We start from the raw sequence: 57,479 nt of genomic DNA on the forward strand, positions 1-57,479 counted from the left end.
GGGAGTTCAGACGTGTGCTCTTCCGATCTCCCGGCGCGCCGCCGAGGCCGGGGCCGCCCGCGGGCACCGGGCCGGTGGTCGCGGGCCGGTTCCGGGGCCGGGCGGAGGCGCGCAGGAACGACACCACGCAGGCCACGATGATGCCGATGGCGATGCCGATGAGCAGGTTCTGCGGCAGCTTGCTGGCGGTCGGCGCCGACGGGTCGGCGTTGTCGAGGAACTGGACGCCGTCGTTGGTCTTGGAGCGCGACGACAGCAGCCCGCTCTCCTCCGCCTGGAGCTTGGTGAGCTGCGTGCTCAGCAGCCGGTACGAGCGGCTCCCCGCCTGGGCGACCTCCAGCTCCCCGGTGACCTTCTTCTCCAGGGCCTGGATGTTCTTGATCTGCGCGTCCAGCTTGCTGACGTTCGTGGAGACCGTGACCTCCTGGTAGGCCTGGAGGACCGCGTTGGCGATCACCGCGGCCTCGGCCATGCTGGCGCCCTTCGCGGTGACGATCACGACGCCGCCGTCCGGCTTGCTGGAGGTCTGGACCCGGCCGCGGAGCTGCTCGCCGGTCAGCTTCGGACCGCGCTTGTCGCGGACGATCTCGGCGGCGCGGGCCATCACGGGCGTGGAGCCGGCGAACGCCGCGCGCTGCGCGGTGTAGGTGGCGTAGCCCTGCCCGGAGACGACGCCCATCCGCAGCACGTTGTTGTTGTTCGTCGGGTCGGTGACGGCGAACCGGGCCGTGGCGGTCGCGCCGCTGAACAGGATCTGGGTCGCCGCGATCGAGGCGAGCGCGCAGGCCAGCACGATGAGGAACGACATCAGCCGGTAGCGCCATACGGCCTCGACGAGGCTGATCTCCGGGGTGACGGGGGTCTGTGCTGTCATCGTGTGCTCGAAGTCCTCAAGAGGGCGGGGACAGGGTCGCGTGGGCGGGTGCGGCGAGGCGGCGGACGGCCTCCCGGAGCTCGGAGTGGTAGCGGTCCTTGCCGAACCGGCGTGCGGCGTCGTCGCGGGCCCGCTTGGCCATGGCCAGCGCGCCGTCCCAGTCGTCCAGCAGGCGGGCGATGCCGTCCGCGAGGGCGGCCGGGTCGTCCGGGGGGACGAGGACGCCGTTCTCGCCGTCCTCGACGATCTCGACGAGCCCCTGGGTGGCGCTGGCGACGACCGGCCGGCCGGCGAGCATCGCCTCGACCGCGACGTTACCGAAGGGTTCGACGCGCGAGGGGACGATCGCGATGTCCGCCTCGGCGAACGACTCCCAGACCGAGGGGCGGAAACCCGCGAAGACCACCCCCTCGTCGTCGCCCGCCATGGTCCGCAGCTCCTCCTCGAACCACTCGTACCCCGGGAAGATCGCTCCGACCAGGGTCAGGGACGCATCGTACCCGCGCTCGCGCAGCAGCCGGACGGCCTTCACCGCGACGTCCGACCCCTTGCGCGGGGACAGCCGCCCTACGAGCGCGATGCGGGCGGGCGGGCCCGGCTCGGCGCGCGGCGGGACGGTCCGGGCGGGCTCCTCGACGCCGTTGTAGACGATCTGGGCGCCGCGTCCGGCGCCGCCGAGCGCGGCGGCGCTGGCCCGGCTGTTCACGACGACCGTCCGCGCGAGCCGCAGCGGCGCCGACAGCGCGGCGCGCACGGGGCCGGGCACGCCGTCCTCGGCCTCGTGGACGTGGCACAGCGCGGGCACGCGGGCGAGCCGCGCCGCGATCAGCCACAGCGGGATGGTGACCGTGTTCACATAGAGGACGGCGGCCCGCTCGCGGCGGAGCAGCCGCCACGCCCGGGGCAGCGCACGCGCCGCGGCGAACGCGAGCCGCACGAGCCCGAACGGCGACATGTACGCCTTGCGCAGCACGGGGACGGGCAGGACCACGATCTCGGCGCCGGCTTCCCGGAGCGCCTGCGAGAGCGGCCCGTCGGCGGGTAGCGTCACGACGACCCGCCAGTCCGGGACGAGCGCCCGGACCGACTCGACCAGCATCCGGTCGGAGCCGTAGAGATCGGGCGACGGATGCGCGAGCACCACCGCGGACCTCGCGCCTCGTTCGGCCACTTGCCCTCCTTCTGGCTTTCCCGACACCCTGGATACCAATCTCCCGCAACCTTCAGATTAACTCTCGTTTACCGTCAAGACGCGCAGTACCGCTTCCGCGTAACCTGTGCGAGCCGAAAGCAAAAGGGCGCGTATAGAGGCTGGGGGTAACGGGTGCGCATCGCCATGGTAGGGACTCGCGGAGTGCCGGCACGCTACGGCGGCTTCGAGACGGCGGTGGAGGAGATCGGCAAACGGCTCGCCGCGCGCGGGCACGAGGTCACCGTCTACTGCCGCGGCGAGCGTCACCCCGAGCCGGAGTACCTGGGGATGCGGCTGGTCTACCTTCCCGCCATCGAGAAGAAGGTGGCCGAGACGCTCAGCCACACCGGGCTGTCGGTGCTGCACGCGTTCCGCGGCAAGATCGCCCGTGAGGGCGCGGACGTGGCGCTCGTGTTCAACGCCGCGAACGCGCCGCTGCTGCCGGTGCTGCGCACGCTCCGGATCCCGGTGGCCACGCACGTCGACGGCCTGGAGTGGAAGCGCACCAAGTGGAGCGGGGCGGGCCAGCGCTACTACCGCGCCGCCGAGGCGCTCGCCGTCCGCTGGTCGGACGCGCTGATCGCCGACGCCGTCGGCATCCAGGACTACTACCGCGAGCGGTTCGGCGCGGAGTCGGTGTTCATCCCCTACGGCGCGCCGATCCTGAACGGCACCGACACCGCGAAGCTGGTGGAGGCGGGGTACGAGCCGGGCGGGTTCCATCTCGTCGTCGCGCGGTTCGAGCCCGAGAACCACGTGCACGTGGCGGTGGAGGGCTACCGCGCGAGCCGGGCGGTCAAGCCGCTGGTCGTGGTCGGCTCGGCGCCGTACGCCGACGCGTACACGGCGCGGGTCAAGGAGCTGGCGGGCGACGACCCGCGGATCTCCTTCCTCGGCGGCGTGTGGGACCAGGACCTCCTGGACGCGCTGTACGCGGGCGCGCTGACCTACGTCCACGGGCACTCGGTGGGCGGGACGAACCCGTCGCTGCTGCGCGCGATGGGCGCCGGCGCGTCGGTGCTGGCGTACGACGTCAACTTCAACCGCGAGGTGCTCGGCGACGAGGCGGGCCGGTACTTCGCCGACGCCGCGGAGCTCGCCACGCGGATCGAGGAGGCGGAGGCCAACCCGGGCGCCGCCGCCGACCGGGGCGACGCGGCGCGCAAGCGGGCCGCGGAGCGCTACGTCTGGGACGACGTCGCGCTCGCCTACGAGCGGCTGTGCTCCGACCTGGCCGAACGCCGCCTCACCCGGAAGACCGTCCGGGCGAAGTGACCACATCCGGCCACGCGTTCGTCCGGCCCCGGGCGGGCGGCAACATCCTGGTCCCGACCGGTTCGCGGCGCGGCGCGCTGGCCGGCGTGTCGCTGCTCACCCGGTCGCGGACGCCCGCGGTGACCGCGCAGTGGCTGCTGTTCGGCGCGGTCGCGGTGGCGGGCCCCCGGGTCATCCCCGGCACCCGCGTCGGCGGCGAGCCGCCCGGCGGCGCGGCGCTGTGGCAGGCGCTCTCCTCCCGGGTCGGGCCGTTCGACGGCCTCGCCCTCTACGAGCGGCCGCAGGGCTCACGGACCGGCGTCGCGGCCGTCCTGCTGCATCGCGGCAGGCCGGCCGGCTTCCTCAAGGTGCGCGACGAGCCCGACACGCTGGACCGCGAGGTCCGGGCGCTGTCGGCGTTCCCCGGCGGCCAGGCCGCGGGGTTCCGCGTCCCGAAGGTGCTCGACCGGGACGAGACGCACGGGTCGCACTGGATGCTCATCGAGGCGATGCCGCCGCGCCCGGCCCGGCCGCTGCGCGGGACGGTGCTCGCGGTGCTCGTCGCGCAGATCCAGCGGCGGCTCGCGGTGGTCGTCCCGCGCCCGCCGGGCACCCCGGACCACTGGCTGCCCATGCACGGCGACCTGACGGTGTGGAACCTGCGCCGGTGCGGCGCCGGGCTGCCGTGGCTGATCGACTGGGAGGACGCCCGCTGGGCGCCGCCCGGCGCCGACCGCGTCTACTACGAGGCGACGCACACCGCCGTGTTCGGGCGCCCGCCCGCGTCCCGCGAGCTGACGGGCCCGGCGGAGGCGGTGCTGTTCTGGACGCGGCAGGTGGAGCGGCGGCCGGCCGCCGACCGCGACGCGCCCTTCAACGCCCGGCTGCGCGCCGCCCTGCGGGCCATGTGCCCGGCCGCCTGACCACGGCCCCCGCCACGCGCCTGCCCCCCGCTCAACCGGCCCTCAACGCGACGCGCGCCCCGGTGGACGAACCACCGGGGCGCGCGTTTCGGCGTCGTACGGGCCGGTCAGCCCACCGAGTTGGAGGCCGCGCTGGTGACCGTGTTGCCCAGCGGGTCCTTCACGCGGACCTTGTAGGTGTGCTCGCCCGCGGGCGCGGCCGAGTCGGTGAAGCTCAGCGTCGGCCGGTCCCAGAAGGACGAGCTCTCCGTGACGGTGCCGATCGCGGTGGTGCCGCCGTCGCGCAGGACCTCGTAGGTCAGCTTGGCGTTGTCCATGTCCCAGGTGGCCTTCCAGGACACCTTGTTGCCCCGGGACCCGAACTGCCGGGACGCGGACGGCGCGGCGAGGTCGGCGGCGACCGGGCCGGTCTTGTTCGTCGCCGCGGACTTGACCGCGAACCGGACGAGGCCCTGCTGCGCCTTGCCGTTCACCTTGGGGAACTCCCCGCCGAGCGCGACGTAGGTCGCGTTGCCCGTGACGGCCCAGGCGGCCTGGTACTGCTTGGTGAACGTCCCCTGCGCGAGGGTCGGGAACCAGTGCAGCAGGCTCGGGACCGGCTGGTTGCGGTAGTTGCTGCGCGACCCCGGGAGCGACTTGTCGCGGCCGGTGGCGACCTTGGTCTCGGCGAGCGTCCGGTGCCAGGTCTGCGGCGTGCTCTCCGGGAAGGCGCCGAGCGAGGAGCAGTCGTGCGCGTGGGAGACGCTGTAGAGGGCGTCGCCCTGCGCGAACACGCCGTAGGTGGCGCCGTAGCAGTTGTCCAGCCAGACGAGCTCGCCGTCGGCGGCCTTGGCGGCGAACCGGCCGTCGAACCAGTGGTAGCCCTCGCCGTCCGCGGCGCCGTAGACGACGTCGCCCGAGACGGTGAGATCCGTCACGTAGGAGTAGCGGGTGCTGCTCTGCTTCGTCGGGATCGGCTTGCTGGTCCACGTCGCGGACGCGCCGTTGGTGGCGTTGACCGCGCCGATGCCGACGTGCTGGGCGCCGTTCAGCTTCTGGAACCGGCCGCCGACGAGCACGCGCTTGCCGCCCGGGGCGAGCGCGAGCGCGAAGACCTCGTCGTCGTCCGCGGTCGGCTTCCAGGTGTCGATGGTGGCGCCGTTGCTCGCCTTCACCGCCGCGAGCCGCGTCCGCGACTTGCCGTTGACGCTGAAGAAGTTGCCGCCGATGTACACCGTGGAGTTGGTCGCGGCGATGCCGCGGACCTTGTTGCTGACCTTCGGCGCGAACCCGGCGACGAGCTTGCCGGTCGCGGTGTCGAACGCGGCGAGGCGGCTGTGCGCCTTGCCGTCCACGGTGGTGAACTCGCCGCCGACGTAGACGCGCTTGCCGTCGGGCGAGGCGACGATGCGCAGGCCCTGGCCGTTCAGCGAGTGCGCGAAGGACGTGATGAGGTTCCCGGTCCGGATGTCGAACGCGAGGATGTTCTTGCGGGCGACCTCCTTGGAGCTGCCCACGGCCGTGCCGGGCGGGCGCGCCTTGGTGAAGTTGCCCGTCGCGTAGACGGTGTTCCCCACGGTCACCATGCTCCAGACGACGCCGTCCACCTGCCAGGTCGGCAGCGGGTCGGCGCTCACCGTCGCGGGCGTGCCCGATGCCGGCGCGGTGTCCGCCTCCGCGGTCACGGCCGGCATGAAAGACGCGCCCGCGAGCGTGAGGGTGGCGGCGGCCGCCAGGCCGACGCGCACGCTCGTCCGGCGCTGTCGCATAAGAGCTCTCACGAGTCGGATCCCCTGCCCATAAGCCCCTTGTGACCCGAACGGTCACTCCGGTCCCGAGATCCTAGTGGGTGCACTCTTCGTCGCATCGGGCGCCTTATGAAATCGTGACCGAATTCCGGTACGGCGGGCACACCCTGTACTGGTAGGCAAGTGTCACTGATCGGTCGAAGAAAAACGCCCCGCGGTGTAAACCGCGGGGCGTTTTCATGCGTCGGCCGTGTCAGCCGGTCGCGCGGACCGCCGTCAGGTCGTCCACCGACACCACGACGGGCGCGTTGGTGGCGTTGCCGGCCAGGTACGCCCGCACGCCCACCGAACCGGCCGTCTGGAGCCCGGCGGTCGCGTCGGTGCCGGTGAGCTGCCAGTCGGCGGGCTCGGTGGCGCCGTCCGCCCACACCTTGGCCTTCAGCGTGGTCGGCGCGGCGCCCGTGACCTGGACGCGCAGGTGCAGCGGCGTCCCCGGCGCGTACGTCAGCCCCTGCACGGTCTGCTCCGTGCCGATGGCCGTCTCCGCGTTGCTGGCGTCGGTGCGGCTGAGCTGGAACGACACCACGCCGGACGGGCGGAGCCTGACCCGCGCCCGGTACTCGCCCGCCCCGGAGACGCGCCGTCCGGCGGCCCAGACGTAGACGCCGTTGCCGGTGCCCTCCTTGTCGGTCGCCAGCGTGAGCGTGAGGTCGCTGCCGCCGGCGGAGACGCCGTTCAGGTAGTTGCCGGCGCTGGCGGTGGTCGACCCGAGCGTGATCCGCCCGGCGCCGCCGGAGACCGACGTCGCACCGGCCGCGCCGACGCTGGTCCAGGCCCCGCCGGTGTCGGCCGTCCCGAAGCCGCTCGCGACGGTCCGGCCGAACGCGTCCGCGGCGAGCGTCGTGGACGTCGCCGTGACGGTGCGCGTCACCGTGTTCGTCACGCCCCGGTCGTCGGTCACCGTCAGCTTGACGGTGTAGTCGCCGGCGGTGGCGTAGGTGTGGGACGGCTTGGCGCCGGTGCCGGTCTGCCCGTCCCCGAAGTCCCACGCGTAGGCGGCGACGGTGCCGTCGTCCGTGGAGCCGGAGCCGTCGAACGCGCAGGCGAGCTGGTCGCAGGACGAGGTGAACGCGGCCACCGGGGGCTGGTTCGGCTGGACCGTCCCCTTGCCGAGCCCGTAGTGGCGGGCGGCCTCGGCCGCGGACAGTGCCCGTGGGTAGACGGCCACCTCGTCCAGCGTGCCGTTGAGGAAGTTGCTCGTCGGCTTGTTCGTCCAGCCGCTGAGGTTGTCGCCGCCGACCCGCCAGTAGCCCGAGTAGGCCTGCGCGGACTTCACGGTGGCGTCGGCCGCCACCTGCTGCCCGTCGACGAACAGCTTGAGGCCGGCGTCGGCGTCGAGCGTCCCGACGACGTGGTGCCACTGGCCGTTGTTCAGCCCGGTGCCGCTCTGGATCGTCTTGACCGAGCCCGGGTACACGCCGAAGACGGCCCGCCCGTCGTTGGTCAGGTAGAGCTGGCGGTCGTAGCTGGAGCTGAGGCCCGTCGCGGAGTTGCCGTAGCCGATGATCTTTCCGCCGCTGGTCGAGGTGGTCTTCACCCACGCCTCGACGGAGAAGGTCTGCGGCGCGGCCGCCGAGCCGCTGCCGGACGTCCCGTTCGAGGTGCCGTTGAACGTCACGGCGCGGTCGGCGTCACCCGTGACCGCTCCCGCCTGGCCGCGGGTCGTCCCGCTGCCGAGCGTGAGGTCGTTGCTGCCCGCGTAGTCGTAGGCGGGTCCGCTGCTCTCGCCGAGGCGCCAGTAGGCGCTCGGGCCGTCCGCGGAGATCTCCCCGGAGTACGGGCCGGGCGTGCCGCTGCCGCTCGGTGTGACCGAGTTCGACGCGGCGCTGGTGGCGGCGTTGCCGGCCGCGTCCACCGCCCGGACCTTGTAAGTGTGGGCCGTGCCTCCCGGCGCGGACTTGTCGTAGAACACCGCGCTCGGCTTGCTCCAGAAGGTGGAGGTCTTGGTCACGGTGCCGACCGGCGTGGTGCCGCCGTCCCGCAGCACCTCGTACTTCAGGGACGCGTTGTCCATGTCCCAGGTGGTGCTCCAGGCCAGGCGGACGCTGCCGTCGCCGAGGCTCGTCGCGACGGGGGTGCCGATCTCGTCGCTCTCCGGGCCGACCTTGTTCGGTGCGGCGTCCTTCGTCGCGAACCGGACGAGGCCCTGCTGCGCCTTGCCGTTCACCCGGGGGAACTCACCGCCGAGGGCGACGTACTTGTCGTTGCCGGTGACCGCCCAGGCCGCCTGGTACTGCCCGGTGAAGCTGCCCTGGGAGAGGGTGGGGAACCAGTGCAGCAGGCTCGGGATGGGCTGCCCGCTGTAGTTGCTGTTCGACCCGGGGGCGGCCTTGTCGGTGCCGGTGGGGTAGGTCGTCTCGGCGAGCGTGCGGTGCCAGGTCTGGGGCGAGGTCTCGGGGAACGCGCCGAGGGAGGCGCAGTCGTGCGCGTGGGAGACGCTGTACACCGACTGGCCCTGGACGAACATGCCGTACGTGGCGCCGTAGCAGTTGTCGAGCCACACCAGGTCGCCGGTGCCGGCCTTGGCGGCGAACCGGCCGTCGAACCAGTGGTAGCCCTCGCCGTCGGCCGCGCCGTACACGGTGTCGCCGGAGACGAACAGGTCCGTGACGTAGGAGTAGTTGCTGCTGCTCGCCTTCTTCGGGATCGGCTTGCTGCTCCAGGGGGCGGACGCGCCGGTGGTCGCGTCGACCGCGCCGATCCCCACCTGCGCGGCGCCGTTCAAAGTCTGGAACCGCCCGCCGACGAGGACGCGGGAGCCGCCCGGCGCGAGCGCCAGCGCGAACACCTCGTCGTCGTCCGCCGTGGGCTTCCAGGTGTCGATGTTCGACCCGTCGGCGGCCTTCACGGCCGCGAGCCGCGTCCGCGACTTGCCGTTGACGTTGAAGAAGTTGCCGCCCAGGTAGACGGTCGTGTCCGTCGCGGCGATGCCCCGGACCTTGGCGGACACCGACGGCGCGAACGAGGTGCTCAGCGCGCCGGTCGCGGTGTCGAAGGCCGCGACGTGGTCGCGGGCCTGCCCGTCCACCTCGGTGAACTCGCCGCCGACGTACACGCGCTTGCCGTCGGGCGAGGCGACGATCCGCAGGCCCTGGCCGTTCAGCGCGTGGTCGAACGAGGTGACGAGGCCGCCGGTGGTGAGGTCGAACGCCAGGATGTTCTGGCGGGCGACCTCCTGCGCGTCCCCTTCGGCCGTGCCGGGCGGGCGCGCCTTCGTGAAGCTGCCGGTCGCGTAGACGGTGTTCCCGACCGTCGCCATGCTCCAGACGACGCCGTTGACCTGCCAGGTCGGCAGCGGGTCGGCGCTCACCGTCGCGGGCGTCCCGGACGGCGGGTCGGTGTCGGCTCCGGCCGGCGCGGCGGGCAGGGCGGAGGTGCCGAGCAGCGCCGCCGACAGCGCGGCGAGGACCGCCACCGCCGTTCTGCGGACGCGCGGCACGCGCGGGTGCGAAAGTACGAGTCTCACTGGGTGGTTCCCCTGACCATCAAGCCCCCGTGGCCCCCACGGTCACGGAAGTAAAGGCAGAGTAACCGAGTGGCAATGTCTACACTGGGCTCCTCCCGCTTGACATTCCAGGAATCCGCCCCTTCAGGACGAAACAAGGAGAGAAGCCGCATGTCCCATCGGGGAGCGCGCCCGGCCAGGTTCTTCGTCGCGACGGGCGCGGCGCTCGCCCTCGCGCTCGCGGCCGCCGGCTGCTCGGGCGGGGGGAAGAAGGCCGAGGGCAAGGGCACCCCGCCCCCGCCGCCGAGCGCGCAGCCGGAGTCCGAGGCCAACGCCGCGCCCGGCTCGCTGACCCTGAAGTCCACGACGGGGCTGCGCAAGCCGGTCACCTACAGCGACAAGGTCACCGTGGCGATCAGCGACATCCGCTACGTCAAGACCAAGGGCCAGGGGCCCGGCGAGGTCGCCGGCAAGACCCTCACGATCTTCACGCTGCGCTTCACCAACGGCTCGGCGCAGCCGCTCGACCTCAACAAGGTCCGGGTCATCGCCCGGTACGCCCCGAAGGGCGCCGAGGCCAGCCCGACGTCCTACGCGAACATCAACGACTTCTACGGGACGGTCGCGGCGGGCAAGCAGCGGTCCGCGTCCTACGCCTTCGACCTGCCCACGACGGGCTACAAGTCGGTCGTCGTCGGCGTCAGCTTCGACAGCAAGCACAAGACCGCGCTGTTCGCCGGCTCCCTGCACCACTGAGGGAATGCCCTACGGGAGTGGCCGTGCGGGTTTCGCGTGGGTACGGTCAATGACTGACGGTTTCCCGGGGGTGAAGGGTCACGCCATGTCGTACAGCTCGCACCGGACCCTGATCGTCAGAGTCCTCGCTCTGCCGGTGATCGCCGGCGTCGGGTTCCTCGGCTGGCACCTCCCGCTGACCCACGACGGCCCGCCCGCCCCCGCCGCGCCTCCCGGCCCGCCCGGCGCCGCGGCCGTCGGCACCACGTCCTACAAGGTCCCGGACCACGCCCTCTTCGTGTCCCCCTCGGGCCGCGACGGGGCGAAGGGCACGAAGAAGGACCCGCTGCGGACGGTCGGCAAGGCGATCGCGAAGGCCCGCTCCAAGGACACGGTCGTCCTGCGCGGGGGCGTCTACCACGAGACCGTGACCGTCCCGGCGGGCAAGCGGCTGACGATCCAGGCGTACCCGCGCGAGGCCGTCTGGTTCGACGGCAGCTCGCCCGTCACCGGCTGGACGCAGCAGGGCGGCGCCTGGGTGAAGGACGGCTGGACCACCAGGTTCGACGCCAGCCCCACCTACACCGCCGGGGCCCCGGAGAGCGGCGACGAGGACTTCCGGTTCGTCTCCCCCGACCACCCCATGGCCGCGCACCCCGACCAGCTCTGGGTGGACGGCGCCGCGCAGCGGCAGGTGAGGTCGCGGGACGGCGTCGAGAACGGCGCCTTCCACGTCGACGAGGGCGCGAAGCGGCTGTCCCTGGGCACCGACCCGCGCGGGCACGACGTCCGCGCGAGCACGCTCGCCGAGGCGATCACGATCCGCGGCGAGGGCTCGCGGCTCCGCGGGATCGGCGTGCGGCGCTACGCGACCTCGCTGCCCCAGATGGGCAGCGTGAAGGTCGCCGCCCCCGGCGTCACCGTCGAGAACGTCGTGGTGAACGACTCGTCCACGACCGGGCTGAGCGTCCTCGCCGCGCACGCGCGCGTACGGAGCGTCACCACGCAGCGCAACGGCCTGCTCGGCATCCACGCCAACTACGCCGACGACCTGCGCGTGGAGTCGTCCCGGAGCACCGGCAACAACGTCGAGCGGTTCAAGTACTCGCCGGTGTCGGGCGGCGTGAAGGTCACCCGGTCGCGGAAGGTCGCCGTGGTCGGCAGCGTCGTCGCCGACAACCTCGGCAAGGGCGTCTGGATGGACGAGTCCGTCTACGACATCACGCTCACCGGCGACCGGATCCTCCGCAACGCCGACCACGGCGTGGCGCTGGAGCTGAGCGCCAAGGCCGTGGTCGCGGGCAACATCGTCACCGGCAACCAGGGCGACGGCCTGAAGGTCAACGACACCTCCGACGTGCAGATCTGGAACAACACGCTGGCCGGGAACGGCCGCACGGTCCACCTCGTCCAGGACCGGCGCCGCCGCGACGACCCCGCGACGCCCGGGCGCGACCCCCGCCAGAAGGGCGCCGACCCGGCCATGACCTGGCGGATCGGCCGGATCACCGTCAGCAACAACACGCTCGCCGACCCCCGCCCCGGCACGCCCTGCCTGCTGTGCGTGGAGGACGCGACCGGGGAGCGCTCGGCCGGGCAGATGAACCTGTCCGTCAACGGCAACCTCTACGTCCGCCCGCCCGAGGGCGGCGGTGACGGCGGCGAGGCGCTCGTCCTGTGGCGGAAGCCGTCCGGACCGGTCTCTTACTCCGACCTTGACCGGTTCCGGTCAGCGACCGGCCAGGAGGCGCGCGGCCAGTCCTCCGCCTCCGCCGCCGCGGCCGATGGCGAGGGCGCCCTCGAACGGAGGGTCGAGGGCGGCGCCGACGCGAACACCGCGCTGCCGCTGCCCGGGTTCGTCGCGAAGCTCCTCGGCAAGCCCGAAGGCGCCCGCCATGTGGGCGCCTGGCACGTCTGAGGTCTGTCTTCAGGGACGGGTCCAGGGGAAGGTGCGGCCCAGGAGGGCCTCCAGGTCGGCGTTGAACGGGGCGTAGTGCTCGGCCAGGCTCCGCCGCGTCTCCGGCTTCAGGTCCTGGCTCGGCGCGGCGTTCCAGACCCGGGTCGCGGACGGCGGCAGCGGCGCGGGCGGCAGCCCGAGGAAGGCCGCCACCTCGTCGCAGCTCCGCTGCGGGTCGGCGTAGAACTCCTCGGCCGCCAGCACCTTGATCCGCTCGGCGGGGAAGTGCGCCATCCAGCGCCGCAGGTGCGGCGCGTACTCGCCCTGGGCCCGGTAGGACTGCTGCTCGTGCGCGTAGCTGCGGTAGCCGGTGCCGGCCGCGACGCGCTCGGCCTCCCCGGCCAGGCGGCCGGGCTCGGCGGCGAGGGCGTCCTCGAACGAGGCGAGCTCCTCGGCGTGCTGCCTGCGCCGCTCGCGGTAGTGCGAGAACGCGCGCTCGACCGGGTCGCGGAGGATGAGCAGGATCCTGGCGTGCGGGACGTCGCGCCCCGCGCGCTCCGCCGCGAGCGGATGGAACAGGTAGTAGGGCGAGCCCTCCCCCACCTTCCGCGACCGGCGGCGGGCGGCCGCCGGGAAGTGCGACCTGTACCACGCCCGGCCGCGGTCGTAGTGGGAGTCGAAGTAGTGGACGCCCTTGGTGTCGTTCGCCTTGGGCAGCAGCCGCGCGCCCGGGAACAGCGGCATGATCCCGGGATGCCCGAGTAGCGTGTAGTACAGCGAGGTCGAGCCTCCTCGCTTCGCGCCGATCAGCAGGAAGTCGGGGTCGGGGCGCAGCGGGGCCGTGCCCATCCCGTACCCCCGGATCGCCGTGCGGCCCGCGGCGATCACCGGCCCGGGCAGCGTCGCGGTTATCACCTCGCCAGGCTAGGGCCCCGCCCGCCGCCCTTATCCTGGGTTTCGTTTTTTCCCGCGCCAGGAGCCGTCATGACCGTGAAGGGCCTGTTCCCCCGCCGGGCGCCCGCACCGCCGAGCGCCGGCCGGTGGACGCTCGCGCTGCCGCTCGCGCTCATGCTCGCCAGCGACTACAAGCTGCGCAGCAGGGAGGTCGACCAGGCCGTCGGCGGCAGCGCCGACCTCACGGTGCTGGTGGAGGTCGCCGTCTACGGCATGGCCGCCATGTACCTCGTGTACCTGTTCGGGCTGCGGCCCCCGACCCGCCGCACGACGGGCCTGCTCTTCGCCGCCTGGGCGTTCTGCGGGTACGTCGCCTTCTCCGCGCTGTGGTCGCCGTTCAAGTCCCTGGGCGTCGTGCGCGGCGCCCAGCTCCTGATCACGATGTTCGTGGCGCACACGCTGGCGACCCGGGCAACCCCCGCCGACCTGCGCCGGCTGGCCCACGTGTTCATCGTGATCGTGCTCGGCTCGGTCGCGATCGGCGTCGCCCATCCGTTCCCGCGCACCTCGCACACCGAGGACCGCTTCAACTGGCTGTACGTCCACCCCGTGATCGCGGGCGTGTACCTCGGGCTCGCGGTGCTGCTCACGATCGGCTACCTGATCCGCTGGACGACCCCCCGCGACCGGCTCTGGCACCCGGCCGTCTACGCCGGGGCCCTGCTCGTCCTCACCGGCGCCCTGGTCGCCACCGGCACGCGCGGCGCGGCGCTCGGCTGCGCGGCGGGGCTGATCGTCCTGCTGGCCACCGCGCGGGGCCCGCGGGGCCGGGTGGACGTGGTGGTCCTGGGCGCCGCCGTCGCCGTCCTCGGCGTCCTCGGCTTCTCCGACAGGATCCTGGCGTTCGTGGAGCGCGGCGAGACGGCCGAGAAGCTGGCCTCGCTCAACTCCCGCACCGAGCTGTGGTCGCTGGCGATGAAGGCGTACGCGGAGTCCCCGATCTTCGGCCGCGGCCTCGGGGCGTCGCGCGGGCTGTTCCTGGACGACATCGGCCTCGGCGGCGGGCACAACGCGTTCATCAACGCGCTGGTGGACAACGGCGCGGTCGGCGCCGGGCTGTTCGCGGCGCTGCTGCTGACGCTCGGGTTCGTGCTGCTGCTGCTCGCCCGGCACCGGGAGCTGCGGGCCGACGCGGGGATGCTGCTCGGCGTCCTCGGCTTCTTCCTGGCCGACAGCATGACCACCGAGGGGCTGGCGGCCCCCGCCAACGTCTCCGGCATCTGGCTGCTGCTGCTCGTCGCCTGGACCGAGGTCCTGCGGCGCCGCGGCGGCGTTCACATGGACGCGGCCCCGGCCGCAGCGGGCTCGGCCATCGCCGGTCCCGCCGCCGCGGGCTCAGCCGTGCCGACGGCGGCCCCGCAGGTAGAGGACGCCGCTCACCACTCCTAGCAGGACCAGCCCGGCGAGGGCCCCGGTGCCGATCAGCCCGCCGGGCGGCCCCGAGTCGGACGGAAGCGAGACCGGCGACTGGTCGGCGACGGGCGTCGAACCGGCCGACGGCGCCCCGCCCGCCGAGGCCGTGCCGGTCACGGCGGGCAGGTCGACGACGCGGAACATCGGCCGCGTCCCCGGGTCGGCGATCACGACGCGCCTGCCGTCCGGCGCGACCGCGAACGCGGAGCCGCCCATCTTCACCGCCGTCCGGACGACCTGGGTGACCTTCTCCCTGATCCCTCCCAGGACCCGCACGTCCCGCGGGGTCTTGAGGATCACGCGGCCGTCGCGCGCGAACTCCCCGCCGCGGACGGGGAAGGTCAGCGTCCGGAGCCGGGTGAGGGCGTTCTGCTGCGGCCCGAGGACGCCCGGGAGCGCGAACACCCCGGCGGCCGTCGGGTCCTTGGTGATGATGTAGACGCGGCTCTCCGCCGGGTCCGCGAGCAGCGCGCCGCCCAGGTGGCCGCCGTCCGGGTACTTCAACCTGAACGACTTGACCTGGAGCGCGCCCGACGCCAGCGCGGCGGGCTCGGCGACCCGGTGCAGGGTGAGGCTCCCGGCGCGGCCCTGGTCGAGGTCGCCGACGAACAGCCCCGGCTCGCCCGAGCCGTTCTTGACGATCGTGATGGCGTTCAGGCGCGCACCGGTCACGGCGGGGAAGGTGTAGGACGCGCGAGTGCGGCCGCGGGCGTCCAGGGCGAACAGCATCGGACGCCCGGACGCGGTGCCGATCGTCCACCAGATGTCGGGGTGGCGGACGCCCGCGACGAGCCCCGCGGGAACGGCGAGCCGCGGGTCGGCCGGGCGGAACGCCGCCGTCGCGGAGGCGGTGCTGGTGACGGCGGGACGCGGTGTGGGCGCCCGGTTCCCTTCGACCTGGGCGCCCGCGGCGGCCGCCGAGGCCGTCAGGACCACGAGCGTCACCGCCGCGCTGCCTGCGGCGGCGAGCGCACTGGGGTGGTGTGCTCTCACAGTGTGACGTCCATCTCTGCCGGGGGCCGTGTGGCATTCTTGCGCATGTGGATCCACTCGGCATCAAAGGTACTTACTTGTTCACCCCTCCCGTGCACGGTGACCAGCGGGGGTCCTTCCATGAGTGGTTCCGGGGCGACCTGGTGCGCGAACGGCTCGGGCACGACCTGAGCCTGGCGCAGGCGAACTGCTCGGTGTCGTCCCGGGGGGTGCTCCGCGGCGTCCACTTCGCCGACGTACCGCCGGGGCAGGCGAAGTACATCACGTGCCTGCGGGGCGCGATCATGGACGTCGTCGTCGACCTGCGCGTCGGCTCGCCGACCTTCGCCCAGTGGGAGCTCGTCCGGCTGGACGACGAGTCCAGGGCCTGCCTCTACATCGCCGAGGGCATCGGGCACGGTTTCATGGCGCTCACCGACGAGGCCACCACGATCTACCTCTGCTCGGAGCCGTACGCGCCGGCCCGCGAGCACGGCATCCACCCGCTCGACCCCGAGGTGGGCATCGAGTGGCCGCGGGACGTCGACCCCGTCCTGTCGGACAAGGACGCGAAGGCCCCGACCCTGGAGGAGGCGCACGCCTCCGGCCTCCTCCCGGACTACCAGGAGTGCCTCGACTACTACGCGAAGCTCGCCGGCCGCGGCTGAGCCGTCGCCCGGCCCGCGCGGTACGGGCCGCCGCCGGGGGCTCCTAGGACGCCCAGGCGGCGCGCAGGGCAGGCCAGGCGGCATGGAGGGCGTTCCGCCAGTCGCGCATCGGGGCCAGGCCCGCCTCCGCCCACCGCCCGTGCCCGAGGACGCTGAACGCCGGCCGGGCGGCGGGCCGCCGGAACCGCCCGCTCGTCGTCGGCCGCACCCGCTCCGGGTCGAGGCCGAGCAGCGCGAACACCTCGCGCGCCAGCCCGTACCAGGACGTGGACCCGCCGTTCGTCCCGTGGTACACCCCGGGCGGCGCCGCCGAGGCCGCCAGCGCGACGAGCCGGTCGGCGAGGTCGCCCGTCCAGGTGGGCTGCCCGACCTGGTCGTCGACGACCTCGACCGAGTCGCGCTCGCCCGCCAGCCGCGCCATCGTCCGGACGAAGCTGCCGCCGTGCGCGCCGTACAGCCACTCGGTCCGCACCACGTAGCCGCGCTCGTAGCCGAGGACGGCCCGCTCCCCCACGAGCTTCGTGCGCCCGTAGGCGTTGATCGGGCCGACCGGGGCGTCCTCCGGGTAGGGGTCGCGGGCCGTCCCGTCCAGGACGTAGTCGGTGGAGACGTGGACCAGCCGCGCGCCGACCTCGGCGCAGCCCGCGGCGAGCGACTCGACGGCGGTGCCGTTGACGGCGAGCGCCTCGTCCTCGTGCGCCTCGGCGTCGTCGACGGCCGTCCAGGCCGCGCAGTTCACGACGACGGACGGGCGGTGCCGCCGCAGCGCGTCCCGCACCGCGGCGGCGTCGGTCAGGTCCAGCTCGTCCCGGCGTGGCGCGAGGACGTCCCCGCCGACCGAGGCGGGGTCCTCCTTGAGGCGCGCGAGGAGGTCGGTTCCGAGCATCCCGCCGGAACCGGTGACGAGCCAGGTCACTTCGCGTCCTCCGTGCGCTTCCGGAGCGGCTCCCACCACGCGCGGTTCTCCGCGTACCAGCGGACGGTCTCGGCGAGGCCCTCCTCGAACGGCACCTGCGGCGCGTACCCGAGCGCCCGGAGCCGGGCGTCGGACAGCGAGTAGCGGCGGTCGTGGCCCTTGCGGTCCTCGACGCGCTCGACCCGGTCCCAGCCGGCGCCGAGCGCGTCCAGCAGGCACTGGGTCAGCTCCAGGTTCGTCAGCTCCGCCGTGCCCGCGATGTGGTAGACCTCACCCGGCTCGCCGCGCTCGGCCGCGACCTGGATGCCGCGGCAGTGGTCGGCCACGTGGATCCAGTCGCGGACGTTCCCGCCGTCGCCGTACAGCGGGACGGTCCGCCCGTCCATCAGGTTGGTGACGAACAGCGGGATGACCTTCTCCGGGTACTGGTACGGCCCGTAGTTGTTGCCGCAGCGCGTGATGCTGACCGGCAGGCCGTGGGTCCGGGCGTACGCGCGGGCGATCATGTCGCCGCCGGCCTTGGCCGCCGAGTACGGCGAGTTGGGGGCGAGCGGGGCGTCCTCGTCCCAGGACCCCTCGTCCACGCTCCCGTACACCTCGTCCGTGGACACCTGGACGACGCGGGGCGTGCCCGCGTCCAGGCACGCCTGCATCAGCGTCTGGACGCCGAGGACGTTGGTCCGCACGAACTCGCCCGCGCTGGCGATCGAGCGGTCCACGTGCGACTCGGCCGCGAAGTTCAGCACCACGTCGTGGCCGGGCACGACCTCGGCGAGCAGCTCCGCGTCGCACACGTCGCCGTGCACGAACGTGAAGCCGCCCTCGGCGGGCTCCAGGTTGGCGAGGTTGCCCGCGTAGGTGAGCTTGTCGAGGACGGTGACCTCGGCGCCCGCCCAGGACGGGTACGCGCCGACCACCAGCTCGCGCACGTAGTGCGAGCCGATGAACCCGGCGCCGCCGGTGACGAGGACCTTGGGGGCGCGGGTCTCGGTGGCGCTCATTTGTTGATCTGCACTTTGCTGTGGTCTCCCAGTACGAGCCGGTGCGCCTTCGGCACCCGGGGGGCGGGCGTGACCTCCGCCTCGCGGCCGATCAGCGAGCACTCGATGCGCCCGACGCCGTCGATGGACGCGCCGCGCAGCACGATGGAGTACTCGATCTCGCTGTCGATGACGGCGCAGTCCTCGTCGATGGAGGTGAACGGGCCGATGTAGGACTCGCGGACGACCGAGCCCGCCCCGATGATCGCCGGGCCGACCACGCGGGACCCGGCGACCCGGGCGCCCGGCTCCACGACCACCCGGCCGATCAGCTCGCTCACCGCGTCGACCTCGCCCTCCACGCGCGGTTCGACGCCTTCGAGCACGAGCCGGTTGACCTCCAGCATGTCGGTGACGTTGCCGGTGTCCTTCCAGTAGCCGCTGATCACCGTGGAGTCGACCCGGTGCCCCGCGTCGATCAGCCACTGGATCGCGTCGGTGATCTCCAGCTCGTTGCGGCGGGACGGCTTCAGCTCCGCGACGGCCGCGTGCACCGCCGGGCTGAACAGGTACACGCCGACGAGCGCGAGGTCGCTCTTCGGGAACTCCGGCTTCTCCTCCAGCGCGACGACGCGGCCGTCGCCGTCCAGCTCCGCGACGCCGAACGCGCGCGGGTCCGACACCTTCGTCAGCATGATCTGGGCCTGCGGCCGCTCCGCCCGGAACCGCTCGACCAGGCCGTCGATGCCGCCGACGACGAAGTTGTCGCCCAGGTACATGACGAAGTCGTCGTCGCCGAGGTACTCGCGGGCGATCAGCACGGCGTGGGCGAGGCCGCGCGGCGCGTCCTGCGGGAGGTATGTCACGTCGAGGCCGAACGCCGACCCGTCGCCGACGGCCCGGCGGATCTCGGGGGCGGTGTCGCCCACGACGATGCCGACCTCGCGGATCCCCGCGTCCCGGATCGCCTCCAGCCCGTAGAACAGCACCGGCTTGTTCGCGACCGGCACGAGCTGCTTCGCCGACGTGTGCGTGATCGGCCGGAGCCGGGACCCGGCGCCGCCCGCGAGGACGAGGGCCTTCACAGGGCCCCCGGAATGCTCTGACCAGGGTGGACGCGGTGGTTCAAGGGGACTCCAGGGGGTGCCGGTGCTGCCGGGGGATCGACTCCCGACATTACCGGCACCCGCTCGCAGCGGAGTCCAGCTCGGCCGGCACCGGCCCGCCCCGTCCGGCAGTGGCCGGTTCCGCCGGCGGGACGGCGGCGGTGCCGCTCGGTCCGCTAGCGCGCGCCCGTGATCATCCCGGCGCCGACGGTGTTGTTCGTCGCCTCGTCGATGAGGATGAACCCGCCGGTGAGCCGGTTGCGGCCGTAGTCGTCGACGAACAGCGGCTGCGTGACCCGCAGCGAGACCCGGCCGATCTCGTTCAGCCCGAGCGAGGCGGCCTCCTCGTCGCGGTGCAGGGTGTTGACGTCCAGCCGGTAGTGCAGGTCCTTCACCATCGCCTTGGCGGTCCGCGTCGTGTGCTTGATCACCAGCTTGGTGCGCGGGGCCAGCGTCCGGTCCGGGGTCATCCAGCACACCATCGCGTCGAGGTCCTGGGCGGCCTCGGGCCGGTTGTGCGGACGGGCGATCATGTCGCCGCGGGAGATGTCGATGTCGTCCGCCAGCCGGAGCGTGACCGACATCGGCGGGAACGCCTCCCCCACCGGCCCGTGCGGCCCGTCGATCGCGGTGATCGTCGTCGTCAGCCCGGACGGCAGGTGCACCACCTCGTCGCCCGGCTTCAGCACTCCGCCCGCGACCTGCCCCGCGTAGCCGCGGTAGTCGTGCAGCTCCGGGTCGGTGGAGGCGTGCGGCCGGATCACGTACTGCACCGGGAACCGCACGTCGATCAGGTTGCGGTCGGACGCGATGTGGACGTGCTCCAGGTGGTGCAGCAGCGACGAGCCCTCGTACCAGGGCATGTTCACGCTCCGCTCGACGACGTTGTCGCCGTGCAGCGCCGAGATCGGGACGAAGGTGAGGTCGGTCACCTCCAGCTTGGAAGCGAACGCCGTGAACTCGTCCACGATCTGCTCGTACGCGGCCCGCTCGTAGCCGACCAGGTCCATCTTGTTGACCGCCACCACCAGGTGCGGGACCTGGAGCAGCGTCGTCAGGAACGCGTGCCGCCGGGACTGCTCCAGGATGCCCTTGCGCGCGTCCACCAGGATGATCGCCAGGTCGGCGGTGGACGCCCCGGTCACCATGTTGCGCGTGTACTGGATGTGGCCGGGGGTGTCGGCGATGATGAACTTGCGCCGCGGCGTCGCGAAGTAGCGGTAGGCCACGTCGATCGTGATGCCCTGCTCCCGCTCGGCCCGCAGGCCGTCGGTCAGCAGCGCCAGGTTCGTGTACTCCTCGCCGCGGTCGGCGCTCGTCCGCTCCACCGACTCCAGCTGGTCCTCGAAGATCGACTTCGAGTCGTACAGCAGCCGCCCGATCAGCGTCGACTTGCCGTCGTCGACGCTCCCGGCGGTGGCGAACCGCAGGATGTCCATCTGGTGCGCCGCGCGCGCGGGGTTCGCGGCCGGCGTCTCCTCGGGGGCGGCCATCAGAAGTAGCCCTCCTTCTTGCGGTCCTCCATGGCGGCCTCGCTGGCCCGGTCGTCGGCGCGGGTCTGCCCCCGCTCGGTGATCCGCGTCGCCGCGATCTCCTCGATCACCTGCTCCAGCGTCGCCGCGGACGACTTGACCGCGCCCGTGCAGGACGCGTCCCCGACCGTCCGGTACCGCACCGTCGCCTCGAAGGCGGGCTCGTCGTCGCCCCGGTTCGCGTACGGCAGGTCGGCCAGCAGCATCCCGTCCCGCTCGAACACCCTCCGGGTGTGCGCGAAGTAGATCGGCGGGAGCTCCAGCTCCTCGCGCCGGACGTAGTCCCAGATGTCCAGCTCCGTCCAGTTGGACAGGGGGAACACCCGCACGTGCTCGCCGCGCGTGATCCGGGTGTTGTACAGGTTCCACAGCTCGGGCCGCTGGTTCTTCGGGTCCCACTGGCCGAACTCGTCGCGGAAGGACACCACCCGCTCCTTGGCGCGGGCCTTCTCCTCGTCGCGCCGGGCCCCGCCGAACGCCGCGTCGAACCCGTGCTCCTCGATCGCGTCCAGCAGCGTGGTCGTCTGGAGGCGGTTGCGGGACGCGCGGCGGCCCTTCTCCTCCACCACGCGGCCGCTGTCGATCGAGTCCTGGACGGACGCGACCACCAGCCGCACCCCGAGCTCGGCGACCCGCCGGTCGCGGTACTCGATCACCTCGGGGAAGTTGTGGCCGGTGTCGACGTGCATCACCGGGAACGGGATCGGGGCGGGCGCGAACGCCTTCTGGGCGAGGCGCAGCATCACGATGCTGTCCTTGCCGCCCGAGAACAGCAGCACCGGCCGCTCGAACTCGGCCGCCACCTCCCGGATGATATGGATCGACTCCGATTCGAGGACGTCTAGCTGCGACAGCAGGTAATCACAACGCTGCATGGTCTGGGACTCTCTCCACGCTGGTTCGGCAGATGTACCGGTGGCAGGGACGGGCGGCGCCTTCCACCGGTCTGGAACGTCGGCTCACCGGGTTCTCATCCCGCCCGGTCGGGGCCGGGTCATTCCGGCGGTACGGCGCCCACGTCCCGGATGCCGGTCAGCAGCGTCGGTGCCGACACGGGATGGCACACCAGGATATCCGGCAGGAGGGGGTCCTTCCGGTTGTAGGCGAGCGGCGCTCCATCGATCCGCGAGGCGTGGGCCCCGGCGGCGAGCGCCACCGCGGCGGGCGCGGCCGAGTCCCACTCGTACTGGCCGCCCGCGTGGACGTAGGCGTCGACCTCGCCGAGCAGCACCGCGGAGATCTTCGCGCCCGCCGACCCGATCGGCACCAGCTCGACGTCGACGCCCCGGCCCGCTTCCCCGGAACCGCCCGGGCCGCCCGGGCCGTCCGCGCCGCCGCCCGAGCCGCCGCCCGCGCCGAGGCGCTCGGCCATCAGCCGGACGAACTCCGGCGGCCGCGTCCGGCTCACCGCGATGCGCAGCTTCCCCGCGTCGGGCGCCGGGACGTGCAGCGGCACCTCGCGCGGCTGGTCCGGCCCGGAGGTCACCGGGTCCGGCTCACCCGCCTCGCCGCGGACGAGCAGCGCCCCGCCCGCCGCGGACGTCCGGAGCACCAGCCCCTGCGCCGGGAGCGCCACGGCGCCGGCGGCCAGCCGGCCGCCGCCGTCCGGCAGCCGCTCCCACAGCGCCACGTGGACGGCCCAGTCGCGGCGGCCCTCCTCGGAGAACTCGCGGGTCCCGTCCAGCGGGTCGACGATCCACACGCGCCCGGCGGTGAGCCGCTCGGCGTCGGCGGTGTTGCCGGTCGGGGCCCGGTCGGCGCCGCGGGCGCGCTTGCCCGCCGCCGCGGAGCGGCCTTCTTCGGAGAGGACGGCGTCGCCCGGACAGCGCTCCGCCAGCGCCGCCATGAGGTACTCGTGCGCCCGCAGGTCGCCGGTGTCCTTCAGGGCCCGCGCGTCGGCGAACCCCACCTCGTCACGAACGCCCAGCAGCAGGCGCCCCGCCGCGCCGGCGAGCTCGCCCGCCAGCGCGTGGTCGTCCGCCACCGCTCTCTCCGTCATGTCCTGATCACATTCCCGACTCGGCTGGTCTGCTCGGTCTACATTCTCATGCCTGGCCGATGCCGGCCCATGCCGGGTGACGAAGACCACGGGAGGATCGCCCGGCTCCGCCGGGGGTCCGCGGGTGTCAGTACGCGGTCAGTACGCGCCGGAGCCGCGGAAGACGGCGGACCACGTCTTCCACATGATCTGGAGGTCGAGCGCCAGCGACCAGTTGTCCACGTACCGCAGGTCGAGCCGGACCGACTCCTCCCACGTCAGGTCGGACCGGCCGCTCACCTGCCAGAGCCCCGTCAGGCCCGGCTTCACGACCAGCCTGCGGTAGACGTCGCCGCCGTACTGCGCGACCTCCTCCGGCAGCGGCGGCCGCGGCCCGACCAGCGACATGTCGCCGCGCACGACGTTGAACAGCTGCGGCAGCTCGTCCAGCGAGTAGCGGCGCAGCCAGCGCCCGACCCGGGTGACCCGCGGGTCCTCCCGGATCTTGAAGAGCGCGCCGTCGGTCTCGTTGCGCTCCAGCAGCGCCTTCTTGCGGGCCTCCGCGTCCCGCACCATCGTGCGGAACTTGTAGACGGTGAACTCGCGGCCGCCGCGCCCCACGCGGACCTGCCGGAACATCACCGGGCCCGCGCTCGTCGCCTTGATCAGCACCGCGACGACCGCCAGCAGCGGGCTCAGCAGCACCAGCCCGGCCAGCGCGGCCGTCCGGTCGAACAGCCCCTTGAGGATCTTGCGGCCGCCGTCGAGCTCCGGGTGCTCCACGTGCAGCAGCGGCAGCCCCGACACCGGCCGGATCGAGATGCGCGGGCCCGTCACGTCCATGAGCGCGGGCGCGACCACGAGCTCGACGTCGTCGCGCTCGATCTGCCACGCCAGCCGCCGCAGCGCCACCCCGTCCATCTCCGGGCAGGCGAGCACGGCGACCGAGTCGGCGCCGATCCGGTCGGCGACCGCCGCGGCCTGGCTGAAGTCGCCCAGCACCGGGACGCCCTCGACCTCGGCGACCGCGTCGTCGCCCGCCGCCAGCGCGGGCGGGAGGCACACCGCCGCGATGTCCATCCCGTGGTAGCGCTTCTGCCGCAGCAGCCGGATCAGGTCGGCGACGGACGTGCGGTGGCCCACCGCGACCACCCGCCGCATGCACTCCCCGTTCCACCGCTTGCGGTGCAGCCACTTGCGCAGCCGGTAGCGGGCGACGAGGTCGAGGAACGTGCCGAGCGGCATCGCCATCACGACGTAGCCGCGCGCCACCTCCGTCTTCGTGGCGTAGGCGAGGATCGCGAGCGAGGCCATGAAGATGAACCCCGCGCGCAGGACCCGGTGGAACTCCTCGTAGCCGACGCCGATGTAGCGCGGCTGGTACGCCCGGCACAGCATCAGCACGGGCAGCCACAGCACCGGCAGCGCCACCGTCAGCACCACGTACGGCACGGTCGGGTCGTTCGGGACGCCCGGGAAGCGCAGCACGAAGGCGATCACGCCGGCGGCGAGCATGCTGAAGAAGTCGAGCCCGCCCGCGAGCCGGCGGTACCATCCGCTCCAGTTCTGGGACGGGGAGCGGCCCGGTTCGGGGCGGATCGATGACTCGGTGAGAACCTTGTCAACGACGGCCATACGCCCTCACCAATCCCTGTAACGCGTGCCCCGGAAAGCTCGATCCACCACGAAGACGGCTGAACGGTGCCTGAGGTTCACAAACATCCTGAACCTCGTTTGTGATGCATCCTACGAGCGCCGCCCACGGTTCGCGCGCCTGAGAGTCACATCACGGCAACGCCATGATGCCCTTCCTCCGGCGGCGGCGTCCGGCCGATGCGGCGGCTCAGGTGGCGTGGTAGGTGTTCTGCGCCGCGGCGAGTCCGCCGGCGATGACCGCCTCGACCGCGTCCGCGGCCCGCTCGACCTCCAGATCGAGGTCCTTGCGCTCGGCGGCGGAGAAGTCCTTCAGGACGAACGCGGCCGCGTCCATCCGTCCCGGCGGGCGGCCCACGCCGAACCGGACCCGCAGGTACTCCCTGTCGCCCAGCGACTTGGTGATCGACCGCAGGCCGTTGTGGCCGTTGTCACCGCCGCCCTGCTTGAGCCGCACCGCCCCGAACGGGATGTCCAGCTCGTCGTGGACGACGATGAGCCGCTCGACGGGCGCCTTGTAGAAGTCGCGCAGCGCCTTCACCGGGCCGCCCGACTCGTTCATGTACGTGCGGGGCTTCGCCAGCACGGCGCGCGCGCCCGCCAGCCGCCCCTCCAGGACGTCCGAGCGGGACCGGTGCGACTTGAACCTCCCGCCGGCCCGGGCCGCGAGGACGTCGAGCACCATGAAGCCCGCGTTGTGCCGGTTGCCGGCGTACGACGGGCCGGGGTTGCCGAGACCGACCACGAGCCAGAGGTCCGTGCTCACCAGAACTCCTCCATCGACACCGGCCACCCTGTCGGCGGCCCTTCACGGGAACGGCCCCCGCCGGTGCGCGCACCTGCGGGGGCCGTGGAGAACCGTGCGGCCGTCCGGGCCGCGGCGGTCACTCGCCGGCGGGCTCGCCCTCGCCCTCGGCGGACTCGCCCTCGGCCTGCTCGCCCTCGGCGGCGTCGTCGGCGGGCTCGGTGGAGACGGTCGCGTCGACGATCTGCGCGATCAGCGTCTCCTCGTCGGCGGCGAGCGTCGTGCCCGACGGCAGCTTCAGGTCCTTCGCGAGCACCTGGCTGTCGATCTCCAGCCCGCTGATGTCGAGGTCGACGGACTCGGGGATGTGGGTGGCCTCGGCCTCGATCGAGATCTGCACCTCGGTCTGGACGAGCCGGCCGCCCGCGACCACGTCGCCGACGATGTTCACGGGCAGGTCGACGGTGACCTTCTCGCCGCGCTTCACCAGCAGCAGGTCGACGTGCTCCAGGAAGCCCTTGATCGGGTCGCGCTGCACGTCCTTCGGCAGCGCCAGCGACGCGCCGCCGCCGAGCCCGTCGATGGTGAGCAGCACGTTGGGGGTCTTGAGCGCGAGCATCAGCTCGTGGCCGGGCAGCGAGATGTGCTGGGGGTCGGTGCCGTGGCCGTAGAGGACGGCGGGCACCTTGCCGGCCCGGCGGGTGCGCCGCGCGGCACCCTTACCGAACTCGGTGCGCGGCTCGGCGGCGATGCGTACCTCGGACACGGCGAAAACTCCTCGTTTGTTGCGATCCACGGCCGTCCGGCATGGACGTCCGCTACGGACAGAGCGAATCAGGCGATGCTCGATGCGTCAGGCGCCTCGAAGATTCTTTGCGTTCCCCGGGGAGTGCGGGCCGGTGTACCGGCACCGTACTGAACGACCCGAGGCATACGCGGATTCCAGAAGTCTAGCCGATGACCGCAATGCGAAACGCCAACGGGCCCGTCCCGGACGGCTCTCGCGCACCGGACGCGCGCGTGCCCGGGACCGCCTGGGGAGCGGTCCCGGGCACGCGGCACGGCGGGACGGGGGAGCGGCCTCCGGTCAGCTGTGCCCGCCGAAGAGGCTGGTCACCGAGCCGTCGCTGAACACCTCGTTGATCGCGCGGGCGACCAGCGGGGCGATGGACAGCACCGTCAGCTTGTCGAACTGCTTCTCCTCGGGGATCGGCAGCGTGTTGGTCAGCACGACCTCGGAGATCCGCGAGTTCTTCAGCCGGTCGACCGCCGGGCCGGACAGCACGCCGTGCGTCGCCGCGACGACGACCCGCGCCGCGCCCTGGTCGAACAGCGCGTCCGCCGCCTTCACGATCGTCCCGCCGGTGTCGATCATGTCGTCCACCACGACGCAGGTGCGGCCCTTGACCTCGCCGACGACGTCGAAGACCTTGACCTCGTTCGCCACGTCCGGGTCGCGCTTCTTGTGGATGATGGCCATCGGCACGCCGCCGAGCCGGTCGCTCCACCGCTCGGTGACCCGCACCCGGCCCGCGTCCGGCGCGACGACCGTGACCTGCGAGGTGTCGAGCCGGCTCTCGAAGTGCCGGGCCAGCAGGTCGAGCGCGAACAGGTGGTCGACCGGGCCGTCGAAGAAGCCCTGGATCTGCGCGGTGTGCAGGTCCACGGCGATCAGCCGGTCGGCGCCCGCGGTCTTGAACAGGTCGGCCATCAGCCGGGCCGAGATCGGCTCGCGGCCGCGGTGCTTCTTGTCCTGCCGGGCGTAGCCGAAGAACGGCGCGACCACGGTGATCCGCTTGGCGGACGCGCGCTTCAGCGCGTCCACCATGATCAGCTGCTCCATGATCCACTGATTGATGGGCGCCGTGTGGCTCTGGATCACGAACGCGTCGGAGCCGCGGACCGACTCCAGGAACCGTACGAACGTCTCGCCGTTGGCGAAGTCGTACGCGGACGTCGGCGTGAGGTCGACGTGGAGGTTGTCGGCGACTTCCTTGGCCAGGTCCGGGTGGGCTCGGCCGGTGAAGAGCATCAGCTTCTTCTGGCCGCTCGCCTTGATCCCACTCACCTCTGACAACTCCCCCTCAATGGAACGGTGCAATCTCGTGGGTCCTGTCCCCACTCCCCGCGCACCGCGGCGCATCACGAGAGCGTCTGCGTCGCGCGGGTCTCTGTTGTTCGTGAGGGGACGCCGCTGTCCCTCCACCTCCCCGCCGGGAGGCGGGGCAGTCCTGTTCGCGGGCGTGGCCGGCGGTCTCCGGCCACCGGCGCCCTACCGGGGCGTGCCGGTCACCCGCCGGCCTCGGCGCCGGCCTCCTCGGCCTCGGCCTCAGCGGCCGCTTCCTCGACGGCCTCCTCGGCGGCGGCCTCCCGGGCCCGGCGGGCGGCCTCGGCCGCCGGGGAGCCGGCGCGCCTGCGCTCGACCCAGCCCTCGACGTTGCGCTGCCGCGCCCGCGCGACCGCCATCGCCCCGGGCGGGACGTCCTGGACGATCACCGAGCCGGCCGCCGTGTACGCGCCGTCCCCGATGGTCACCGGGGCGACGATCATGTTGTCGCTGCCCACCTTGACGTGCGAGCCGATGACGCTGCGGTGCTTGTGCACGCCGTCGTAGTTCACGAACACCGAGCTCGCGCCGATGTTGGAGCCCGCCCCGATCTCGGCGTCCCCCACGTAGGTGAGGTGCGGCACCTTCGTGCCCTCGCCGATCTCGGCGTTCTTGGTCTCGACGTACGTCCCGACCTTGGCCTTGCGCGCGAGGCGCGTGCCGGGCCGCAGGTAGGCGTACGGGCCGACGGACGCATCGGGCCCGATCTCCGCCTCCGCGCACACGGCGTTGACGACCGTGGCGCCGGGGCCGACGCGCGTGTCCGTCAGCGTGCAGTTCGGCCCGACCGTCGCGCCCTCGCCGAGGTGCGTGGCGCCGTGGAGCTGCGTGCCCGGGCGGACCTCCGCGTCCTGGTCGGCCGTCACGCCGACGTCGATCCAGGTGGTCGCCGGGTCGACGATCGTGACGCCCGCCCGCATGTGGGCTTCGAGGATGCGGTCGTTGAGCTGCCGCCGCGCCTGCGCGAGCTGCACCCTGTCGTTCACGCCCTGGGTCTCCACCCAGTCGGCGGCGAGGTGCGCCCCGGCGCGGTGCCCGTCGCCCCGCAGGATCGCGACGACGTCGGTGAGGTATTCCTCACCCTTCGCGTTGTCGGTGGTCACGCGCTTGAGCGCGTCCTCCAGCAGGGCGCCGTCGAAGGCGTACATGCCGACGTTGATCTCGCCGATGGCGCGCTGCGCGGCGTCGGCGTCCTTGTGCTCGACGATCGCGGCGACGCTGCCGTCCGCCGCGCGGACCATCCGGCCGTACCCGGTCGGGTCGGGGATCTCCGTGGTGAGGACGGTCGCCGCGTTCCCCTCGTCCTCGTGGGCCCGGACGAGCGCGGCGAGCGTCTCGCCGCGCAGCAGCGGGTGGTCGCCGTTGGTCACCACGACGGTGCCGTCCAGCGCGCCGGTCTGCTCCAGCGCCACGCGGACGGCGTGGCCGGTGCCGCCCTGCCGCTCCTGCACGACGGCCTCGGCGTCGGGCGCGTGCTCGGCGAGGTGGGCGACGACCTGCTCGCGCCGGTGCCCGACCACCACGACGAGCCGCTCGGGCTCCAGCTCGCGCGCCGCGGCGAGGACGTGGCCCAGCATGCTGCGCCCGCAGAGCTCGTGGAGCACCTTCGAGGTGCGGGACTTCATCCGGGTGCCCTCGCCCGCGGCGAGAACGATGACGGCGGCCGGGCGGCTGGCCCGGTTCCCTGTAAGGCCGGCACTCACGAAGAGGCTCCTCGGCATCGCGGACGGGATCGTTTCGGGCTGCGGATCGCGCGCCCACCTGCTGTAACAGGGCATGGCAGGGCGCGGCTCAGCCGACACGGGAAGGATACCGCCCGGCGGGCGCCTGTCATCCGCCGCCCGCCGGCCGCCGGAAGCGGCCACGAGCCCGGGAAGGGCTCCGGCGCAAGGACTCGAACCTTGTCTAAGGGCACCAAAAACCCTTGTGCTGCCGATTACACCACGCCGGATGGGAGCGACCGGTTCCGCCATCGCGCCGGACCGCCCGGACGCCCCAACGATACCGAGCCGGAGCGACAAGCCCCACCCTATTGTCCCTCCGGCGGCCGTCCGTTATCCGGTGACCGCCAGCCAGTCCGGCAGGGGCTCGCGGGCCTCAAGCCACGGCTCGGGGATGCCCTCGACGCCCACATGCGCCGCGACGATGCCTCCGACGATCGCAGCGGTGGTGTCCATGTCGCCGCCGACCAGTGGACACGCCCGCACGGCCGCCTCGTAGTCGGTCAAGCGGGTGGCCGCGACCCACAACGCATAGGGGACGGTGTCCTGCGCCGAGATGCGTGAGCCGTTCCCCAGTTCGTGGGCCGCCTCCTTGGGGGATTTGGACAGCAGCCGGAGCGCGCGCCGCAGCCCTCGGCGCACGTACTCGCCCATCGTCGTCCGCTCCAGGGCGGCTTCGATGACGGCCTTGGGAGGGACGTCCTCTCCCCGGTGGGACGACACGAACGCTGTCGCGACGGCCACGGCGACGGCACCGGCGATGCCCTCGACATGCGCGTGGGTGACCTCCGCCGACAGGAGCGCCTGCTCCGCCGCGCGGCCGGGATCGTCCGCGAAGTAGGCGCCGAGCGGGGCGACGCGCATGGCGGCGCCGTTGCCGAACGAGCCCTTCCCGTCGAAGAGCTCCCGGGCGGCCCGATGCCAGTGGTCACCTCGGCGAACGCGCTCCAGGAGTTCGAGGGCGCCCGCCCCGTACCGGCGGTGGACGTCGAACCGGCCGGCGAACGACCGCGCCAGCTCGTCCTGGTCGATTTGACCGTTCTGGTTTAGAACGTCCACTACTGAGCACGCCATCTCCGTGTCGTCCGACCAGGCCCAGGGAGCGGGCGGCATGCCGGACTCAGCGGGAACGTCTCTGTTGGCGAGGATGAAGAACTGGTCTCCGAACGCGTCGCCGACCGACAGGCCGGTCAGCGAACCCAGCGCGCGCTCCGAACGTTGCTTCTCGGTGAGGGCCACTTTCAGCGTCCTTCCACGGCGGCCGGCCCGGAGACGGCCGGCAGGCGACTGATCCACCGAGAGCTTCGTGGCCCGTGAGACAGATTCCCACTTAATTTACCCGACGGCTATGTGCAACCTACGGTTCCGTAGCTTACGTTGGCGTAGGTAAGGCTGCCCCGGCAGCGGACCGGAGAACAGGAAGGCGTGATTCCATGACCACGGCCCCCGCCATCGAACCGCCCCGACCACAGAAGCGACCCGAGATCGCCCCGGACACCCAGGGCAACGCCGAGCGCCTGCTCGTCGCCGTCTTCACCGGCGTCCCGTTCCTCGCCCTCTTCGCGGCCGTTCCCCTCGCCTGGGGCAGGTTCCTCGGCTGGACCGACGTCGTGCTCACGGCCGTCTTCTACTTCGTCTCCGCCGCGGGCATCACCGTCGGCTACCACCGCTACTTCACGCACGGCTCCTTCAAGGCCAACCGGCCCCTGAAGATCTTCATGGCGCTGGCCGGCAGCCTCGCCATCGAGGGCCCGGTCATCACCTGGGTCGCCGACCACCGCCGCCACCACAAGCACTCCGACAAGGAGATGGACCCGCACTCCCCCTGGCGCTTCGGCAACGACTGGAAGGCGCTGACCAAGGGCCTCGTGTGGGCGCACTACGGCTGGCTGTTCGACGCCAACCGCACGTCCAAGCCCCGCTTCGCCAAGGACCTGCTGAACGACCGGGACATCACCCGCATCCACCTGTGGTTCCCCGGCCTCGTCGCGGTCTCGTTCCTGCTGCCCGCCGCGATCGGCGGCCTCGTCACCATGTCCTGGACGGGCTTCCTCACCGCCCTCTTCTGGGCCGGGTTCGTGCGCATCACCCTCGTCCACCACGTCACCTGGTCGATCAACTCGATCTGCCACACCTTCGGCAAGGAGGACTTCGAGGTCCGCGACAAGTCCCGCAACGTGTGGTGGCTGGCCATCCCGTCCCTCGGCGAGTCCTGGCACAACCTGCACCACTCCGACCCGACCTGCGCCCGCCACGGCGTCCTCAAGGGCCAGGTCGACATCAGCGCGCGGGTCATCTGGCTGTTCGAGAAGGCCGGCTGGGCCCGCGACGTCCGCTGGCCGGACGCGGGCAGGCTCGCCTCCAAGCGCGCGAAGCAGGCGAGTTGACCGCCACAATTGAACCTGTGACAGAACCCGCTCCCAGGACCCGCAGAAAACGGATGACCGGCAAGGAACGGCGCGAGCAGCTCCTCGACATCGGGCGCACGCTGTTCGCCGAGCGCGGTCTGGACGGCACCTCCGTGGAGGAGATCGCCTCCGCGGCAGGTGTCTCCAAGCCCGTGGTCTACGAGCACTTCGGCGGCAAGGAGGGCCTGTACGCGGTCGTCGTCGACCGCGAGTTCGAGCGGCTGCTGAGCCTGGTCACCGAGGCGCTGAACTCGGCGAGCCACTACCGCGGCAAGCTGGAGAAGGCCGCGCTGGCGCTGCTGGAGTACATCGAGGAGAACCCCGACGGGTTCCGCATCCTCGTCCGCGACTCCCACGGCGGCACCGGCACCGGCAGCTACGCGAGCCTGCTCAGCGAGATCGCCGGCGAGGTCGAGTACATCCTCGCGCAGGAGTTCGACCGGCACGACTACGACGACAAGTTCGCGCCCATCTACGCGCAGAGCCTCGTCGGCATGGTCGCGCTGACCGGGCAGTGGTGGCTGGACGTCCGCAGGCCGCGGCGCGAGGAGGTCGCGGCCCACGTGGTCAACCTCGCCTGGAACGGCCTGTCCGGCCTCGAACAGCGCCCGTCCCTGGACCCGCGCCGCCGCCGCAAGGAGCTGGAGCGCCAGGAGAAGCGCGCCGAGAAGGCCGCGGCCAAGGCGGAGAAGGCCGAGGAGAAGGCCGCGGCCAAGGCCGAGAAGGCCCAGCGCAAGAAGCGCTCCGACGAGGCGGAGCCGACCGTGGCCGAGTTCCCGGCCCCGAACCCGTCCGCCTGACTCAGGACGCCTGGAGGAACTCCAGGCGGTTCCCCACGGGATCGTCGGCGTAAAGCCGGCGATACCCGGGGAACAGACCGTCCGGCCGGACCTCGTGCCCAGCCGCCCTCAACTTCGCGGCGACCTCGTCCAGGTCCCGGACGAGCAGCCCCGGATGGGCCTTCCTCGCCGCACGGAAGTCCTGCTCGATCCCCAGATGGAGCTCGACTCCCCCACCCCGGAACCACACCCCGCCACGCTTGGCGAGCTCCGGAGGCTTAGGCACCTCCTCCATCCCGAGGACACCCGCGTAGAACGCCCTTAGGACGTCCTCGCTCCCCACAGGCGCGGCCAGTTGCACGTGATGAACACCGGTCAGCATGAGGCCTCCAGACAAACCAGTGGCCGTCCGGAGTTCGTCCGGACGGCCACCGGCCGGGGTCGCCGCCGTCGGGTCACGACGCCGGGGCTTGCGGGGCCCGCACGGTCTGCGATCATGAGATCGCCGCGTCCGCGCGGCCCTCTTGGATGCCGCCCGCCCTCCGAGCTGGCACACCGCAGGGGAACGAGTCGCTTCCCTCGGACGGCGGGCGGCACCCCGTCTAGGGGGCGTTCCGGCTGGCGATCACGAAGACCCGCCGGAACGGGAACACCGTCCCGTACGAGGCGGCCGGATACGCCTCGCGCAGCAGGACCCGGTACTCGTCGAGGAACTCCTCCGCGTCCGCTCCAAGAGCGCTCAGCACGGGCCGAAGCGCGGTGCCCTTGACCCACTCCAGCACCGGATCGTTCCCGTGGAGAACCTGCATGTACGTCGTCTCCCAGGCGTCCACCGCGTACCCGAGCGGCGCCAGCAGGTCGAGGTAGCCCTCCGGCCCCAGCACCGGATCGGCCCGCAGCACGCCCTCAAGCCGCCCGCTCCACTTCCGCGAACCGGCCAGCTCCCGCATCACCGCATGGCTGGGCGCGTCGAAGTTGCCGGGCACCTGGAACGCCAGCCGCCCACCGGGCGCCAGCGCCTCCATCCACCGCGGCAGAAGCTCACGATGCTCAGGCACCCACTGGAGGACGGCGTTCGAGACGATCACGTCGGGCGCCTGCCGGGGCCGCCAGGACCGCACGTCCCCGACCGCGAACTCCAGCCGCCCCGGAATCCCGCGCGGCCGCGCCTCGGCGATCATCTCCGGCGACCCGTCGATGGCCTCCACGATCGCCCCGGGCCACCGCGCGGCGAGCGCCGCCGTGAGTTCCCCCGTCCCGCACCCGAGATCGGCGGCATACCGCGGCTCGGCGCCACCGATCCGCCCCACGAGCTCGAAGAACGGCCTGGCGCGCTCGTCCCCGAAGACCCCGTACTGCACGGGATCCCACACAGCTTGTCTCGACATCAAGACACAGCATGCCCGCCCCCATATCTTGATGTCAAGAGTTTTGCTTATTGCAAGACCCTCGGCGTCGGGCCTTGGAGGCCCTCCTTCAACGGGCCTTGCGGCGATCGCTGGCATCGCTCCGGCTCGCCTGGCGGCGGTGCCGTGGTCGCGTGATAGGACTGGCGGCCATGCGGATCGGTGAGCTGGCGCGGATCACGGGCACGACACCGCGGGCGCGTGTGCGGGACATCCGCAAGCTGCTCGCCGTCGGCCTCACGCTCGACGACGTCCTCGTGTTCTCCGCCTGTCTGTCCGGCGGCGCCCGGTTGCCTGGGTTCGTCCAGGATGTGAGACCAACCTCTTGATATCGAGAGATGTAGGGTAGGGGCATGGAGGATGAGGTCGACCGGTTGGTCGGGGCCTGGAACGCCGAGCGTCCGGATCTCGACGTGCGGCCGCTGCACGTCCTCAGCCGGGTCTCCCGCCTCGCGCGCCATCTGGACCGGGCGCGGCGGGCGGTGTTCGTGGCGCATGACCTGGAGTCGTGGGAGTTCGACGTCCTGACGGCGCTGCGCAGGGCGGGCGCGCCGTACGAGCTCAGCCCGGGGCGGCTGCTGCGGGCGACGCTCGTGACGTCCGGCACCATGACCAACCGCATCGACCGGCTGGCCGCGGCCGGGCTGGTCGAGCGGCATCCCGACCCGCAGGACAAGCGCGGCGTCCTCGTGCGCCTGACCGGGGCGGGCCTGACGCGCGTGGACGCCGCGTTCGCCGATCTCCTCGACCGGGAGCAGGCGATCCTGGAGGGGCTCAGCCCCGGCCAGCGGGACGCGCTGGCCGACCTCCTGCGGACGCTGCTGGTCCCGTTCGACTCCGATACCGAGGCGCGTCCCGCCCGGCCTCCGCAGCCGCTGTAGGTCAGCTCGTGTCGACCGAGCGCTGCTGGCCCGGGTAGCCGGGCTTCTGGGCGGGCAGGCCGGCCATCTCGTCGTCGAGCGTTCCGGCGGTGAGGGGCCGCGCCGGGGGCTCGCCTGACTCCGTGGTCTCCTCGTCTTCGGGTTCGCGGTCCACCGGGCCGCCCGCGTTGACGCCCTGCGGCTCGACGAGGGTGCCTTTGGTGTCCGCCTCATCCGGTTTGTTCCAAGACATCCCACCGATCTACCCACTCCGCGAACTTGAACCGGCCTCAGGTCAGGACGGCCTCCAGGGCCGCGGCCGCACCGCAGAGCCGCTCCTCGGCGCCGGCGGGCCCGATGAGCTGGACGGACGCGGGCAGGTGCGAACCGGGGAGCGGGACGGGCAGGGCGAACGCGGGCAGCCCGGCCACGTTGATCGGCCCGGTCAGCATGGTTAGGACGAGGTCGGCGTCCTCGTCCTCGGTGAGTTCGGGGGCGACGGTGGTCAGGACGGGCAGCGCGATCACGCCGTGCCGGGCCAGGATGCCGTCCAGCTCGGCGCGGAGTGCCTTCTGGACGCTCGCGGCCCAGTCCAAGCGGCCTTCGGCGAGGTCCCGCAGTTCGTGCAGGCGCCGGTACATGCGGGCGCTGATCTTGGACGGGTCGTCGAGGAGCGGCGCGTTCTGGCGGTACGCCTCGTCGCCGATGAAGACGCCGTTCGCCATGGCGGCGTCGGCGTAGTGCGCGGACGTGACGTCGGTGATCGGGCCGAGGCGCCGCAGGGCGTCGTCGACGGCGGCGTCGATCGCCGGGTCCGCACCCGGGACGCGGAGGCGCGCGATCGGTTCGCCCGGCTCGTACGGGACGGGCGCGAAGCCCGGTTCGATCAGGTCCATGCCGAGGACGACGGCGGCGACGTCGCGTCCCATCGGGCCGACGGTGTCGAGGGTCGGCGACAGCGGGTACACGCCGTCGAGGGGGACGCGGCCGTTCGTCGTCTTGAGGGACGCGATGCCGCAGCAGGCCGCCGGGATGCGGACGGAGCCCGCGGTGTCGGTGCCGAACGCGACGTCCGCCTCGCCGGTGGCGACGGCGACCGCCGATCCGCTGGACGAACCGCCCGGCATCCGGGACGGGTCCAGGGGGTTGACCGGGGTGCCGGACCACGGGTTGACGCCGTCGGCGCCCAGGCAGAACTCCGTCAGGTTGGTCTTCCCGACGATGCGGGCGCCGCGGGCGCGGGCCGATGCCACGACCGGGGCGTCCGCGGCGGCGGGCGCGGCCCGTCCGGCCACCGCCTCGCTGCCGGCGGTGGTCGGCAGCCCGGCCACGTCGATGGCGTCCTTCACCGCCAGCCGGGGCCCGTCGCCCGGCGCATCCGTTCGGAGGATCCACGTCGTCATCAGTGGATCATCGCGAATTCCGGCCGCCGAACGCCAGAGGCCTCAGCCGACGTCCTCCGCGAGCATCAGCCACTCCTCCTCGACCTGCGCGGACTCGGCCTGGATCTCGCGGAGGCGGCCGTCGAGCTCCTGGAGCTTGGCGTAGTCGGTGGCGTGCGCGGCGAGCTGCTCGTGCAGCTCCGCCTCCTGCTTGGCGAGCTTGTCCAGGCGCCGTTCGAGCCGGTCGAGCTCCTTGCGGGCCTTCCAGTCCTGGCCGCCCTTCGGCGGGGCGGGCGGGGCCGGCGCGGCGGCTTCGCGGGTCGGCGCGGTCCCGGCGGCGCGGCGCTCCAGGTACTCGTCGACGCCGCCGGGCAGCAGCGACACGCGCCCGTCCCCGAGCAGCGCGACGACGTGGTCGGTGATGCGCTCCAGGAAGTACCGGTCGTGGCTGACGACGACGAGGGTGCCGGGCCAGCCGTCGAGGAGGTCCTCGACCTCGGTGAGCGTCTCGATGTCGAGGTCGTTGGTGGGCTCGTCCAGCAGCAGGACGTTCGGCTCGCCCATGAGGAGCCGGAGGACCTGGAGGCGCCGCCGCTCGCCGCCGGAGAGGTCCCCGACGGGCGTCCACTGGCGGTCGCCCTGGAAGCCGAGCCGTTCGAGGAGCTGGCTCGCGGTCCATTCGCGCTTGCCGACGGTGATCCGGCGCTGGATCTCCTCCACCGACTCCAGCACGCGCCTGGACGGGTCGAGCTCCTCCAGGTTCTGCGACAGGTGCGCCAGCTGGACGGTCTTGCCGCGGACCACCTTGCCGGACACCGGCTTCACCGACCCGTCCAGCAGCCGGAGGAGGGTGCTCTTGCCGCTGCCGTTGACGCCGACGAGCCCGACGCGGTCGCCGGGACCGAGGCGCCAGGTCATGCGCTCGAAGATGTCGCGCGCGGCCTCGCCCTCGCCGACCCGGACGGTCACGTCCTCCACGTCGTACACGGTCTTGCCGAGGCGCGCCGTCGCGAACCGGGTCAGCTCGACCGAGTCGCGCAGCGGCGGCTCGTCGGCGATCAGCGCCTGCGCCGCGTCCACCCGGAACTTCGGCTTGGACGTGCGGGCCTGCGGGCCGCGGCGCAGCCACGCGAGCTCCTTGCGGAGCAGGTTCTGCCGCTTCGCCTCCGTCGCCGCCGCGATCCGGGACCGCTCGGCCTTCGCCAGCACGTACGCCGAGTAGCCGCCCTCGTAGCGCTCGACACGCCCGTCCACGACCTCCCAGGTCCGCTCGGTGACCTCGTCGAGGAACCAGCGGTCGTGCGTGACGACCAGCAGCGCGACCCGGCGGCCCTTCAGGTGCCGGGCGAGCCAGTCGATCGCCTCGATGTCGAGGTGGTTGGTGGGCTCGTCCAGGATCAGCAGGTCGGACTCGGGGACGAGCAGCCGCGCCAGCGCGACGCGGCGCCGCTCCCCGCCCGACATCCCGGCGAGCGGCGCGTCCAGGTCGAGGCCGGCGAGCAGGCCGCCGAGGATCTCGCGGACGCGGGTGTCGCCCGCCCACTCGTGCTCGGCCCGGTCGCCCAGCACCACGGACCGCACCGTCGCGTCCGCGGCGAACTCGTCGCGCTGGGTGAGGTAGCCGAGCCGGAGCCCGCGGGCATGGGTGACGCGCCCGCCGTCGGGTTCGGTCTCCCGCGCGAGGACGGACACGAGCGTGCTCTTGCCGCCGCCGTTGCGCCCGACGACGCCCACGCGGTCGCCGTCGTCCAGCCCGAGGGACACCCCGTCGAGCAGCGGCTTGGGCCCGTAGGCCTTGGCGACGTTCTCAAGATTGATCAGATTCACGACGCCTCCCAGCCTATTGCCCCGGACGAACCGCTCGCGCGGCCCCGCACGGCACTTCGCGGGACGCCGGGTGCCGGGGATCAGGCGGGCGGCGGGCCCGCCGGGGAGTCGCCCGGATACTGCTGGCCGGGGTACTGCTGCCCAGGCTGTTGCTGGCCCGGCGGCTGCTGGCCTCCGTACTGCTGGCCCGGGTACTGCTGGCCCGGCGGATACTGGCCCGGGTACTGCTGGCCGTAGCCGGGCTGCGGCGGGCCGTAGCCCGGCGGTGGCTGCGTGCGCTTCCGGTTGCCGTTCGCCACCACGATGATCATCACCACGGCGCCGACGAGGGCGAGCAGGACGATCACGATGAGCAGGAGCACGGCGAGGCTCAACACATCCACTTCCTCACGCTCGACCTTGGGCCCTCGCGGCCGTTACGGGTGCGGCCACGATACCCGCGCGTCCGGGGAAGCGGGCTCAGACGACGGTGGCGCCGGGGACGGGGCCGGCGGCGACGACGACCTGCTCGGCGACGCCCGCGCCGTCCAGCTCGGCGGCGAGGTCGGCGGCGTGCTCCTCGTTGGCGACGAGGAAGGCGCAGGTGGGGCCGGAACCGGACACGATCGCCCCGGCGGCGCCGAACTCGCGGCCCGCGGCGAGCGTCCGGCGCAGGGAAGGGCGGAGCGACAGCGCGGCGGCCTGGAGGTCGTTGTCGAGCGCGGCGCCGAGGTTCTTGGCGTCGCCGGTGGCGAGCGCGGTCATGAGGTCCTCGGAGACGCGGGGCCAAGCGGCGGCGCGGCCCTGGGCCTCGCGGAGGCGGTCGCACTCGGCGTAGACGGCGGGCGTGGACAGGCCGCCGTCGGCGGTGGCGAACACCCAGTGGAACGTCCCGCGGGCGAGGGCGGGGGTGAGCCGCTCGCCGCGCCCGACGCCGATCGCGGTGCCGCCGAGGAGCGCGAACGGGACGTCGCTGCCGAGCTCGGCGCCGAGCTCCATGAGGTCGTCGCGGGTGAGGGCGGGCCGGTCACGGTCGTCCCAGAGCCGCGCGCAGGCGACGAGCGCGGCGGCGGCGTCGGCGCTGCCGCCGGCCATGCCGCCCGCGACGGGGATGGCCTTGCGGATCCGCAGCGCCACGGCGGGTTCGACGCCGAGCCGGGCGGCGACGAGCCGGGCCGCGCGGGCGGCGAGGTTGCCGTCGTCGGTGGGGACGCCGCCGACCGCCACGCGGGAGTGCGGCGCGGCCTCGACGGTGAGCCGCAGCCCGTCGGCGGGCGTGGCCGTCACCTCGTCGAACAGCGAGACGGCGTGGAACACGTTGACGAGGTCGTGGTAGCCGTCGGCGCGGACCGGGCCCACGCTGAGCTGAAGGTTGACCTTGGCGGGGACGCGTACGCTCACTGCGGTCACGTCACGGAAGCGTACGGGAACGCGAGCGTGACCATGGACGCGGGTGCCGATCACCCGGGCGGCCCGCCGCGGCCGCCCGGCCGGGCGGGACGGTCAGCCGCCCGGGGTCACGGGGAGGTTGCGGGGGTTGAAGTAGGGCGTGGTCGCGAGCTCGCGGAGGGCGGAGACGGCGCGCTTGTCGCCGGTCACCGAGAAGGCGCGGCGGTCGTCGCGGGCGTCCTCGCGCTGCTCGTCGGAGTTGAAGTAGACGACGGCCTTGACCTGCGGGTCCTGGAGGGTCCTGGACGCGGCGCGGAGCCACTCGGCGCGGCGTCCGGCGTAGGCCTTCGGGACGCCGAACTCGGCGATCATGATGGGCTTCGGCCGGTCCCGGGCCCACTGCAGGAACAGCTTCACGGCCTCGGACAGGTCGCGGTAGTCGTAGTCGCCGCCCGGCTGGGCGTCGGCGCAGATCCAGTCGACCTCGTCGTCGCCCGGGTAGTAGGAGCCGGCGTTGCCGGAGCCGAAGCCGCGCGCGGACGGGCACCACACCCAGGCGACGTTGTCGACCCTCTCCTGCGTGAAGATCGCGCGCAGGTGCTTCCAGGCGGCGATGTAGTCGGCCGCGGTGTGCACGCGCTCCCGCGTGCTGGCCTTGTCCATGTCCCGCGACCAGCGGAGGAAGACCGGCTTGCCGGTGGCCTTGATGGCGCGGGCGCGGGTGCGGATGAGGTCGTCGTAGGTGCCCTTGACGATGTCCCTGGTGTCGCCGCCGGCCCAGGTGAGCAGCAGGTAGCGGTTGCCGCCGAGGACGGAGGTGTCGAGGTCGGCGGGGAACGGCGCCTTCCAGCCCCGGTAGCTCTGCACGATGTCGAGCTGGCGGCCGAGCTCGTTCTCGAACCCGACGACGGAGGCCATGCCGGGCTTGTCGACGTCCTTGCCGGTCGGCTTGGCGGACGGGTGCCCCGTCGCGGAGGGGCTGCCGGACGCGCCGTCCGACGGGTCGTCCGAGGGTGAGGCCGACGGGGAGCCGGACGGGGCGCGTTTCCTGGCGTCCTCCGGTGGGACCCAGGCGCCGAAGTAGGCGCCCTTGGCCGGGGGCGTCGGGGCGACACCGGCCCGGGCGGTCGTCGTGATCTTGGGTGCCGCGCCCGCGCCGCTACTGCACCCGGCCGCGGCCGCCAGTGCCGCCAGCGCCGTGACCAGCGCCGCCGGCACGATCGGCGCCCTCGCGGGCACCCCCGCCCGCGTCGTCCGCGAACGCGCCTTCACCATCGTCCTCCGACTCTTCCCGCTCGGATGCGCCCCCGGGAGCAGTGGCCGCGGGCGCTGGGGGAACACCCTCCCCGACGGGGGAACCATACTCGGCAATACGGGCGAAGGCGGCCACGTCCAGCGCTTCGCCCCGCGCTCGCGGATCGACGCCCGCGGCGCGCAGCGCGTGCTCGGCCGCCGCCGCGGAGCCGGCCCAGCCCGCGAGGGCGGCGCGCAGCGTCTTGCGGCGCTGCGCGAACGCGGCGTCGACCACGGCGAAGACCTGCTCGCGGGTCGCGGTGGTGGGCGGCGGGTCGTGCCGGGTGAACGCGACGAGGCCGGAGTCGACGTTCGGGGCGGGCCAGAACACCGCGCGCCCGACGGGTCCGGCCCGGCGGGCGTCGCCGTACCAGGCGAGCTTCACCGACGGCACGCCGTAGATCTTGGAGCCGGGCGGGGCGACCATCCGGTCGGCGACCTCGGCCTGCACCATGACCAGGGCGCGCCGCAGCGACGGCAGGACGGCCAGCAGGTGCAGGACGACCGGGACCGCGACGTTGTAGGGCAGGTTCGCGACCAGCGCGGTCGGCGCGGGCCCGGGAATCTCTGTGATCTTCATCGCGTCGGCCCGGACGACCTCCAGCCGGCCGGCGAGCTCCGGCGCCCGCGCCGCGACCGTGGCGGGCAGCTCGGCGGCCAGCGGCGGGTCGATCTCGACCGCGACGACGCGCCGCGCCGCGGGCAGCAGCGCCAGCGTCAGCGACCCGAGCCCGGGGCCGACCTCGATGACGACGTCGTCGTCCTCCAGGCCGGCCGAGCGGACGATCCGCCGGACGGTGTTCGCGTCGATGACGAAGTTCTGCCCGAGCGTCTTCGTCGGCCTGATCCCCAGCCGCTCCGCCAGCGCGCGCACGTCCGCCGGTCCGAGCAGTCCCCGTGTCTCCCCCACCGGACAAGTCTCTCAGGCTCAGGAGAACAGGAACCGCCCGCAGTTGGGCCACTGCCCCTGCCAGCGGCCGTTCACCTTGTTGTAGAGCATCTGCGCGCGGTAGGTCTGCTCGGCGGCGCTGGCGTCGGACGGCTTGCCGGAGCCGCCGACCGACGCCCAGGACGACAGCGAGAACTGGTAGAGGCCGTAGTAGCCGGCGGGGTTCACGGCCTTGGGGTTGTTGTGGGACTCGCAGTTGGCGAGGCCGCGCCAGTTGAGGCTCGCGGCGGAGCCGCCCGCGGCGCCCTGCGGGCCGACGGCGAGGATCCGGGCGACGGGCTTGCGCTTCACCTTCTCCGAGATGACGATCTTGACCTTCTTGCCCTTGCGCCGGGCGTACGCCGTCTGCACGATCTTCAGCCCCGGCCGGCCCTTGCGGAGCTCCTTCTCGCTGAACGGCGGCACCGACGAGCTCTTCTTCCTGATCGTCGGCGCGGGCGTCGCGACCTTCTTCGTGACGGGCGCGGTCAGCAGCCGCACGACCTTGATGACCTGCCCGGCCGGCCGGTCCCGCGGCGGCGCGACGAGGTCGTGCGGGCCGAGCTGGATCTTCGCCAGGTCCAGGACCTGCTGGACGGTGGTGCCCGTGGTCATCGTCTCGGTCTTCTTCTTGTCGACCACGATGACGATCTTGCGGGGGGCGGGGGCGCTGGTCTTCGGGGGGTCCGCGACCGGCGCGCCGGTGGCTCCGGCCTTGCCGCCGGACCCGCCGCCGCCGCACGCGCCCGCCAGCAGCGCCGCCACCACCAGGACGGGGACCGCGGGGCTCTTCAGGACTCGCCGCACCGTGTTCCTCCAGGAACGGACGGGCTCGGGGGCGCCCGTCACCGCGCAGAGAGTAGAGGGAGGCGGCCGTCGCCCGCCACCTCAACGGGATTACTCCGTCCGGGAAACGGCGTATCCGCGGTCAGCGCGACAGCAGCGCCAGGTGCTCCTGGCGCACGAGATCGAAGCGGAGGGCCAGCGACACGAGCGCGGCGCGCTGCCAGTCGGCCTTCGCGGCGCGCCCGGCCGCGGGCTCGGGGACGCGCAGCTTCACCGACGCCAGGTAGTCGATGTGGAAGGCGACGGCGGACCGGGTGAGGCCGCCGCAGCCGGGGACGGCGGCGAGCCGCCTGATGATCTCCGGGACGGACGGGACGGCCGCGCCGGGCCCGTCCCGCAGCCGGGGCTCGCAGAGCGCGACGAGCACGAGGAAGTACGTGGCGGTCACGTCCAGCGGGAAGGGGACGACGGTCGTGCCGCTCACGTCGGGGTCGGGGGCGTCCGGGTCGGCGAACATCTGCCCCGGCGCGAACACGAGGAAGGAGACCGGGCCCGTCTCCGCCGGCAGCAGGACGCGGGAGAACTCGAACGGGACGGGCATCCGCAGGCGGCGGGGCGGGACCCTGACGAACTCCCCGTCGCCTTCGGGGTTCTCCACGACGTAGGCGGTGGCGCGGCTGAGGTTGCTGATCAGCCAGTGGTCGTCCACGGCGCGGATGCGCCCGGCGAGGCGGGACACGCCGGGCTCGTCGAAGGCCAGGTCGACGGGCTGGTCGGCCGAGCCGCGCCCGAACGTGAGCTGCCCGCCGGGCCGCAGCTCCCGCGCCGCGGCCTGCGGGCCGTCGCCCGCGGCCCGCACGATGATCCCCGGCATGGGGCGCCTCTCCTTCCTCTCCGCCGGGACCGGCCGCCCCGGTCGGCGGGACGGGTCACCAGGGGCCGAAGACGCGCTCCCCCGTCGCCGCGATCGCGGCGCACAGGTCCGCGACGTCGACGTCCTTGACCTCCGCCATCGCCCGGACGGTGTGCGGGATCAGGTACGAGGCGTTCGGCTTGCCGCGGTGCGGGATCGGCGTCAGGAACGGGGCGTCGGTCTCGACGAGCAGCAGGTCGAGCGGGGCGACCCGCAGCGCCTCGCGCAGCGGCTCGGCGTTCTTGAACGTCACGTTCCCGGCGAAGCTCATCACGTAGCCGCGCTCGGCGCAGACCTCCGCCATCGCGGCGTCGCCGGAGAAGCAGTGGAACACCACCTTCTCCGGCGCGCCCTCCTCGCGGAGGATCGCGAGGACGTCGTCGTGGGCCTCGCGGTCGTGGATGACCAGCGCCTTGCCGGTGCTCTTGGCGATCTCGATGTGGCCGCGGAACGACCGGTGCTGGTCGTCCTTGGGGGCCCAGTCCCGGTAGTAGTCGAGGCCGGTCTCGCCGATCGCGCGGACCTTCGGGTGCGCGGCGAGCGCGGCGATGTCGTCCAGGACGGCGTCGGAGATCCCCGTCGTCTCGTTCGGGTGCATCGCCACGGCCGCGTACACGTCGTCGAACTCGTCGGCGGCGTCCACGGCGAACCGGGACGACGGCAGGTCGCAGCCGATCGTGACGATCCGCGCGATGCCCGCCGCCTTCGCCGCCGCGAGCTGCTCGCTCACCGGCGTCTCGACGATGTCGAGGTGGCAGTGGCTGTCGAACACGTCGGCGGGCAGCCGCTCCGGCAGCGGCGGGAAGACCCGCCCGGCCTGCCCGTTCCGGGTGCCGTCGGTCACGGCCGCTCCAGCCGGGCGATCTCCTCGTCCACGATGGACGCGTCGAGCTTGCGGAACAGCGGCGTCGGCTTCGACAGCGGGACGCCCGGCTTGATCGGCACGGACTCCCAGCGCGCCTCGGTCTCGTAGTCGCCGGTCAGCACCCGGTAGTCCGGGCCGCCGTCCTCCGACACGTCGCGGATCTCCGGCATTCCGCTCCACACGCCCTCGCCGCCGAGCATCTCGTACACCTTCTGGGACGAGTTCGGCAGGAACGGCGTGAGCAGCGTCTTCGCGTCGTCCACGACCTGGAGCGAGGTGTGCAGGATCGACTGGACGCGCGCCGGGTCGTCCTTCAGGTTCCACGGCGCCTGGTCGGACAGGTACTTGTTGGCGTCGCGCACCACGTCGAACGCCTCGGTCACCGCGTTCTTGAACCGGGACCGGCCGAGCTCCGCGCCGACCGCCGCGAACGCGTTCCGGCTGCGCTCCATCAGCGCCCGGTCGGCGTCGTTCAGGTCGCCCGCCTCGGGGATCCGGCCGTAGTTCTTCGCGGCCAGGTTCACCGACCGGTTGACGAGGTTGCCCCACGCGGCGACCAGCTCGTCGTTGTTGCGGCGGCGGAACTCCGACCAGGTGAAGTCGGTGTCCTGGTTCTCCGGCCCGGCGACCGCGACGTAGTAGCGCAGCGCGTCGACGTCGTAGCGCTCCAGGAAGTCCTTCACGTAGATGACGACCTGGCGGGACGAGGAGAACTTCTTGCCCTCCATCGTCAGGAACTCCGACGACACGACCTCCGTCGGCAGGTTCAGCGCGCCGAGCGACCCCGGCTCGCCGCCCTTGTCGCCTTGGCCGCTGTAGCCGAGCAGGATCGCGGGCCAGATCTCCGCGTGGAAGACGATGTTGTCCTTGCCCATGAAGTAGTACGACAGGGCCTCTGGGTCCTGCCACCAGGCGCGCCACGCCTCCGGGTCGCCGTTGCGCCGGGCCCACTCCACGGACGCGGAGAAGTAGCCGATGACGGCGTCGAACCACACGTACAGCTTCTTGGCGGGGTTGTCGCGCCAGCCGTCCAGCGGGATCGGCACGCCCCAGTCGAGGTCGCGGCTGATCGCGCGGGGCTGCATGTCGTCCAGCAGGTTCAGCGCGAACTTCAGCACGTTCGGCCGCCACTGGCCCTGCTTGCCCCGCAGGTACCGGCCGAGGACCTCGGTGAACGCGGGCAGGTCGAGCATGAAGTGCTCGGTCTCGACGAACTTCGGCGTCTCCCCGTTGATCCGGCTCACCGGGTTGATCAGGTCGATCGGGTCGAGCTGGTTCCCGCAGTTGTCGCACTGATCGCCGCGCGCCCCGTCGTACCCGCAGATCGGGCAGGTGCCCTCGATGTAGCGGTCGGGCAGCGTCCGGCCGGTGGACGGCGAGATCGCGCCCATCGTCGTCTTCGGGAAGATGTAGCCGTTGTCGTACAGGCCCTTGAAGATCTCCTGGACGACCGCGTAGTGGTTGCGGGTCGTGGTCCGGGTGAACAGGTCGTAGGACATGCCGAGGCCGTGCAGGTCCTCGGCGATGACCCGGTTGTAGCGGTCGGCCAGCTCGCGGGCGCTCAGGCCCTCCTTGTCGGCCTGCACCTGGATCGGCGTGCCGTGCTCGTCGGTGCCGCTCACCATCAGGACCCGGTTGCCCGCCATCCGCTGGTAGCGGCTGAACATGTCGGCGGGCAGCGCGAAACCGGAGACGTGCCCGATGTGACGGGGCCCGTTGGCGTACGGCCAGGCGGGCGCGGTCAAGATGTGTCGGCTTGACGAGGACATGGAATCAAGGGTAGTCGGGTCGGTCCCCCGGACCGCACGGTTATCGCCGTACCCGCGATCCGCCCGGTGGCGGCCCGCCCGTCCCGGGCACCCGAGTAGCCTGGTCCGGCGCTCACGCGACGGATCACCCAGGCGAAGGCAGAAGCAGCACATGGGCCAGACCACGGCCGGCGAGCCCGCCGTCCACCCACCATCGGGCACCGCGAGCGACCGGAGCCTGCCCGGACGGCTGTCCGCGCGCCTTCCCGGGCCCGTCCGCCGGACGCGGCGCGTCGTGTGGCTCGCCCTCCTCGTCGCGGCGTGCACGGTCCTGGCCCAGTGGGTCGTCATGACGCCGCCGCTGTACTTCGACCCCTACTACGTCTGGCTGGGCGCCCGCGACTGGCCCGACATCCCCCTCACCCAGTGGCCGTTCGACGAGGTCCCCCACCAGGTGACGCGGATCGGGCTGGTGCTGCCCGCGCGGCTCGTCCAGGAGGTCCTCGGGCCGGGGCAGGCCGCCTACTTCACCATCGCGGCGCTCGGCGGATGCGCGTTCTTCGTCGGGACGTACCTCGTCGTCCGGTCCCTGTTCGGCGACCTGGCGGGCCTCGCGTCCGCGCTGGTGCTGCTGGTCCACCCGTTCTTCACGATGACCAACCCGTACGGCCACGAGGTCACCTGGTCGACCGGCGTCATGCTGCCGGACATGCCGGGCGCCGGGCTGTTCGCGATAGGGATGGCCGCGCTCGTCGTCGCGAGCCGCCGCACCGGACGAACCCAGACCCGCTGGCTGCTCGCCGCGGGCGCGGTGCTCGCCTCGTCGTTCCTCGTCCGCGAGTTCCTCGCGTTCCTGTTCCTGGCGATCCCCGCGTACCTGTGGCTGCTGCGCGTCCCGTGGCGCCGCAACGTCACGGTCGGCGCCCCCATGCTCGCGGTCCTCGCCGTCAACCTCGTCCACAACGCCCTGGTCTGGGGCAACCCGCTCGCCGGGATCCGGTCGGCGGCCGAGCACGGCGGCCAGTCCCGCGACTACGTGACGCGCGGGCTCGCCCTGCGCTCGTTCCTGCGCGCCATGCACGACTGGCAGCCCCTCGGGACGGTCTTCACCGCCGCGCTGGCCCTCACCATCGTCGGCTGGGCCGTCACCCGCGACCGGCGCCTGGCGCTCGTCCTGGTGTGGTTCTTCACCCTGGCCGTCCCGCTGACGGTCCTGTCGGGCGTCCTCGACCCGAACAGCATCTCGCTGCGGGCCTGGCTCGTCCGCTACTGGTTCGCGGTGTTCCCCGCCCTCCTCGCGGGCGGCTTCGGGTCGCTGATCCTCATGGCGCGGATGCTGCCCGCGGACCTCGTCCGCCGCCTGCGCCTCCGGACGCTCGTGGCCCCCGTCCTGGCCCTCGCGCTGGGCGGGACGTACGTGACCTACGCCGTCCGCGCCGTCCCGGACCTGCCGCGCGACACGGCCTGGAACGAGCTGCGCGGCTACCTCGGCGACCACCGCGACATCCGGCTGATCTGCGCCGACCGGCGGCTCGCGCAGACCCTCACCTTCTACACCCGCGACATGTGGGGCGACCCGGTCTGGCGCGGCGAGATCCGCGACTTCCCGCACTACGAGCCGCAGATCCCGCGCAACGCCCTCGAAGGGCCGATGCTCTACACCCGGTGGCGCGGCCAGGAGTCCCAGATCGCCGGCGGCTGGCGCCCGTCCGCCACGGACGGCTGGCGGCTGCTGTGGCGCTCGTCCGACGGCGTCCTGCAACTCTGGACCCCACCCCCCAACGCCGCCCACGCCAACGAGAACCCAGGCCCCAACCCCGACTAGAGCTTTCGCTGGGTACGCCACTCCTCGAAACTGACGATGCGTTCGGCCGTCTCCTGAAGGTCGATCAACGGCTGGCGGACATAGCCACGGCCATCACGCCACGAGAACGACTTCGGCTCGACCCAGACGTTCCGGGCCCCGAGGGTGAGAACCGAGATGCCGCTGTCATCACTGCGGCATGTGAACAGGACGCCACGTGCCCGCAGCACCTCAGAAAGGCGCTCCGCCGCCACTCTCGGGGCGATGACGCGATCGACGCCAGGCCACGGTTCCGGCAGGGGAAGCCTGAACCAGACGCACTTGCCGGACATCCTGGTGAGGCGTGACCGTGTGAGATGCGAACCGGCGTCGGTGGAGAAGGCCGCCACGATGGACATGCCTCGACCGTGTTCATCGAGCAGGCCGCCGTTGTCCGCGACCGGCCAAGTGTCGCGGTGGGCATCGAAGACGGAGACGACCAGTTCCGGGACGGGACGGGTGCGCGCCCAGACCCACAGCTCCGGGCACGCCGTAGAGGCCGCGTGGGCGAGCGCGTTCGTGGTGACTTCGGACACCGCGAGCTTGGCGTCCTCGACCATGTCGGCGGCGAAGGGGAACGCGCGCATCGTCGCAGCGATGAGGGACCGCGCCTTGGACACGGCGCTCGGGTCGCGGGGAAGCTGGAAGACACAGGCCCCGCCGTTCGCGATGTCGGCGGGCCTGCCCATCAGCATCGGCCACCCCTGACACGCGCCGCGGCCTCGCCGATCGTCCGTCCTCGGCCGCAGGCGGTGGGCTGCTTGCTATCGGACGGCGTCACCGCACCGGATGACGAGTTCGTACGATCACGCATAGGTCGGACCTCCACGTCCGATCAAGGTCCCGGGCCAGGTGGTGCCACACCGGCCCGGGACCCCCTCGATGACCTTCCTGAAGGACTGCTGGCTTCACCACGGATCACTCGGTGAGCGCACGAGATGACTCTCAGTGAAGCTCCTGTCACCTCGGTTCGAGACCGCCAGTACGCGGCCCAAGCCCGCGGACGTGGAGGCGATGCTCGACCTGTACGGCGGTGGCGAATCCCAGAAGCTGACCCTGATGCAACTCGCGCGGGACATCCGCAAGCGGGGTTGGTGGTCGGCCTTCAACGACGTCCTCGCCGACTCGTTCGCCGAGTTGGAGGACGACGCCACCACGATCCGGAGCTGGCAGGTCCAGTTCGTCCCCGGCCTACTCCAGACCAGCGACTACGCGCTCGCTCTCATCCGGATCCTGTCGCCCGACGCCGCCGAGGACGCCCTGCTCCGCCGACTCCAGGCCCGCATGGCCCGCCGCGCGATCCTTGAGCGGCGGGACGCCCCGTCCTACGACGTCGTCCTGGACGAGGCCGTGCTGAGGCGCCCGGTCGGTGGCGTCCAGGTCATGGCCCGGCAACTGGACGCCCTCGTCGAGGCCGCGAGCAGGCCGAACGTCAGCATGCGCGTCATGCCCCTCTCCGTCGGCGAGCACGCCGGGATGGACGGTCCGTTCGTCGTCCTCAGCTTCGCCGACGGCCAGGACGAGGACGTCGCCTACCTCGAAGGCATGGGCGGCGAGATCTACCTCGAAGATGTCGAACAGGTGAATCGCTGTAATGTGAGGTTCGACCGGATTTGCGATCAGGCACTTTCCGAGAGCGACTCGGTGACACTGGTCGCCGGCATCGCCAAGGAGTATCGGCAGTCTGATGGGCTCCCACGTTGATCTATCGACGATCCAGTGGCGCAAGGCAAGCCGCAGCAGCGCAAGCGGAAGCGACTGCGTAGAACTCGCCGGGGTGTTCGCGGCGGTCGCCGTTCGCGACTCCAAGGATCCCGACGGGCCGATGCTCCTCATCGGTCGCGCTGCATGGCGTGACCTTGCCGAGCGCACACGCAGGGGCGAGCTCGATCTCTCGTAGGGACCTGCGCGACTGTCGCATGGCTGAGTAGATCTGCTGGGTTGCTTGAGTACTTCCGCTGATGTGTGCGGGTGCGGCGGCGGCCAGGCTGGTCTGCATGGTGACTACTGATCTGGCGGGGATGCGCCGCCCGGGGAGTTTGGTCGTTGCTCGGGTGGTCTTGTGGGTGCAGGCTGTTCTGTTGGCCAGTGCCTGGGTCGTTCCGAACGGCATGGTGGGCGCCTTCGTGCTCACCGAGGGGATTCCGGACGACGGGTCCGCGGGGTGGCTGCTGATCCCGGTGATCTACCTGTCTCCGCTGCTGGTGGCCGCCGCGCCCGCGTTCGTGCTCGCCGCGCGGTTCTGGCGCGGGCGCCAGGGGGTGTTCGCCGGCGTTGTCGCCTTTGAGTCGGTGCTCGTGGCTTGCGGGCTCTTCGGAGTCGTCGGCGGGGGTGCCGGGACGCCCTTCGGTGTGGTCGTCGTTCTCCTGGGCGTCGCGGGGTTGGGCGGGGTCTATGTTCTGGCCGCGGTGCTTCGGAGCTATCTCACCGGGTCCAGGCCACCCAGTCGCCTTCCGGGGTGCGGCGGCTGTCCACGATCGACCAGCCGGGCGGTGCGCCGCCGGGCCAGCTCGCGGACGGCGGCTTGTTCTTCGGCCAGGACATGACGACCAGGTCGGCCGTCCGCGGCGGCTTCGTGTCGCGCGCGTTGAAGACGCTGCCCTCGCTCCACCACGCCCAGTAGAAGTGCGACAGCCGGATCGTCCACGGGACGTTCCAGTCCAGCGCGATGGACCGCCGGTCCCGCAGGTCCGTCCGGCCGCGCAGGTCGGTGTGCGCCGCCGACTCGCGGACGAGCGGCTGCGCGATCCGCTCGATGGCCGTGACCGTCATCGCGAGCGCCACGGCGGCGAGGAGCCCGGCGAGCAGCGCCGGGCCGTGGCGGCGGAGCTGGGCGGCCAGCACCGCGAGACCCAGCAGGACGAGGCCCGCCCAGGTCGCGCGCCACAGGTGGAACGCCGTCCAGTCCCAGGTCAGGAACGACGTCTCGGGGAAGTCGTAGCGCGTGTAGGTGTAGCGGTGCAGCCGGTCCCCCGCGTACCAGGCGACGACGCACGCCGTGAGGACGGTGAGGGCGGCCGCCGACGACGCCGCCCACAGCAGCGTGCGGCGCCCGGCGCGCAGCAGGACCGCGACGCCCACCGCGAAGAAGACGGGGGTGACGCAGGCCAGGTAGCGGCCGTACACGTAGTTGCCGATGCGGTACTCGTCCGGGAGCGCGCCCGACGTGGCGAACGCGATGCCCGCCACGATCGCGAGGAGCGCGAGCGCCAGGACCCGCAACCGGCCGGGAGTGCCGCGGCGCGCCGCCGCGAACGCCACGGTCACCAGGCCGACCGCCGCGATCCCGCCGGTCGCGACCGCCTGGTACCAGATCTGGCCGGTGCCGAGGGAGAGCATCCAGCCGAGCCCGTCCCGCGTGGTGAGGCGCCGGGCCAGGTTGCCGCTCAGGTCGTTGTCGCCGTACGGGTACAGGTGCGGCAGCAGCGAGTGGTTGAGCGCCGTCCCGGCCGCGACGCAGGCGGCGAGGACGAGCGCGGTCAGGGCCGTCCCGCGCCAGGGCCGCCACCGGCACAGCACCGCGACCGCCAGCACCCCCGCGTGCGCGAGGAGCAGGACGGCGCCGCGGGTGTGGGACGTGTAGGCGAACGCGACCAGCAGCGACGCGCCCAGCCCGGCCAGCGTCTCGCGGCGGGACGAGCCGCCGCCGTCCCGCCGGGGCGCGGTGAGCCACGCGTGCAGGAGCAGCAGCCAGCCGAGCAGCACGACCGGCAGCACGGCGTCGGTCAGGACGAACTCGGAGTAGAACAGCACGCCGGGCAGCAGCGCCGTCACGTGCGCGAACGGGTACGACCAGCGCCGGCGCACCCGCAGCCCGCGCAGCAGCAGGTAGGCCAGCGGCAGCATCGCCGCGCTGACCATCGCGTTGATGACGAGCGCGGCCCGGTACACGGTCACCGGGTCGTCGCCCAGCCAGAACGCGGGGGTCAGCAGCAGCGGGTAGCCGCCCCGGTAGACCGTCCCGTACGACATGTCGGCGTCGGGGCCGCCGGTGAGGACCCGCGCGGCGAACAGGTAGCCCGCCTCGTCCGGCGTCGCGACCGGCATCGTCTGCCCGGACGCGAGCCAGAGGCGCACCGCGACCTGGGCGAGCCAGCCGAGCGTGAACAGCCAGAACCAGGTGCGGCGGCGGGACGCGGCGGCGGGGGTGCCCTCGCGGTCCGACGTGGTCGTGGGGCGCGCGACGGCGAGGGGCGCGGCCTCGGCGCTCATCGTCGTCCGGCGCGCCGCCCACGGGCGGTCAGGGGAGGAAGATCCATCGTTTTGACAGCCTGTCACAGTCCCGGCGGGGCGGCGTCCGCGGGTCGCAAACGCTCAGCAACTTCTCTGCATTCGGGACGCTCCGTCATGACTGCCCGCCGGCCGGTGACGAGCCGCAGGCCACGGGCGCGCGGGGCCGGGAAGCGCCGAGCCCCCGGGCGTCGGTTCCCGAGGGCTCGGCGGCGGTCCGCTGCGCGGGGTCAGCTCTCGTCGGCGTCGGCGGCCTTGCCGGTCTCGCGCGGACGGGCGGTCTTGGCGGGCGCGGCGGCGGCGTCGAGGTTCTCCGACTCGCCGGCGCTGCTCGGCGCGGGCACCGTCGCCTGGCTCGGGCCGCTGTCGGCCTTCTCGGCGTCCGCCTTGTCGGCGGCGTCCGTCTTGTCTGTCTTGTCGGTCTGTGCCGGGGCGGTGTCCGCCTCGCCGGCCGCGCTCGTCTCGGCCTTGCCCGTGTCGGTCTTACCGGCGTCCGCCTTGCGCTCGCCCACGACCTTCGCGACGGCGGCGTCCACGACGTCGGCGGCCTCGTCGACCGCGTCGGTGAGCGGCGGGTGCTGGCGGCGGCGGATGCCGAGGATGCTCACGAACAGCGACGCGAAGATGGCCTGGAAGCTCATCACGAGCGCGGTGGCGGCGGGGACGACGATGCGCAGCGAGTGCCGCGGGTCGAGCTCGCCGAAGCTGTTGACCCGCCAGTGCAGCAGCGAGGCGACGAGGCCGGCGAGGCCCGCGATGGCCAGCAGCCCGCCGAGCAGCAGGCCGCGCTCCAGGCTCCACCAGTCGATGATCTTCTGGACCCGCCGGTCGTGCGGCAGGAATCCCTCCTGCATCGCGTACACCTTCGTGAGCAGCGCGAACAGCACGGCCTGGAAGCCGATGACGAGCGCGGCGGACGCGCCGACGAGGGTGTCGACGTCGAAGGCGATGTCGCCGACCGTCACGGGACCGGTCGACAGTGCGATCCCGGCGATCAAGCCGAGCGTCATAAAGACGAGCCCGGGGATCAGGAACAGCCACCGCGGGCTGTAGAGGAGGAGGAAGCGCAGATGACGCCAGCCGTCGCGCCAGGTGTTGAGGTGCGGGGCGCGGGACCGCCCGTCCGGCGACAGCGTGGTCGGGACCTCGCGGATGTCGTACTGCTGGAGGGTCGCCTTGACGACCATCTCGCTGGCGAACTCCATGCCGCCGGTCTGGAGCCCGAGCTGGAGGATCCGCTGCTTGTCGAACGCCCGCAGCCCGCAGTGGAAGTCGCCGATCTTGCTGCGGAAGAACAGCCGGCCGGCGAAGCTCAGCACCGGGTTGCCGAGGTAGCGGTGCAGCGGCGGCATCGCGCCGGGCGCGATCCCGCCCTTGAACCGGTTGCCCATGACGAGGTCGGCGCCGTCGCGCAGCTCGTCCAGGAACGGGCCGAGGGTGGTGAAGTCGTAGGAGTCGTCGGCGTCGCCCATCGCCACGTAGCGCCCCCGCGCCGCGCGGATGCCGCCCATCAGGGCGTTGCCGTAGCCCTTGTCGATGACGGGCACGACGCGGGCACCGGCGTCCCGGGCGAGCTGCTGGCTGCCGTCGGTGCTGCCGTTGTCGGCGATGACGACCTCGCCGTCGATACCGTTGTCCTCGAAGAAGCCGATCGTCTTGCGGACGCAGGTCTCGACCGTTTCGGCCTCGTTCAGACATGGCATCACTACGGAGAGTTCCACGCGATCTCCTTCGTTACCCCTGGTGACCGTCTGCGGTACTTTCAACTAATCTCATCGTGTTCCGCTGGGCGGCCGGTCGACGTTCATGATGCCTGCCGAGAACGGGTGATGCCGACCGCTCTCAACAAGAGCAGCCGTATCGTGTTGCGCAGTTGCAACCGAAAAACCATCTCCGCCACGGTCGCGGGCGGCAGGCTAGGACGTCAAGCATACGGGCACGGCGGCCCGGAAGGGGTGGGTCGGCTGTGACGCGCGCCGGAGAAGGCAGTGCCACCGGACCGGGGGCCGGACAGCGAAGGGGAGGTGCGGTAGTGGCGGATGACGCGCCGCACGGCACCATGCTCGACGACGCGGCCGACGGCACCGCGGTCGCGGACGCGGGGGACGCGTCCGCCGGCGACACGCCCGGCGGCACCGCTCTGGGCCAGGATCTCGACGCCGAACTCGACGCGGAACTGGACGCCGAGCTCGACGCCGCCGCGGGCCGCGACGGCGCGCCCGCCGCTCCACCGGGCGAACCGGACACCGAGGACGGCGCGCGGCGGCAGGGACGCGCCTCCGGGCTGTGGTCGCTGCCGCGGCGGCACCCGGCCTTCGCTGTGATCATTGCCACAGCGGCGCTGCTCCGGCTGGTCGCGATGATCGGCTACCAGCCGGCGATGTACTTCAACGACACGTTCGACTACCTGCACGTGGCGATGGAGCCGTATCCGCACCCGCTGCGCCCGGACGGCTACTCGTTCCTGCTGATCCTGCTGAAGCCGCTGCACAGCTTCGCCCTGGTCGTCCTCGTCCAGCACCTGATGGGCCTGGCCATGGGCGTGATGATCTACGCGCTGCTGCGCCGCAGGTTCCGGCTGCCGGGGTGGGGCGCCGCGCTCGCCGCCGCGCCGGTGCTGCTGGACGGCTACCAGATCCAGCTTGAGGAGCTGGTGCTGTCCGACACGATGTTCACGTTCCTGGTCATGTGCGCGGTGACGCTGCTGCTCTGGCACGACCGCACCACCTGGAAGATCGCGGCGTCGGTCGGCCTCATCGTCGGGCTGGCGTGGCTGACCCGCTCGGTCGGCATGCCGGTGCTGCTCGGCGTCCTCGCGTTCATGCTGATCCGGCGCAGCGGGCTGAAGATGGTCGCGGTGACGCTCGCGGCGTGCGCGCTGCCCGTCCTCGGCTACATGGGCTGGTACAAGGCCGACAGCGGCAAGTTCGCCATCACCGAGAGCAACGGCATCTTCCTGTACGCGCGGGTCTACAAGTTCGCCGACTGCCACAAGATGCACGACCTGCCGGTCAGCGAGTACCCGCTGTGCACCGAGCCGACCACCCGGCTGCCGAACTCGCAGGACGGGATCTGGAACGCGCAGTCCCCGCTGAACCGCTATGTCGGCAAGCGGTTCAGCCCGGAGAACAACAAGCTCGCCAACGACTTCTCCAAGCGCGCGATCCTCGCGCAGCCGTTCGACTACCTGGGGGTCGTCGCGCACGACTTCTTCCGGGTCTTCCGGTGGGACCGGACGGTCTTCCCGGACGAGGCGACCTACAACCAGTACGAGTTCCGCAGGACCAGCAACCCGCTCCCCGACTGGCGGATGGACGCCGACTCCACGGCGTCCGGGGAGGCGACCGCCTACGAGCGCGGGAACGCGCGCACGCAGGTGGTCGAGCCGTTCGCGGGCGTCATCCGCGGCTACCAGGACTACTTCTACCTGCGCGGGACGATGCTCGGGGGCGTGCTGCTGCTCGGCCTGGCGGGGATGATCCCGCTGTGGCGCCGGTTCGGCGGGGCGGCGCTGCTGCCCTGGACGCTGGCGACCGGGCTGCTGCTGGCCCCGGCCGCGACCGCCGAGTTCGACTACCGGTACGTCCTGCCCGCCGTCCCGCTGGCGGGGCTCGCCGCCGGGATGGCGTTCACGCCGGAGGCGCGGGAACGGCTGCGGGGCCTCTCCCGTCGCGTCCGCGCGCGCCGCTCGGCGACCGGCGTGGACGGCACGACCGGGGCAGATGGCGCGGTCGAGCCGGCCGGGACGCCGGAACCCGCCGGAGTGACCGAGACCGCCCCGGCCACCGCGAACTGAGCCCGCGCCCGGCCACCGGGTGCGGGCGGCTACCAGGCGTGCAGGCGGCGGAGGTGGAACACCATCGCCACATCCCCGCCCGTCTTCACCTTCTTCGCGACGGCCTTCCTGCCCCAGGGCGCCGAGAACGCCTTGACGTTCTGGCTCTCGCAGTTGGGGCAGGCACGGTCCGTCCAGGGCGTCATGCAGCGCTGCCCCTCGCGCTCGTACACCGTGGCCTCGCCGCCGTGCCCGTCACCGACGTGGCGGACGTCGAACTGCTCGTCCCAGGTCGTCGCGCAGCACAGGCACTGGTAGACCCAGGTCTCGGAACTCGACCACGCGTCGTGCATGGCCATCATCTCCTCGGTGACGCCGTCTCGCGCGGCCGGTTCCCGGCGCCGCCACCGCGGCCGGTGCCGGACCCTGTCACGCCCCGTTGAGCAGTACGGTGCTCGCTCCGGTTCCAGTGTGGCTCCGCGCGAGCCGCCGAGCTTCTTATTCCCCGCAAGTCACCACTTGGACCGTTCCGGGTAGGTGATTATCTCCGTGCCGCGACCACGGCGTCGTAAACGACCCGTTTCGGCGTCCCGTTCTGCTTGGCGACCTCCGCGATCGCCTGCTTGCGGGGCGTCCCGGCAGCCTCCAGATCCGCGACGGCGGCCGCGAGGTCGGCCGGATCCGTCAGCCCCTCGGGCTCGGGGGCGCCGCCGACGACCACGGTGATCTCGCCGCGGACCCCGTCCCCGGCCCAGTCCGCGAGCTCGCCGAGCGGGCCCCTGCGGACCTCCTCGTAGGTCTTGGTCAGCTCCCGGCACACGGCGGCCGGACGGTCCGCGCCGAACGCCCCGGCCATGTCGGCGAGCGTCGCGGCGAGCCGGTGCGGCGCCTCGAAGAACACCATCGTCCGCCGCTCGCCGGCCAGCGCGGCCAGCCGCCGGGCCCGCTCGCCGGGCTTGCGCGGCGGGAAGCCCTCGAAGCAGAACCGGTCGGTGGGCAGCCCCGAGACCACCAGCGCCGTCGTGACGGCGGACGGGCCCGGCAGGACGGACACCGGCACGCCCTCGGCCACGGCGGCGACGACGAGGCGGTACCCGGGATCGGACACCCCGGGCATGCCCGCGTCGGTGATCACCAGCACGTCGCGGCCCGCGAGCAGCTCCGCCAGCAGCTCGGCCGCCCGCGACCGCTCGTTCTGGTCGTAGTACGAGACGATCCGCGCGGCCAGCTCCACGCCGAGGTCGCCGGCCAGCCGGCGCAGCCGCCGGGTGTCCTCGGCGGCGATCACCGGTGCGGCCGCCAGCGCGGCCCGCAGCCGCCCCGACGCGTCCTCGGGCCGTCCGATCGGCGCCGCTCCGAGCAGCAGGGTCCCCGTCACGGGCCCCATTCTCCCATCGCGCCGTCCCGCCGCGGGCACGTGCCACCGCGGGCACCGTGCCGCCGCGGAACGCCCGGCCACCGCGGGACGCCCGGCCACCGCGGGACGCCCGGTCGCCGGGGGGCGCCCGGCCACCGGGGACCGCCCGTACGATGGCGGGATGGCGACGACGGATGTGGCTCCCGCCGCGGGCATCGCGCACCGGCCGCGCAGGCCCTCCCCGCGGGAGTGGCTCGCCCCCCCGATCCCCGGCAGCGCGCTCCTCGGCTGGCTGGGGCCGCTGCTGGTGACCGCGCTCGCGGGCTACCTGCGGTTCTACCGGCTGGGCACGCCGAAGGCGGTGGTCTTCGACGAGACGTACTACGCCAAGGACGCGCTGGCCCTGCTGAAGTTCGGCTGGGAGCACAACACCGTCGACAACGCCGACAAGATGCTCGTCGCCGACCGGCACGCGAACATCTGGGGGGACGGGCCGTCGTTCGTGGCGCACCCCCCGATGGGCAAGTGGATGATCGCGATCGGCGAGTGGATGTTCGGGGCGACGCCGTTCGGCTGGCGCTTCATGCCCGCGCTGTTCGGGACGCTGTCGGTGCTGATCCTGTGCCGGGTCGCGCGGCGGATGACCGGCTCGACGCTGCTCGGCTGCGCCGCCGGGCTGCTGCTGGCGCTGGACGGGCTCCAGTTCGTCACCAGCCGCGCCGCGCTGCTCGACATCTTCGTCATGTTCTGGGTGCTCGCGGGCTTCGCGTGCCTGGTGAACGACCGGCAGCGCTCCCGGCTCCGCCTCGCGCAGCGGATCGAGGCCGGGGAGAGCTCCGTGCACGGCCCGTTCCTGCCG

51 protein-coding genes and 1 tRNA gene (1 of these 52 running past the window's edge) are annotated in these 57,479 nt (G+C 72.6%); 15 read left to right on the forward strand and 37 right to left on the reverse strand.

Features of this window, described 5'->3' with window-relative positions; genetic code table 11:
• The coding region (locus tag E1300_RS54330; protein WP_131757338.1) for a YveK family protein at positions 1 to 874 on the reverse strand (874 nt) is incomplete at its 3' end.
• Between the two features lie 16 nt (positions 875 to 890).
• Positions 891 to 2,045 (reverse strand): glycosyltransferase family 4 protein, encoded by a 1,155-nt coding sequence (locus E1300_RS13555; RefSeq protein WP_242619135.1) that lies wholly within the window; start codon positions 2,043 to 2,045, stop codon positions 891 to 893.
• 183 nt (positions 2,046 to 2,228) lie between these two features.
• On the opposite strand from E1300_RS13555, the gene E1300_RS13560 reads away from it, so the two are divergent.
• A complete protein-coding gene (locus tag E1300_RS13560) occupies positions 2,229 to 3,341 on the forward strand; it encodes a glycosyltransferase (RefSeq protein ID WP_207399703.1) in 1,113 nt (370 codons plus the stop codon).
• Positions 3,338 to 4,243, forward strand: coding sequence for a phosphotransferase (locus E1300_RS13565; protein ID WP_131757340.1), 906 nt, complete (start codon positions 3,338 to 3,340; stop codon positions 4,241 to 4,243). Before E1300_RS13560 ends, E1300_RS13565 begins: the two co-directional genes overlap by 4 nt.
• Before the next feature lie 107 nt (positions 4,244 to 4,350).
• Here E1300_RS13565 and E1300_RS13570 read toward each other — a convergent pair whose 3' ends face one another.
• Together E1300_RS13570 and E1300_RS52415 are read right to left on the reverse strand one after the other, a co-directional pair.
• The gene (locus tag E1300_RS13570) at positions 4,351 to 5,991 is read right to left on the reverse strand and encodes a hypothetical protein (RefSeq protein WP_131757341.1); all 1,641 of its coding nucleotides are present in this window, start codon (positions 5,989 to 5,991) and stop codon (positions 4,351 to 4,353) included.
• A gap of 232 nt (positions 5,992 to 6,223) precedes the next feature.
• On the reverse strand, positions 6,224 to 9,496 hold the full coding sequence (locus E1300_RS52415; RefSeq protein WP_131757342.1) for a LamG-like jellyroll fold domain-containing protein: 3,273 nt from the start codon (positions 9,494 to 9,496) through the stop codon (positions 6,224 to 6,226).
• Positions 9,497 to 9,646: 150 nt separating this feature from the next.
• Here E1300_RS52415 and E1300_RS13580 point away from each other — a divergent pair, with 150 nt between their 5' ends.
• Both E1300_RS13580 and E1300_RS13585 read left to right on the forward strand, forming a co-directional pair.
• Positions 9,647 to 10,231 (forward strand): hypothetical protein, encoded by a 585-nt coding sequence (locus E1300_RS13580; RefSeq protein ID WP_131757343.1) that lies wholly within the window; start codon positions 9,647 to 9,649, stop codon positions 10,229 to 10,231.
• Positions 10,232 to 10,316: 85 nt separating this feature from the next.
• Entirely contained in the window at positions 10,317 to 12,128 is a 1,812-nt protein-coding gene (locus tag E1300_RS13585; protein WP_165502821.1) for a right-handed parallel beta-helix repeat-containing protein, read from the forward strand.
• A gap of 9 nt (positions 12,129 to 12,137) precedes the next feature.
• On the opposite strand, the gene E1300_RS13590 is transcribed toward E1300_RS13585, so the two are convergent.
• Positions 12,138 to 13,022, reverse strand: coding sequence for a sulfotransferase domain-containing protein (locus E1300_RS13590; RefSeq protein WP_131757345.1), 885 nt, complete (start codon positions 13,020 to 13,022; stop codon positions 12,138 to 12,140).
• A gap of 69 nt (positions 13,023 to 13,091) precedes the next feature.
• Between E1300_RS13590 and E1300_RS13595 the strand changes: the two genes are divergently transcribed.
• Positions 13,092 to 14,450 (forward strand): O-antigen ligase family protein, encoded by a 1,359-nt coding sequence (locus tag E1300_RS13595; protein WP_131757346.1) that lies wholly within the window; start codon positions 13,092 to 13,094, stop codon positions 14,448 to 14,450.
• Here E1300_RS13595 and E1300_RS13600 read toward each other — a convergent pair.
• Positions 14,397 to 15,467: a hypothetical protein gene (locus E1300_RS13600; protein ID WP_131757347.1), complete on the reverse strand. Its 1,071-nt coding sequence runs from the start codon at positions 15,465 to 15,467 to the stop codon at positions 14,397 to 14,399. The genes E1300_RS13595 and E1300_RS13600 overlap by 54 nt on opposite strands.
• Positions 15,468 to 15,514: 47 nt before the next feature.
• On the opposite strand from E1300_RS13600, the gene rfbC reads away from it, so the two are divergent.
• Positions 15,515 to 16,114: a dTDP-4-dehydrorhamnose 3,5-epimerase gene (gene rfbC, locus E1300_RS13605; RefSeq protein ID WP_131757348.1), complete on the forward strand. Its 600-nt coding sequence runs from the start codon at positions 15,515 to 15,517 to the stop codon at positions 16,112 to 16,114.
• A 43-nt stretch (positions 16,115 to 16,157) separates the two neighbouring features.
• Here rfbC and rfbD read toward each other — a convergent pair whose 3' ends face one another.
• The 13 genes from rfbD to E1300_RS13670 all read right to left on the reverse strand — a co-directional run bounded on the left by rfbD (position 16,158) and on the right by E1300_RS13670 (position 30,091).
• Positions 16,158 to 17,030, reverse strand: a complete 873-nt coding sequence (gene rfbD, locus E1300_RS13610; protein ID WP_131757349.1) for a dTDP-4-dehydrorhamnose reductase — start codon at positions 17,028 to 17,030, stop codon at positions 16,158 to 16,160.
• On the reverse strand, positions 17,027 to 18,031 hold the full coding sequence (gene rfbB / locus E1300_RS13615) for a dTDP-glucose 4,6-dehydratase (RefSeq protein ID WP_131757350.1): 1,005 nt from the start codon (positions 18,029 to 18,031) through the stop codon (positions 17,027 to 17,029). Before rfbB ends, rfbD begins: the two co-directional genes overlap by 4 nt.
• Complete coding sequence (locus E1300_RS13620) at positions 18,028 to 19,095, reverse strand: glucose-1-phosphate thymidylyltransferase (protein ID WP_131757351.1); 1,068 nt, start codon at positions 19,093 to 19,095, stop codon at positions 18,028 to 18,030. Before E1300_RS13620 ends, rfbB begins: the two co-directional genes overlap by 4 nt.
• 197 nt (positions 19,096 to 19,292) lie before the next feature.
• Positions 19,293 to 20,555, reverse strand: a complete 1,263-nt coding sequence (locus tag E1300_RS13625; protein WP_131757384.1) for a sulfate adenylyltransferase subunit 1 — start codon at positions 20,553 to 20,555, stop codon at positions 19,293 to 19,295.
• Between the two features lie 53 nt (positions 20,556 to 20,608).
• Positions 20,609 to 21,523, reverse strand: a complete 915-nt coding sequence (gene cysD / locus E1300_RS13630) for a sulfate adenylyltransferase subunit CysD (RefSeq protein ID WP_131757352.1) — start codon at positions 21,521 to 21,523, stop codon at positions 20,609 to 20,611.
• A gap of 119 nt (positions 21,524 to 21,642) precedes the next feature.
• Positions 21,643 to 22,647: an inositol monophosphatase family protein gene (locus E1300_RS13635; protein WP_131757353.1), complete on the reverse strand. Its 1,005-nt coding sequence runs from the start codon at positions 22,645 to 22,647 to the stop codon at positions 21,643 to 21,645.
• Between the two features lie 138 nt (positions 22,648 to 22,785).
• A complete protein-coding gene (locus tag E1300_RS13640) occupies positions 22,786 to 24,261 on the reverse strand; it encodes a sugar transferase (protein ID WP_131757354.1) in 1,476 nt (491 codons plus the stop codon).
• 208 nt (positions 24,262 to 24,469) lie between these two features.
• Positions 24,470 to 25,048, reverse strand: coding sequence for an aminoacyl-tRNA hydrolase (gene pth, locus E1300_RS13645; protein ID WP_207399710.1), 579 nt, complete (start codon positions 25,046 to 25,048; stop codon positions 24,470 to 24,472).
• A 115-nt stretch (positions 25,049 to 25,163) separates the two neighbouring features.
• On the reverse strand, positions 25,164 to 25,790 hold the full coding sequence (locus tag E1300_RS13650) for a 50S ribosomal protein L25/general stress protein Ctc (RefSeq protein WP_131757356.1): 627 nt from the start codon (positions 25,788 to 25,790) through the stop codon (positions 25,164 to 25,166).
• Between the two features lie 321 nt (positions 25,791 to 26,111).
• On the reverse strand, positions 26,112 to 27,092 hold the full coding sequence (locus E1300_RS13655; RefSeq protein ID WP_131757357.1) for a ribose-phosphate diphosphokinase: 981 nt from the start codon (positions 27,090 to 27,092) through the stop codon (positions 26,112 to 26,114).
• Positions 27,093 to 27,313: 221 nt separating this feature from the next.
• On the reverse strand, positions 27,314 to 28,834 hold the full coding sequence (gene glmU, locus E1300_RS13660) for a bifunctional UDP-N-acetylglucosamine diphosphorylase/glucosamine-1-phosphate N-acetyltransferase GlmU (RefSeq protein ID WP_278045357.1): 1,521 nt from the start codon (positions 28,832 to 28,834) through the stop codon (positions 27,314 to 27,316).
• A gap of 176 nt (positions 28,835 to 29,010) precedes the next feature.
• Positions 29,011 to 29,082 (reverse strand) — tRNA-Gln (locus tag E1300_RS13665).
• A gap of 103 nt (positions 29,083 to 29,185) precedes the next feature.
• A complete protein-coding gene (locus tag E1300_RS13670) occupies positions 29,186 to 30,091 on the reverse strand; it encodes an ADP-ribosylglycohydrolase family protein (protein WP_242619137.1) in 906 nt (301 codons plus the stop codon).
• 194 nt (positions 30,092 to 30,285) lie between these two features.
• Here E1300_RS13670 and E1300_RS13675 point away from each other — a divergent pair, with 194 nt between their 5' ends.
• Positions 30,286 to 31,239: an acyl-CoA desaturase gene (locus E1300_RS13675; RefSeq protein WP_131757359.1), complete on the forward strand. Its 954-nt coding sequence runs from the start codon at positions 30,286 to 30,288 to the stop codon at positions 31,237 to 31,239.
• Positions 31,240 to 31,292: 53 nt separating this feature from the next.
• Positions 31,293 to 32,060, forward strand: coding sequence for a TetR/AcrR family transcriptional regulator (locus E1300_RS13680; protein WP_207399704.1), 768 nt, complete (start codon positions 31,293 to 31,295; stop codon positions 32,058 to 32,060).
• Between the two features lies 1 nt (position 32,061).
• Here the strand turns inward: E1300_RS13680 and E1300_RS13685 are convergent, their stop codons facing one another.
• A complete protein-coding gene (locus E1300_RS13685) occupies positions 32,062 to 32,421 on the reverse strand; it encodes a VOC family protein (RefSeq protein ID WP_131757360.1) in 360 nt (119 codons plus the stop codon).
• A 220-nt stretch (positions 32,422 to 32,641) separates the two neighbouring features.
• On the reverse strand, positions 32,642 to 33,427 hold the full coding sequence (locus E1300_RS13690) for a trans-aconitate 2-methyltransferase (protein ID WP_131757361.1): 786 nt from the start codon (positions 33,425 to 33,427) through the stop codon (positions 32,642 to 32,644).
• A 170-nt stretch (positions 33,428 to 33,597) separates the two neighbouring features.
• Here E1300_RS13690 and E1300_RS51530 point away from each other — a divergent pair, with 170 nt between their 5' ends.
• Positions 33,598 to 33,774 carry a MerR family transcriptional regulator gene (locus E1300_RS51530; protein ID WP_207399705.1) on the forward strand — a complete coding sequence of 59 codons (177 nt, stop codon included), beginning with the start codon at positions 33,598 to 33,600 and terminating at the stop codon, positions 33,772 to 33,774.
• 24 nt (positions 33,775 to 33,798) lie between these two features.
• Complete coding sequence (locus E1300_RS13700; protein WP_131757362.1) at positions 33,799 to 34,326, forward strand: MarR family winged helix-turn-helix transcriptional regulator; 528 nt, start codon at positions 33,799 to 33,801, stop codon at positions 34,324 to 34,326.
• Position 34,327: 1 nt separating this feature from the next.
• On the opposite strand, the gene E1300_RS13705 is transcribed toward E1300_RS13700, so the two are convergent.
• The 11 genes from E1300_RS13705 to metG all read right to left on the reverse strand — a co-directional run bounded on the left by E1300_RS13705 (position 34,328) and on the right by metG (position 45,436).
• Positions 34,328 to 34,558, reverse strand: coding sequence for a hypothetical protein (locus E1300_RS13705; RefSeq protein WP_131757363.1), 231 nt, complete (start codon positions 34,556 to 34,558; stop codon positions 34,328 to 34,330).
• 37 nt (positions 34,559 to 34,595) lie between these two features.
• Positions 34,596 to 35,708 (reverse strand): amidase, encoded by a 1,113-nt coding sequence (locus E1300_RS13710; RefSeq protein ID WP_131757364.1) that lies wholly within the window; start codon positions 35,706 to 35,708, stop codon positions 34,596 to 34,598.
• Between the two features lie 42 nt (positions 35,709 to 35,750).
• Positions 35,751 to 37,514, reverse strand: a complete 1,764-nt coding sequence (locus tag E1300_RS13715) for an ABC-F family ATP-binding cassette domain-containing protein (RefSeq protein ID WP_131757365.1) — start codon at positions 37,512 to 37,514, stop codon at positions 35,751 to 35,753.
• Between the two features lie 80 nt (positions 37,515 to 37,594).
• Entirely contained in the window at positions 37,595 to 37,897 is a 303-nt protein-coding gene (locus E1300_RS13720) for a hypothetical protein (RefSeq protein WP_207399706.1), read from the reverse strand.
• Between the two features lie 76 nt (positions 37,898 to 37,973).
• Positions 37,974 to 38,894: a 4-(cytidine 5'-diphospho)-2-C-methyl-D-erythritol kinase gene (locus E1300_RS13725; protein WP_131757388.1), complete on the reverse strand. Its 921-nt coding sequence runs from the start codon at positions 38,892 to 38,894 to the stop codon at positions 37,974 to 37,976.
• 102 nt (positions 38,895 to 38,996) lie between these two features.
• Positions 38,997 to 40,100 carry a glycoside hydrolase family 26 protein gene (locus E1300_RS13730; protein ID WP_242619138.1) on the reverse strand — a complete coding sequence of 368 codons (1,104 nt, stop codon included), beginning with the start codon at positions 40,098 to 40,100 and terminating at the stop codon, positions 38,997 to 38,999.
• Positions 40,042 to 41,085: a 16S rRNA (adenine(1518)-N(6)/adenine(1519)-N(6))-dimethyltransferase RsmA gene (gene rsmA / locus E1300_RS13735; RefSeq protein ID WP_131757366.1), complete on the reverse strand. Its 1,044-nt coding sequence runs from the start codon at positions 41,083 to 41,085 to the stop codon at positions 40,042 to 40,044. The genes E1300_RS13730 and rsmA overlap by 59 nt, the downstream gene beginning before the upstream one ends.
• Positions 41,086 to 41,103: 18 nt before the next feature.
• Positions 41,104 to 41,910: a resuscitation-promoting factor gene (locus E1300_RS13740; protein WP_131757367.1), complete on the reverse strand. Its 807-nt coding sequence runs from the start codon at positions 41,908 to 41,910 to the stop codon at positions 41,104 to 41,106.
• Between the two features lie 121 nt (positions 41,911 to 42,031).
• Positions 42,032 to 42,763 carry an FHA domain-containing protein gene (locus E1300_RS13745; RefSeq protein WP_207399707.1) on the reverse strand — a complete coding sequence of 244 codons (732 nt, stop codon included), beginning with the start codon at positions 42,761 to 42,763 and terminating at the stop codon, positions 42,032 to 42,034.
• 55 nt (positions 42,764 to 42,818) lie between these two features.
• Positions 42,819 to 43,646: a TatD family hydrolase gene (locus E1300_RS13750; RefSeq protein ID WP_131757368.1), complete on the reverse strand. Its 828-nt coding sequence runs from the start codon at positions 43,644 to 43,646 to the stop codon at positions 42,819 to 42,821.
• Complete coding sequence (gene metG, locus E1300_RS13755; RefSeq protein ID WP_131757369.1) at positions 43,643 to 45,436, reverse strand: methionine--tRNA ligase; 1,794 nt, start codon at positions 45,434 to 45,436, stop codon at positions 43,643 to 43,645. Before metG ends, E1300_RS13750 begins: the two co-directional genes overlap by 4 nt.
• Before the next feature lie 151 nt (positions 45,437 to 45,587).
• Here metG and E1300_RS13760 point away from each other — a divergent pair, with 151 nt between their 5' ends.
• Positions 45,588 to 47,240, forward strand: a complete 1,653-nt coding sequence (locus E1300_RS13760) for a glycosyltransferase family 39 protein (protein ID WP_131757370.1) — start codon at positions 45,588 to 45,590, stop codon at positions 47,238 to 47,240.
• Here E1300_RS13760 and E1300_RS13765 read toward each other — a convergent pair.
• Positions 47,237 to 47,953, reverse strand: coding sequence for an ATP-binding protein (locus E1300_RS13765; RefSeq protein ID WP_131757371.1), 717 nt, complete (start codon positions 47,951 to 47,953; stop codon positions 47,237 to 47,239). The genes E1300_RS13760 and E1300_RS13765 overlap by 4 nt on opposite strands.
• A 253-nt stretch (positions 47,954 to 48,206) precedes the next feature.
• Between E1300_RS13765 and E1300_RS13770 the strand changes: the two genes are divergently transcribed.
• On the forward strand, positions 48,207 to 48,962 hold the full coding sequence (locus E1300_RS13770; RefSeq protein WP_131757372.1) for a DUF5753 domain-containing protein: 756 nt from the start codon (positions 48,207 to 48,209) through the stop codon (positions 48,960 to 48,962).
• Positions 48,946 to 49,158 carry a DUF397 domain-containing protein gene (locus E1300_RS13775; RefSeq protein WP_131757373.1) on the forward strand — a complete coding sequence of 71 codons (213 nt, stop codon included), beginning with the start codon at positions 48,946 to 48,948 and terminating at the stop codon, positions 49,156 to 49,158. Before E1300_RS13770 ends, E1300_RS13775 begins: the two co-directional genes overlap by 17 nt.
• Before the next feature lie 524 nt (positions 49,159 to 49,682).
• Here E1300_RS13775 and E1300_RS13780 read toward each other — a convergent pair.
• Positions 49,683 to 51,470 (reverse strand): hypothetical protein, encoded by a 1,788-nt coding sequence (locus E1300_RS13780; RefSeq protein ID WP_131757374.1) that lies wholly within the window; start codon positions 51,468 to 51,470, stop codon positions 49,683 to 49,685.
• Between the two features lie 248 nt (positions 51,471 to 51,718).
• Positions 51,719 to 53,209 (reverse strand): glycosyltransferase family 2 protein, encoded by a 1,491-nt coding sequence (locus tag E1300_RS13785; protein ID WP_242619139.1) that lies wholly within the window; start codon positions 53,207 to 53,209, stop codon positions 51,719 to 51,721.
• 311 nt (positions 53,210 to 53,520) lie between these two features.
• Between E1300_RS13785 and E1300_RS13790 the strand changes: the two genes are divergently transcribed.
• Positions 53,521 to 55,284, forward strand: a complete 1,764-nt coding sequence (locus tag E1300_RS13790; protein WP_242619140.1) for a hypothetical protein — start codon at positions 53,521 to 53,523, stop codon at positions 55,282 to 55,284.
• Positions 55,285 to 55,313: 29 nt separating this feature from the next.
• On the opposite strand, the gene E1300_RS13795 is transcribed toward E1300_RS13790, so the two are convergent.
• Positions 55,314 to 55,616: a hypothetical protein gene (locus E1300_RS13795; RefSeq protein ID WP_131757375.1), complete on the reverse strand. Its 303-nt coding sequence runs from the start codon at positions 55,614 to 55,616 to the stop codon at positions 55,314 to 55,316.
• Between the two features lie 188 nt (positions 55,617 to 55,804).
• Positions 55,805 to 56,650, reverse strand: a complete 846-nt coding sequence (rsmI, locus tag E1300_RS13800) for a 16S rRNA (cytidine(1402)-2'-O)-methyltransferase (protein ID WP_131757376.1) — start codon at positions 56,648 to 56,650, stop codon at positions 55,805 to 55,807.
• A gap of 151 nt (positions 56,651 to 56,801) precedes the next feature.
• On the opposite strand from rsmI, the gene E1300_RS13805 reads away from it, so the two are divergent.
• On the forward strand, positions 56,802 to 57,479 hold the start of the coding sequence (locus E1300_RS13805; protein ID WP_131757377.1) for a dolichyl-phosphate-mannose--protein mannosyltransferase. 948 nt of this gene lie beyond the right edge of the window; 678 of the gene's 1,626 nt are visible here — the first part of the coding sequence; the start codon lies at positions 56,802 to 56,804; the stop codon falls past the right edge of the window.

It is taken from the genome of Actinomadura fibrosa (assembly GCF_900659615.1).
Taxonomy (GTDB): Bacteria; Actinomycetota; Actinomycetes; order Streptosporangiales; family Streptosporangiaceae; genus Spirillospora; species Spirillospora fibrosa.

Bases quoted from the DNA above. Each gene is read 5' to 3' on its own strand.
- E1300_RS13570 (WP_131757341.1), bottom strand. From the start codon at position 5,991: ATGCGACAGCGCCGGACGAGCGTGCGCGTCGGCCTGGCGGCCGCCGCC.
- E1300_RS13580 (WP_131757343.1), top strand. From the start codon at position 9,647: ATGTCCCATCGGGGAGCGCGCCCGGCCAGGTTCTTCGTCGCGACGGGC.
- E1300_RS13585 (WP_165502821.1), top strand. From the start codon at position 10,317: ATGTCGTACAGCTCGCACCGGACCCTGATCGTCAGAGTCCTCGCTCTG.
- E1300_RS13595 (WP_131757346.1), top strand. From the start codon at position 13,092: ATGACCGTGAAGGGCCTGTTCCCCCGCCGGGCGCCCGCACCGCCGAGC.
- rfbB (WP_131757350.1), bottom strand. From the start codon at position 18,031: ATGAGCGCCACCGAGACCCGCGCCCCCAAGGTCCTCGTCACCGGCGGC.
- E1300_RS13625 (WP_131757384.1), bottom strand. From the start codon at position 20,555: ATGGACATCCTGCGGTTCGCCACCGCCGGGAGCGTCGACGACGGCAAG.
- cysD (WP_131757352.1), bottom strand. From the start codon at position 21,523: ATGCAGCGTTGTGATTACCTGCTGTCGCAGCTAGACGTCCTCGAATCG.
- E1300_RS13635 (WP_131757353.1), bottom strand. From the start codon at position 22,647: ATGACGGAGAGAGCGGTGGCGGACGACCACGCGCTGGCGGGCGAGCTC.
- E1300_RS13640 (WP_131757354.1), bottom strand. From the start codon at position 24,261: ATGGCCGTCGTTGACAAGGTTCTCACCGAGTCATCGATCCGCCCCGAA.
- E1300_RS13675 (WP_131757359.1), top strand. From the start codon at position 30,286: ATGACCACGGCCCCCGCCATCGAACCGCCCCGACCACAGAAGCGACCC.
- E1300_RS13680 (WP_207399704.1), top strand. From the start codon at position 31,293: ATGACCGGCAAGGAACGGCGCGAGCAGCTCCTCGACATCGGGCGCACG.
- E1300_RS13685 (WP_131757360.1), bottom strand. From the start codon at position 32,421: ATGCTGACCGGTGTTCATCACGTGCAACTGGCCGCGCCTGTGGGGAGC.
- E1300_RS13690 (WP_131757361.1), bottom strand. From the start codon at position 33,427: ATGTCGAGACAAGCTGTGTGGGATCCCGTGCAGTACGGGGTCTTCGGG.
- E1300_RS51530 (WP_207399705.1), top strand. From the start codon at position 33,598: ATGCGGATCGGTGAGCTGGCGCGGATCACGGGCACGACACCGCGGGCG.
- E1300_RS13700 (WP_131757362.1), top strand. From the start codon at position 33,799: ATGGAGGATGAGGTCGACCGGTTGGTCGGGGCCTGGAACGCCGAGCGT.
- E1300_RS13705 (WP_131757363.1), bottom strand. From the start codon at position 34,558: ATGTCTTGGAACAAACCGGATGAGGCGGACACCAAAGGCACCCTCGTC.
- E1300_RS13710 (WP_131757364.1), bottom strand. From the start codon at position 35,708: ATGACGACGTGGATCCTCCGAACGGATGCGCCGGGCGACGGGCCCCGG.
- E1300_RS13745 (WP_207399707.1), bottom strand. From the start codon at position 42,763: ATGCCGGGGATCATCGTGCGGGCCGCGGGCGACGGCCCGCAGGCCGCG.
- metG (WP_131757369.1), bottom strand. From the start codon at position 45,436: ATGTCCTCGTCAAGCCGACACATCTTGACCGCGCCCGCCTGGCCGTAC.
- E1300_RS13760 (WP_131757370.1), top strand. From the start codon at position 45,588: ATGGGCCAGACCACGGCCGGCGAGCCCGCCGTCCACCCACCATCGGGC.
- E1300_RS13765 (WP_131757371.1), bottom strand. From the start codon at position 47,953: ATGCTGATGGGCAGGCCCGCCGACATCGCGAACGGCGGGGCCTGTGTC.
- E1300_RS13775 (WP_131757373.1), top strand. From the start codon at position 48,946: ATGGGCTCCCACGTTGATCTATCGACGATCCAGTGGCGCAAGGCAAGC.
- E1300_RS13780 (WP_131757374.1), bottom strand. From the start codon at position 51,470: ATGAGCGCCGAGGCCGCGCCCCTCGCCGTCGCGCGCCCCACGACCACG.
- E1300_RS13795 (WP_131757375.1), bottom strand. From the start codon at position 55,616: ATGCACGACGCGTGGTCGAGTTCCGAGACCTGGGTCTACCAGTGCCTG.
- rsmI (WP_131757376.1), bottom strand. From the start codon at position 56,650: ATGGGGCCCGTGACGGGGACCCTGCTGCTCGGAGCGGCGCCGATCGGA.